Raw genomic sequence first — 57,671 nt, forward strand, 5'->3', positions numbered from 1 at the left:
TTGCTCTTGTTTATTACGTTAAACAAGAGCAAGTTTTGTATTTTTATAACTCATACTTTTTTAAAATGAAACTAAAATATGTGTGCCCATTTTGGGGCCAAGAGGGTATAACAGCTAAGGATTTTATACATAAAGTTACAAATGCTGGTTACAATGCTGTAGAAGTTAATATTCCTGTAGAAAATAATTTTGAAACCGAATTAAAATCTGTTTTAAACAACTCTAAACTAGACCTTATTGGTCAGCAATGGTTACAACCTTTAAAAGAATCTGTAACTGAATACAGTAAACGATTAGAAGAGCGTTTGTATAAGTTAGCAGAGTTTAACCCAATTTTTATTAACTCGCATACAGGTAGGGATTTTTTTAAGTTTGAAGAAAATTGTAGTGTATTAGAAACTGTTTTTAAGTTTGAAGAAAAAACAGGTATTAATGTTTACCATGAAACGCACAGAGGTAGGTTTAATTACAGCGCACAAACAACTGAAAATTTTATAGATAAATTTCCTAATTTAAAGCTTACTGCAGATTTTTCTCATTGGACTGTAGTATCTGAAAGCTTGCTAGAAGACCAAATGCAATCTTTAAAAAAAGCAATAAATAACACCCAGTATTTGCACGCTAGAGTTGCAGATACACAAAGGTCTCAAGTAAATTATCCGTTTTCTAAAGAAAACCATATATTTTTAAAAACCTTTACCAACTGGTGGCAACAAGTTATTACCAATGCACAAACGCTTAGCAAAGATACTTTTTACATTTGTCCGGAGTTTGGCCCTTATCCATATATGCCTTATCAGTCTAACACTACAAAACATTTGGTAAGTCAGTGGGATTTAAATGTAAAAATGATGCAATACTTAAAACAGCAAAACCTTGTGGTTAAATAACCTTTTTAACTTAGTTAACTACAGCAATATCTTTTGATAAAGGAATACTAGTATCTGCTAATTTTTCTTTGGCTATTTTTTTGCTTTCTTTTATAAATTTTGTTCCAAAAACATATGCCTTTGTATGGTTTATAGCATTTACAGCTAGCAACTCATCATTATTAAAATACCATACAGAAATTACATTTTCTTTATCTTGCTCTTCTCTAACAATATAATCTGTGTAGTTTTCTGCTAAGCCAACTATTTGGAGTTTTACATTGTATTGGTCAGACCAAAACCAAGGAATAGTATTGTATATTAAAGGATTACCACAAATATTAGCTGCTATAATTTTAGACTGGTCTACAGCATTTTGTACAGACTCTAATCTTACATATGTTTTATAATGCAAATTATAATGATAAGTACAATCGCCAACAGCATATATATTTAGATTGCTAGTTTCTCCTGTATTGGCTACAGATATACCATTTTTTAATTTTAAACCAGCTTGCTTGGCAAGTTCTGTATTTGGTATTACACCTACTCCTAAAATAAGAACTTCTGCTGTAAAGCATGATGCATCTGTACAGTGAACTTTAGTTACCTTAACACCATTTTCTAGAGTATTTTCAACTTTACTTACTTCTTTATTTTCTAATATCTGAACTCCATTTTGAGTGTGTAAATCTCTAAAAAAATCTGATATTACTGCTGTAGCTACACGCCTTAAAATTCTAGACTCACGTTCTAAAACCACTACCTCTGCTCCTATCTTTTTTAAAGATGCAGCAGTTTCTAACCCAATATAACCGCCACCAATAATTACTACTTTTTTTGTTTTGCTTGCGTTGTAGCTCTCTTTTATAGCAACAATATCTGCTGCTGTTCGCAAGCAAAAATAAGAGGCAGTTTCTTTTAAGCCCTCTATAGTAGGTATAATAGGTTTTGCTCCTGTAGCAAGTACTAATTTTGTATAATCTATTTTGGTTTCATTATCTAAAAACAAACATCTGTTTACAGCATCTAAACGGGTAACTTTTTTACCCAACAACAAGGTTATATTATCTTTTTTATAACTTTCTATAGGTTTTAATAAGTTTGTGGTAGACGTGTTAGCTGTTAAGTATGTTTTAGACAAAGGTGGCCTGTGATATGGCAATTCTGGGTCTGCATCAATTAAAATAATTTTTCCTAACCATTTTTCTTTTCGCAAATTAAATGCTGTGTTTACCCCAGCGTGACTTGCACCTATAATTACACAAATATCTTTAGAAGTACACATCCTATTTATTTAGCTACAGTAAAAACAACATTATCTATAGCATCTGTTACAGGAATTTGACAACAAAGTCTACTGTATTCATTTGCATCATCTGCTAACTCTAACATATCTGTTTCAATTTCACTAGCTATACCCACCTTATCTACATCTTCTGGTGCAACAAATACGTGACATGTAGCACAAGAACAAACACCACCACAATCGCCATCTATACCTTGTACATTGTTATTTACAGCTAACTCCATTACAGAGCCCTCTGTTGCCGCTACAGTTATTTTTTCATTACTACTTGTTATAAATGTAATTTTTGCCATCTTATCTTTTCTTAAATGTTGCTTTTAAAGAGTTGTAACCAACTTTACGGGTAAACTCTCCTAAATTTTCTATATTTTCTTCTGCTTCTAAAACAGTAATATCACTTACTTTTTCTGCTAGTAATTTTAATGTAATTCTCATAATTTGTCTGGCGTGCGTTGCTCCTAAACAATTGTGATGACTAAAGCCAAAGCCCACATGCGGATTTACTTTACGCTCCAAAATAACCTCATCTGGATTTTCAAAAACCTTTTCATCTCTATTGGCAGATGCCCAACATAAAGATATTCTACTATCTGCTTTAACAGCATGTTCACAAACAGTAGTGTCTTCTGTTACTACACGACCCATATGTGTTAGTGGAGAAAAATATCTTATAAACTCCTCTACAGCAGTTTTAATAATCTCTGGCTTAGAACGTATGTAATCTAAAGCCTTTTTATTTGCAGAAAAGTAGCTCATCATATTAGTTAAAGCGTTAATTACAGTATCTCTACCGCCTGCAAAAGTTAATATTAGTACTCCTTTAACTTCCTCTTTTGTTAGCTTTTTACCATTAACTTCAGCAGCTAGCAATGTACTGTACAAATTGTCTGTTGGGTTAGCAATGGCATTATCTATTTCTTCATCTATATAATTGTAAAGAATAGCTGCTTTATCACCGTCTAAGGCTTCACCTTCACTCCTAAATACGTGAGTTCCCCATGAAATCCATTTTACAGATTTATCAAACGGAACATTTAATAAAAGAGTTAACGCTCTAGACTGTATTACTAGTGCTAAATCTGACACCACATCTACTTTATCTTTAGACAAAACATCATCTAAAACAGTACTAATTATAGTAGTTAATTTCTCTTTATAAGTATTTTGCAAAGGCCTTTTAAACCAAGCTTCTAATAAAGATCTGTATTCTTTATGCATTGGCGGGTCTACCTCAAAAGGTATTTGGCGCGTGGTACGTATATTTACCTCAGACGGCACAACAATACGCCCAGGAACTGCTTCAGATGAAAATACTTTGTAATTATGAGCAGCCTTACGTACATCTTTATGATTTAATAACATAACTACCGGATCTCCTTGGTCATCCATTTTACCAATTCCAGACTTTTCTCTTTCTTCTTTAAAAGCATCTGCAAATTTACATTTAGCCATACATAATGTTTTAGTTATTAAGCTAAACAAATATCTGTTTTTAGTTAGATGAATTTATTCTCTATTTCATCAAAAAAATAAACTATTTTATCATCATAAATTTTAAATAAACAAAAAATCAATTAAATAAGCTATATTTATATATGTATTGATATGTATTCTATAACCAACATTTAGCCTAAAATGAAACCTATTTTAGAAACAATTCCGTTAGGAATAGAAAAAAGCATAGTAGCTTTTAATTATGTTAGCAGAGATTTTGAAACTCCGTGGCATTTTCATCCACAATTAGAGCTTACGTATATTGAAGAAAGTTACGGCACCAAATTTATTGGCGACTATGTTGGTGCTTATGAGCCCGGAGAGCTAGTTTTAATACAGTCTAATGTACCACATTGCTGGACAAATAATAAGAGTAACACGGTAAAATCTAACTCATTTGTAGTGCAATGGAACAAAGGTATTTATACTAACATACCTGAGTTAAAATCATTACACAATTTATTTATAGCTGCTTCTAAAGGAATAATTTTTAATAAAGAACAAAGTAAAATCCTTATTCCTGAACTTAAAAAAATGACGCATAAAGAGGGCAGCAAGCTATACATAAGTCTACTAAGTTTGTTACTAAAACTTACTAATACAGATTACAAAACACTATCTAACAGTAGTTTTACAAAAAATATATCTGATGATTATACAAGTAAAATATCTAAAATACACTTGTATATAGCCAAAAATTACAATCGTAAAATTTACTTAAAAGAAGTAAGCAAAGAGGTTAATATGTCAGAACAATCATTTTCCAGATTTTTTTTAAAAATTATGGGAAGAACATTTTTTATATTTTTAAATGAATACCGTATAAATATTGCCACCAGAATGCTATTACATACCAACAAATCTGTATCAGAAATTGGTTATGCCTGTGGTTATGAGTCGCTCCCTTTCTTCTTTAAAAAGTTTAAACAACTACACAAATTATCTCCTGCTAGTTACAGAAAAAAACATAAAAAATAAGGCTCTTAAAAAAGTATTTGCATTAATAATAAATGCATTTGGATTAATTGCTTTAATAAAATAAAACCAATTTTGAGTACAAAAGTGGTTTTATAGCAAGCTAAGCTATATATGCTTGACTTTTAAAGCAAATTACCAATGAAACAGAATAAAAACTCAGATACATTTACAAGCAAAGACTTACCGTCTTTGTTAAAAGAAACGTACACCTCTTGGATGGCAGACGATCCATTTAGGTTAAGTGCTATTGTAGCATATTACACCGTTTTAGCCTTACCAGCCTTGTTAGTTATAATTATTAACGTTGTAGGCTCTATTTGGGGAATAGACATTGTACAAGGAAATTTAACAAACGAAATTTCATCTGCCTTGGGTAGTGATGCTGCCAAAGCTATTGAAAATATTATTGGAGAAACACAAAACTCTAATAAAAACCTAACCTCTACAATTATTGGTATTGGCACATTACTTTTTGGTGCTACAGGTGTGTTTTACCAGTTAAAAATATCTTTAAATGAAATTTGGAAAATTAAACCTAATCCTAAAGCTAAAATTTGGAAAATAGTTACAGACCGTGCCATAAGCTTTGCTTTTATTTTGGTTATAGGCTTTTTATTGTTGGTTAGTTTTATTGTTACTACCGCTATTAGTGCTCTAAATAATTACATCCGTGAGGTGCTACCAGAAGTTTTACTATATCTAGCTTATATTTTAGACTTTTCATTATCTGTTGGTATTATTTCTATACTTTTTGCTTTAATGTTTAAGTACTTACCAGATGCTAAAATTAAGTGGAAAACAGTATGGATTGGTGCAATTTTAACAGCGTTACTTTTTGTTATAGGTAAACTTTTATTAGGCATTTATTTTGGTCAGGCAGATCCTGGCTCTACCTATGGCGCTGCTGGCAGCATTGTTCTAATTCTTCTTTGGGTTAGTTACTCATCTCTAATTTTATTTTTTGGAGCAGAGTTTACATATGTTTACGCAAAAAGATACGGTAAAGGCATAGAGCCAACATCAATAAGTATAAAGAAGGAATAAACCACACCAATTATAAGAGTTAATTATTTATCTAATATCATTAATACAACAAAGCGTAATTGTGCAATTTTGACATACAAATTACGTACTTAACTTAACACATTATATTATGAAATATATTAGTCCGCATATTATAAGGCAAATTTTTGTTTTACTACTAATAGTGCTAATGGGCGGGCTTATTTTTAAAGAAATATTACCTTATTTAAGTGGTGTTTTAGGTGCAATAACTATGTATGTAATCTTAAAAAAGCCAATGCAAAAGCTGGCAAATAAAGGTTGGTATGCTAATATTGCTGCTATTTTTTTAATGATACTTTCTTTTTTATGCATTATGATACCTTTAACTGGCTTAGGTTTTATGATGGGATCAAAAATTAAATATGCTGTAGATAACTCCCAAAAAGTAATTAATGCAGGTAAAAACCAACTGCAAAAAGTAGAATCTTTTTTACATATAGACCTTGGTACAGAAATAGACACTAGCTCTATAACAAATTGGTTGTCTGATAAGTTACAAAATTTTGCAGGTGGTACTTTTAATATGGTAATATCTATAACCATAATGTACTTTATGCTGTACTTTATGCTTACCAACAGAAAAAAACTAAGAGAGTCTTTATTTGAGTACATACCTATAAAAGACACTAATTTAAAAACCATTGGTAAAGAAATAACAGCTAACGTAAAGGCCAATGCTTTAGGTATACCATTGGTAGCTTTAGGTCAAGGTTTAGTAGCGTTATTAGGATTTTATATTTTTGGTATAGAAGACCCTTTTTTTTGGGCTGCAGTAGTAACTATAGGTTCTATGATACCATTTGTAGGTAGCGCATTAGGTACAGTTCCTGTATTTATATTGGCATTATCTAACGGAAACACTTTTCAGGCTTGGGGAATACTAATTTACGGTTTAGTTGCCATAGGTGCTACAGATAATATATTTAGATTATACATTTTAAAACGTTTAGATGATGTACACCCATTAATTACACTTGTTGGTGTTTTAGTTGGTGTGCCTTTATTTGGTTTTATAGGCCTAATTTTTGGTCCTTTATTAGTAAGTCTTTTTCTTGTTGTTGTCCGCATTTATAAAAATCAATATGGAGAATCTGGCAACAGTATTTAATAAAAAAAGCACTTAACACTACACTCTTTATTTTTACTGATTTTTGCAATTTTCAAGCAAAAACACGTAAAAAACAATCCTTTTTAAACAAAAAACACTCAAAATCGCTTCATTTTATTGATAGCATCAAAAAAGAACGGATACCAGTTAACCCAGGCTTTAAATGGGTTGTAATTTTGATGTAGAAATTAAAGTATAACATTCTGATGCGTCAGAACATAAATCAATATAAAATGAAAATAGGAATTATAGGAAGCGGAAATATTGGAGGAAATTTAGGAAAACATTGGGCAAATGCAGGGCATAATGTGCTTTTTAGCTCTAGACACCCAGAGGAATTAGGTAGCCTAGTTAAAGAGGCTGGACCTAATGCAAAAGCAATGAGTGTTACAGATACTTTTGAAGAAAATGCAGATGTATATGTGTTGGCTATGCCTTTTAAAGCTGTAGATAAAATATCTGAGTTATATGCTGGTGAATATGCCAACAGCGTTATACTAGATGCTACAAACCCATATCCAGAAAGAGATGGTGAAATGGCTAAAAATGTTAGAGATGCAAATTACAACGCGTCTGAGTATACTGCAATGAAATTTAGCTCTGCAAAAACCGCTAAAGCTTTTAATACCATTAAGGCACAAGATTTAAAAAATGAAGCTTTTAAAGACACAAACAAGCTGTCTGTCCCTTATGCCGCACAAGACCAAGAAAGCAAAGCTGTAGTAAAACAGTTAATTGAAGATATTGGGTTTGATGCTGTGTATGTTGGTAATTTAAGTGATACCAAAATTATGGATCCAGATCAAAAAATTTATGGTTTAAGCACCTCTAAATCAGATTTACTAGAAACTATAAATTCACAAAAATCATTTTAAGTAATAACTAGTACTACTTAAAATAATTTACAAATTTAAAACACTTTATATGCAAATTATATTTGAATACCATGACGTTACAGCAAGTGACAGATTAGAAAACATAGCAAAAGAAAAATTAGACCATTTACATAAAAAGTTCAACTTTATACATAGAGCAGATGTGTTCTTTAAAGTACAAAATAGATCTGATGATATGGAGCAAATTTGTGATATACGTATAAGTATGCCAGGACCTAGATTATTTGCTTCTACACATGCCGAAAATTTTGAGTCTGCCATAGCAGAAACAGTAAGAGATTTAGACAATCAATTGCAAAAAACCAAAGAAAAAATGAGTGTTAGGTAACTATGCTTATTTACAAGCATTTATGGTTACATAAATTATACACATCACTTAAAAAAAATACAATGAGCACAGATAAAAAAAAGATACAAAAAAACGATACCAAAACAACTTACAACCCTAATATTACAGATGAAGACCTGCAGGCCATAGGTAAAAAAGGACTAAGCGTAGACACTGGTGATGATGAGTTGTTACAAAACAGAAAAGAGCGTATAGATTTTCAGGGGAAAGATTTAGATATTCCGGGCAGAAATGAAACTAAAAAAAGCTCTAAAAATAGTTTAACAGATGAAGAAAATAGTTTATACGGCCAAGGAGGTGAACTAAAAGAAAATTTAGAAGCTCCAGAAAGGGCTAACACCAATAAAGATAATTTATAAGCCTAAGTGTAAACTAAAAAAACTAAAGATGAGTACAGACAAAAATACTTTTAAAACTATAAACCCTGCTACAGAAGAAACTATAGTAACATACAATTATGCAAGCAGTGATGATGCCAAAAAAAAGGTTGAGGATTGCCACAATGCTTTTTTAGATTGGAAATTAAAACCTTTAGAAGAACGTGCAGAAATATTAAAATCTATTGGAAAAACGCTAGAGAAACATAAAGAAAGTTATGCCCAGTTAATGACACAAGAAATGGGTAAACTACTTAGTCATAGTTACCAAGAAATAGACCTTTGCATAAGTATATGTGAGTACACAGCTACAGAGGGTTTAAAACAGTTACAAGACCAAGAACGTTCTCTTTTTGATGGTGGCAAAGGTACAATTCATTACTCACCAATTGGTGTAGTATACGGTATACAACCGTGGAATTTTCCGTTATACCAACCTATACGTTATTCTATTGCTAGCTTAATGGCTGGTAATGGTGTATTATTAAAACACGCAAAAAATGTAACTGGTTGTGCCTTAAAATTAAAAGAAATTTATGAAGAGGCAGGTTTACCAAAAAATCTTTTTCAAGTATTGGTTATAAACCATAGCGTGTCTGATGATATAATTGCAAACCAATATGTAAAAGGCGTTACACTTACAGGTAGTACACCTGCTGGTAAGCATGTTGCTGTTAAAGCTGCAGAAGTAATAAAAAAAACAGTTTTAGAACTTGGTAGTAATGATGCGTATATTGTTTTAGATGATGCAGATATTAGTAAAGCAGCAAAAATTTGTGCTAATGCTAGAATTTATAATAACGGACAAACTTGTATTGCTGCAAAACGTTTTATAGTTGTAGATAGTGTTTATGATGAGTTTAAAAAAGAGTTTGTAAACATTATGCAAAATATGAGCTACGGAGACCCAACCAATAATGATAACGATTTGGGACCTATTGCCAGAAAAGACTTAAGAGAGCAATTGCACAACAAAGTTGAAGAAAGTGTAGAAAATGGAGCCGAGATTTTATGTGGAGGAAAAATTCCAGATACAAACGGCTACTACTACCCATCTACTGTATTGGGTAATGTTACACCTGGGCAACCTGCTTATAGCCAAGAATTGTTTGGGCCAGTTGCATCTTTAATAAAAGCTAAAGACAATACAGACGCCATGCGTATTGCAAACGATAGTAAGTTTGGTTTAGGTGGAGGTATTTTTAGTGAAAATGAAGATAAAGCTATGGACTTAGCTAAAAATTATTTTGACACAGGTATGATACATATAAACTCTTACGGTTTAGCATACCCAAATATGCCTTTTGGCGGTGTTAAAAACTCTGGTTACGGAAGAGAACACGGTGGTTTTGGTATAAAAGAATTTGTAAATGCTAAAGCAATTACACAAGCATAACCCCAATAAACAATAAATAAAATAAACGCTAAGACTTGTAAAAGACTTAGCGTTTTATTTTTACAACACTTATGCTAAAACAACACTTTATTAATTGAGCAAAAAAGTTAATTAATAACGTTAAACTTAGCTATACTTTACTTGTAAATTTGAGTATGATAATAAAAGGACTATATCATTAAAAATAAGTCCTGTAACATAAATTACATAAATATGACAACATACACTGAACAAGTAGGAACAAAACTAAACAATTTACTAGAAAAAACATACGATGCTGAAAAAGGATATAAAAAAGCAGCAGAAAACACAGATCATAATGCACTAAAAACATACTTTAACAAACGTAGTAAAGAGCGTTATGACTTTGGCCATGAATTAAAAACAGAGATTGCCAAATTTGGAGAAGAGCCAGAAAAAGGCGGTAGTTTAACTGGTAGTATGCACAGAGCTTGGATGGATACTAAAGCTTTTTTCTCTGCAGATGATGCAGAATCTATGTTAGAAGAATCTATTAGAGGTGAAAAGGCTGCTGTAGAAGAGTATGAAAATGTTTTACAAGACACTACCCTACCATCTAGCACAGCTACAGTTTTATTAAAGCAAATGAACAATATTAAGTCTGACTTAAATACTATTAAGTTTTTAGAAGACATTAGTTAATATATGCACTAACCACATAAAAAAGGATGCTTTTTAGCATCCTTTTTTGCGTTTAAACGCAAACAAAAATTACATAAAATTAATAAACTAACTTATTAATACTTAACAGGCTAACTAACATTGCTCTAATAAAAAGTGAGGTGCACTAAAAAAAAACCTCCATATTGATAAAAAGCCTATATTTAACAAATTAATAAATGACGTAATAACGCGCTCATTTCTCTATATAAACGGAGCATCATAATTGTATCATTTTATGAAAATGAACCTTAAATTTGATTATAACTTTATTTGTAAAACCATTTTACAAGAACAGTTAGGCGCGCTAAATTTAGAGTACAAAATACATAGTTTAAGTGAGGTTGAGTTTAAAAAAAAACCTACAGAAACAGAGTTGCAATATGTAACACAAGCCTTAGAAAAATATGGCATAACAATTATTGTAGACCAGCAAAGTGCTTTAGTACAACGCATTAAAGAATTAATAACAGAGCTTATTAACGATACAGAAAAGTCTAGAAAATACAATGCATCAGACTATTTATCAGAAAAGCTAAATTACTCTTATGCGCACTTGTCTTCTGTGTTTTCAGAAACCACCTACTCATCTATTGAAAATTTTATAATTCTTAAGAAAATAGACTTAGCTAAAGAACTTATTATTCATAAAAATTATACGCTTACAGAAATTGCTCACGAACTTAATTATAGTAGTGTAGCACATTTGTCTGCCCAGTTTAAAAAAACTACGGGCTTAACTCCATCTGCTTTTCAGAGGATTATTAATAAAAGAAAGAAAAATGAATAGTAAAACCTTAAACTAATGGCGGTAGATATTATGAATATAGTTTTAGCCGATGATGACTCTGACGATCGCTTATTGTTTGAGGAGGCTATTGAAGAAATTGATGTAAAAACAAACCTATCTTTATTTAAAGATGGTAAGGAACTTATAGATTATTTAGTGCTACCTGAGGCTGTTTTGCCCGAAATTGTTTTTTTAGATTTAAATATGCCCGTTAAAAACGGAATGCAATGTTTAAAAGAAATACGTAACAATGACACGCTTAAAGATTTGTGCGTTGCTATTTACTCTACATCATCATCAGAACAAGATATTGAAGAAACTTTTGTAAATGGAGCAAACATTTACATTAATAAACCTAACAGTTTTTCTGCCTTAAAAAAGGTTATAGAAAAAATAGTGAAAATAAATTGGCAATACCATACCTCTGCCCTTAACAGAGATAACTTTTTATTGCGTTTATAACTGTTTAAAATAGAGCACAAAATTTTTTACTCTTTTTTGTGCTCTATCCATTTTATTTTTAACTCAATACGTTTACCAACTCCAAGAACTGGTATTATAAAAAATTGTTTTACTACTTTAGCTTGTCTATTAAACCAAACAAAAAAACAAAATAGCAAGTGGTTAAATCTTCTAAAATATTTATTGTATTACTAATTTTATCTATTGCCTTATTAACCTTTTTAGGAAGCAATAGTTACAAACAAATTAGAGAACAAGAAAAAACCGCAGAGTTAGTTGTTTTTACGCTACGGGTAGAGACAGAGATAAATACTCTTTTTTCTAGATATGCTATGATGCAGTCTCAGGTTTTAAAAAATAAACTGCAAGACAAGGTTAACCACACTATTATTTTAAACAGGCAAAAGGACAGTGCTTTAACCACTTTTAATAACCTTAAGTTTTTAACACAAGACAAGCCTAACCAACAAAAAAAACTACAAGAATTACGTACCATACAAGAATCTTTTTATGCGGCATTAGACGAACTTAACGCTTACAAAACTGATACTACTTTAGAAGAGCAGAATGACGCTGCCTTGCTGCACAATGTTTCTGTTTTAATGGATGAAATTGAAGCTATTAAAACTACTATGCTCGGTAATGCAGAAGATTATTTAGCAGAGCAACAAAAACAGTTTTCTACCTCTAGACTTATAAACCCAATTACCACGTTATTTTTAGGTATGACTGCTTTGGTTATTTTTCTAGTCTCGTTTTGGCAAATAAACAAACAACGTAAAAAAAATAACCGCACCACTGCTTTTTTAGAAAGCGTTTTAAAAAATACTGAAAACATTGTTAGTTATTACACTCCTGTAACCAATGACAATAACAAAATAATAGATTTTAAAATTAATTTTATAAACCATAATATAGAAAATGTTTTAGGTACTAAGGTTAAAGAAATGAAAGGTAAATTACTATCTACCATACTACCAATACAATTTAAAAATGGTGTTTTTGAGCATTTAGTAGATTGCTATGAAACCGGCAAAACTCAAAAATTTAAAAGAAATCATACTTTTAACGGTACAGATTACAGATTTAAAACTAGTGTTGTTAAACTAAATAATGGTGTTTTGGCTACTGCTAGTGATATTACAGAAGAGCATATTATAAAGAAAAATTTAACAGCAACTAAAGACCAATTAGAGGCACAAAATTTATTACTGTTAGACAATAGAGCTTTTTTAAGCAATGTTTTTAAAAGCACATCTAACATAGTAACACATTTTAAGTCTATTAGAGATGCATCAGAAAAAATAACAGATTTTGAAATTTTGTTTATAAATGATGCCTTAAATGAAGGTATTAAAAACAATATTCCGTCTGAATTAAAATACAAAAGAGCTTCAGAAATTTATCCTAATATTTTTAAAAATGGTGTTTTTGAAAAAATGGTAAGTTGTATTGAAGAGTCTCGGCAAATAGAGTATGAAACACAAATTAATAAAAACGGAAAAACAATTTGGCTGCATGATACCGCTATAAAACTAAACGACGGTGTAACGGTTACTTCTAGAGACATAACCTTAGAAAAAACAAGAGCCGAAAAACTAAATGCATTATATGCAGAGATTGAAATACAAAACTCTATTTTTAAAGACGCGGAAGAAGTTGCAGATATTGGTAGTTATGTTTGGTACTTAGATACAGGAGCCGCGGTAATATCTGATAACTTTTACCGTATTTTAGGATATGAGCCAAATGCTTTTGAAGTTACTTTTGATAATTACCGTAAGTTTGTTCACCCAGATGATTTAAAAAGGTATGACAAGTTTGGCAAAGAGATGGTAGAAAAAGGAAGCTCTAACATACACACATACCGTATAATTACCAAATCTGGTACAATTAAACATATTTACGTAAACGGCCAAAACATTATTAAAGATGGCAGAAACACTTCTGTAGGTGTTGTACAAGATATTACAGATAGCGTAAAAACCGAAGAAAAACTTAAAGCAAAAAATCAAGAACTAAAACGCTCTAATGCAGAGTTAGAATCTTTTAACCGCGTAGCTAGCCATGACTTGCAAGAACCTATGCGTAAAATACAAATGTTTATCTCTAGATTGTCTGAGGGAGAATTAGAAAAACTATCTGACAGAGGAAAAATGTATTTTAATAAAATTGATAGTTCTGCCAATAGAATGCAAACATTAATTAAATATCTATTAGCTTACTCTAGAATTAATAGAACTAAAAAAGATTTTGTAAAAATTGAATTAGACACTACGCTACATAAAGTTTTAGACGATTTAGAAGAACTGATTGCAGAAACTGGTGTTGCCATTACTGTAAATAATTTACCTACAATTAAAGCTATTCCTTTTCAAATGGAACAGCTGTTTAACAACTTAGTAAATAATGCTATAAAATACAGGTCTACCACGCATAGCCCAGCAATTACAATTGATTGCGAAAAGCTACCACGCACAAAAATTAAAGAAGTCTTTGATAAAAAAAGAAAAAACTATTACCGAATAACTATAAAAGACAACGGTATTGGTTTTGAGCAAGAAAATGCTAAAAAAATATTTGGTCTTTTTGAACGTCTACATCAAAAAGAACAATATTCTGGTACAGGAATAGGCCTAGCTATATGTAAAAAAATAGTAGTAAACCACAGAGGTCATATTACAGCTACAAGTAAACTTGGTATTGGGTCTACATTTAGTATTTACTTACCTGCTTAATACTACTTATTTTTAGTAGAGTTTTTCTTTAACTTCATATTTAAAAACTCTACTAGTAATGAAAAAGCAATAGCAAAATACAAATACCCTTTTGGTATAGCTCCAATACTTTTACCAAACAATACGGTACCAGATAAATGTGCAGCTTCGGTTATTAGCATAAAACCTATTAATATTAAAAAGGACAATGCCAGCAATTGCATAGATGGGTGCTTGCTAATAAACTCTCTTATGCTATTGGCAAACAGCATCATTACACATATAGATATTACAACAGCTATTATCATTAATATTAAAGAGTGGTTTTCATGAGTACCAATACCATTAGTCATACCTACAGCCGTTAATATAGAATCTATAGAAAAAATAAAGTCTATAAGTACTATTTGCATTATAGCTTTTGGTAGAGATGTAATTTTTTTAGCTTTTAATTCTTCTTCCTCTTCCCCTGGTTCATCTATTTTTTCGTGTATTTCTGAGGTACTTTTATACAATAGAAAAAGTCCTCCAAAAAACAATATTATTCCTTGCCAGCTAATACCAACTTCTAACCATGATGTATTAATGGTATAAAAAGGTTCTTTTAATCCTACTAAAAAGGAAACACCTAATAGTAAAATAATACGTTGTACCATTGCCATTAACAAACCTAAATTGGTTGCTTTTTTTTGTTGGTCTTTAGGTAATTTACCTGCTGCAATAGATATAAATACAATATTATCTATACCCAATATAATTTCTAAAAAAGTTAAAGTTAATAATGCTATCCAAGCATCTGCACTAGAAAAAATCTCTAACATAGGTAATGGTTTTGTAGTGTAAAGTTACGGTTTTGGATTCTACAATAAAATTATAAAAAATACCATCAAAAAGCATAAATGTTATTCAAAAGCATCAAAAAATAATGGTTTAACGTCCAAAAACAGGGCTTTTCTAATAATTATATAACATAAAGCAAAAATTATATAACAAAAAAAGACGCAATCTTCATCAACTTTGTATCAAACAAAAAACAACAACAATATGATACATATAAAACAAGCTTGCATTACAAACTCTAGAGTTGGTCGCAGTTGGGTTAAAGAATCATTGCGTCCAAAGAACGACAAACAGAACGCTACAAACAAAAATGGCAATACAGATAGTTTTAAAAATTTAAATAAAGAATAGGGTTCTGTCCTTATATCAATTTAAAAACACAAACAATCACAAAAAATAATATGAAAAAGCTATTACTACCACTAGCAATAATTTTAATACTAATTTGGGCATTAGCCTTCTTTATTTATGCATTAGGTTATATAGCACATATTTTTTTAGTAGCAGCAACTATACTTTTTATTTTAAAAGTATTGCAAGAAAAATAAATAAGAATCTCCTAAACAAAGAAACGTTATGAAAGTTATAAATCTTAAGACAAACAATATAGAACAAGACTTTAATCAATTTAAAGAAGATCTAGGCGGAAGTTTAGAGTACACGCACAAAGAGTACTCTTTAGAATTAGATAATAATTTTGCAACGGGAGATATTAAAGGAGTATCTGTAAACAAAAATATATCTTTTATAGAGTATAATTTAAAATTTGCACAAGACACAATTATAGTAAGAAACACGCCAGTTACAAACCCTATTTATTTTTTATACTGTGCAGAAGGGCAAATGAGTCATAGTTTTGGTTTAAACGGTAAGCAAAGGTCTTTAAATCAATTTCAGACAGGTATATTTGCCAGTGACCCAAGCAAAGACGCTTGTTTTTACTTTAGAAAAGGACAATCTGTAACTTTTTCTAACATTAGTATTAATACCTACACAGAAAAAAATGATGACCAAGCTGATGATTTGCTACAAACTCAGCTTTTAAAAACATTTATGCCTTCTAAGGAAAAAGAAATATTTGCATACGTAGGCTCATACAACCTAAAAATTGCAGAAAAAATGCAACAATTAGAAGCTATTAAGCAAAAAGGTATTGTTAGACAATTATTAATAAAAGGAATTGTACATACCGTTTTAGCCTTAGAAATAGAACAACACAACCAAGACAAAAAACACGGTTCTACTAATTTTGGTTCTTTAACAAGAAGTGAAATGGACACTGTTAAAGAATTGTCTAACTTTATTAAAAATTATCCAGAAATTAAATATACATTAGTTTATTTAAGTAAAAAAGCGGGTATGTCTCCTGCAAAATTACAAGAAGGGTTTAAGTTATTACATAACCGTACAGTGTCTGACTTTATTAGAAACACAAGAGTAGAAAAAGCAGAGAATTTATTAAAAACTACAGATCTTAATATTTCAGAAATTGTGTATACTGTTGGTTTAACTAGTAGAAGTTATTTTTCTAAAATATTTAAAGAAAAATATAACTGTAGTCCAAAATATTATCAAGAAAATCAATTTTCGACTCCGCTTACTGCTTAATAATATAAAATATAACACTATAAAAAAATTCGCTTTACTAGCGAATTTTTTTTGTTTATAAACACCTACAATCATTAAAACGCATCTTTATTGTATCAATAAAACTGGTTCATATATAACAGCTACTAACTAATAATTAACAAACAACAACGCATAAAAAAAGGCGGTAAGATTAAAACCTTACCGCCTTTTTATTTAAATAATTATTTTATTTAAATGTTTTTAAAGATGAACGTAACATCCAAGCCATTTGCTCATGCATTTGCAATATTGCCGTAATAAAATCTGCTGTACCCTCATCATTATGTGCCTCAGCATTTTCTCCAATGCTCTCTCTAATAAATTTAATTATTGTTTGGTGATCTTCTAATAAAACCTCCATAAAACTAGCACTATCATTTTGGTCTGGTCCGTTTTCTTTTAACCCAGACAACTCTATAAATTGTTGCATACTTCCTGGTGAGTAAAAACCTAACATACGTATACGTTCTGCTACTTCATCAATAGTATTTTCTAACTTACCGTACTCTTCTTCAAAAAATACGTGTTTGCTATGAAAATCTAAACCCTCTACATTCCAGTGAGCATTTCTGTATTTGGTGTACATTACATACTCATCTGCAAGTAATTGCTTTAACATTTTTACTACAGCTTTCCTATTATCTTTTTTTATTCCAATAGCTGTCTCTGTTGCTTCCATTTTTATATTTTTTTATGATTATAGTATAAATATACAAGCAAAGTTTTGCTACTATTAACCCTATTAATTTTTTAATTACCTCTAAAAAAACGACATCACAAAAACACCTTAAATAACTTAAAACCAATCATTTTAAAGCGTAAAAACATAATAATTAACGTTATTAAACTCTTTTGTAGCTCTAAACAAAAAACTTAACAGTAAACAAAAATGTGTTAGCTATATTGTAAATAAAAAAATAACTATGAATACTTTTTTATGGATTTTGTACGCATTAGTAACACTAAGGAGTATTAGTAGTATTATTTTTCATGGCAGCAGACCTACAAAATCACTCAGTTGGTTTTTAGCAGTAATTTTACTACCGTTTGCAGGTGCCTTACTTTATTATATGTTTGGTGTAAACCGAAGAAAATTTAATTTTTTTAGAGACAAACAAGAAGAAAAAAAGAAACAATTTGATAAAAAATATAAACAAGTACATAAGTTAGATAATACAGTTACTTTTAACACACCTAAGCAGCAAAAACTATCTAAACTTATAGAAAGTAGTACTCTTTTAAAAGCGTATAACAACAATAATATAACTGTACTTAATAACGGTAAACAAACTTTTGATAGCATTTTTGATGCATTACAAAAAGCAGAAAAATATATTCATTTACAATACTATATTTTTTCTAAAGGAGAATTAACAGAACGTTTTTACACTATTTTAAAAGATAAAATAAACTCTGGTGTAGAAGTACGTTTAATTTATGATGCCTTTGGAAGTTATTCATTTAACAACAAAACAATTAAACGATTTAAACATATTGGAGTTAAAGCTTACCCAATGATGCCTATTAAATTTGGCAACCTACTGTATACTTTAAATTATAGAAACCATAGAAAAATAATTGTGATTGATGGTACAGTTGGTTTTACAGGAGGTGTTAATGTAACAGATAAATACATAAAACCAATTTCTAATGTTGGTGTTTGGAAAGATATACACTTAAAACTAGAAGGGCCAATTGTAAATAGCTTACACAGAGTATTTATTAAAGACTTTTATTTTGCTAGTAATGATGAAGTTTTACTGCATAAAAACTACACATCTAATACACAAAGCAAGGGTAAACATACTGCACAAATTGTTGCTGCCGGACCAGACTCTAAGCAGCCAGCTATAATGCAGCAATACATACAAATGATAAATATTGCAGAAAAAAACATTTGTATAGCCAACCCCTATTTTATACCAAGCACATCTGTATTACAAGCTTTAAAAATTGCTGCACTTAGCGGTGTTGCAATTACCATTTTAATTCCTAAAGTATCCGATTCTTTAATGGCCAAATACAGTATGTTCTCTAGACTAGAAGAGCTATTAGAAGTTGGAATTAAGATTTACCTACGTCCAGATTTTTCGCATAGTAAAATGATATTAATTGATGGTGAAATATTATCTGTAGGTTCTGGCAATTTTGATTACAGAAGTTTTGAGCACAATTTTGAAACCAATGCGGTAATTTATGATGAAGAAATAACAAAAAGCATACAAGAAAAATTTAATGCCATATGCAATAAAGACACTATTTTAAAGTATGAAACCTTTAAAAACAGGCCTTTATGGAAGAAATTATTAGAAGGTATAGCCAAATTTTTTAGTCCATTACTGTAACAATACAAGCAATTAAAAACTAATGAAAAATATAATTTATATACTATTATTTATGAGTGTAAAATACTTAAATGCACAACACATTATACCTAAAATTATTGAAAAAGAAGCTTTAGTAGCCCTATCATACTATCCGCAATTAAAAAATACAGAAATTGAATTTAGATTTAAAGATAATATTAAAAAATCTACAATGCTTGCGCAGCCTGTTTTTGGAAGCCTTTTAAAATCTAAGAAAAAAAGACGCTACCTTATTTTAATGAGTAAAAAATTTAAAATCTCTGGGAAAGAATTTAAAACCACAGATGTAGATAGTGATATATTAGTAGGTTGGTTAGGCCATGAACTTGGTCATATTTTAGATTACCAAAACAGAAGTAGCTTAAACTTACTTTGGTTTGGCATAAAATATTCGTTGTCTGACAATTATATAAAAGAAGCAGAACGTGCCGCAGACTCTTATGCTGTAGCATCTGGTATGGGAGACTATATTTTAAAAACCAAAAATTTTATATTAAACAACGCAGAAATAGATGCAACTTATAAAGCTAGAATTATAAAATACTACTTATCTCCTGCAGAGATTATGCTACTAGTTAAAGAGCAAGAAAAAAAGGAGCAATAATTATTGCTCCTTTTTTTCTTGCTAAGAGTTTGCTAAAACAAAATCTTCCCAGTCTTTAAATCTTTCTTGTCCCATAACCCTTTCCATTTTTACCTGTCCGCCTTTCTTTTTATTGCTTCCGCTCCATTCATGAAATACAGAAGGCAAAACAGTAGAAACTTTAATGCCCTCTAAAGCTTTAGATCTTGCTACCTTATAATTTTTATTTGCATTCATTAAAAAATCATCTAACTCATTGGCCAACTTTGTAGTACTAAGCTTAGCATTTGTTCCTAGGTACCAGCAGTGGTAAAAATCATCATTAATACGATTTGCACATAATGTATATTCTTGTATTTCTATATCAAAATGTTTTTCTAAATGTTGTACAGCATCATTAAGTTTATTTACAGATAATTGTGAACCTACAGTGTTTAAAAAGAATTTTGTACGACCTGTAATTTTTATTTCTGCCCGTTCAATATCAGTAAACTCTATAGTGTCTCCAATAATATAACGCCAAGCGCCTGCTACACTACTTAATATTAAAACATAATCTTGATTTAGCTCTACTTCAGAAATTGTAAGTGCTGGCGCATTTTGTACTAGTGAACCGTCTGGCTTAATATAATCTGGACTAAATGGTACAAACTCAAAATAAATACCATTATCTGTAACCAGTTTCATAGCATCGGTTTCTGGTCTTTGCTGAAAAGCAATAAAACCTTCAGAAGCCAAATAAGTATCTATAACAGTTATAGGCTTACCTAAAAGAGCGTTAAAACTTTTTTTATACGGTCCAAAAGCTACGCCACCAGAGGTATAAACTTGTAAATTGGGCCATATTTCATGTATGTTATTTAAGTTATTGTATTCAATCACTTTTTGTAACATAAGCTCCATCCATGAAGGTATGCCACTTAAGGCTCCTATATCCCATTCTGATGCTTTTTCTGCTATACGCTGTACACGTTTATCCCAATCTGCAATTTGTGCAATTTCTTTACCTGGTTTGTAATAATTTTGAAACCAAAACGGAATATTACTAGCACTTATTCCACTAATTTCACCTTCTAATGCGTTGTTATGTTCCTCTAAATCTGTAGAACTACCTAACATCATTATTTCTTTTTCAAAAAAGTCTGCAGGCAAATCAAAATTCTTAAGTGCCAAAACTTGTTGTATACCAGCGTTACGTATAGCTTTAACCATGTCATCTGTAACAGGTATGCGTTTACTTGTTTTACCCGTAGTACCAGAACTAAGTGCAAAATAATCTGGACTATTTGGCCAAGTTATATTTTCTTCACCTTTTTGCACATATTGCCACCAATTACTGGTTATTTGGTTGTAATCTGAAAAAGGAACTTTAGCACTAAAAGTTTTTTCTGGGTTATTAGAATTTAATATTTCTGTAAAACTATAATGTTTACCAAACTTGGTATGCTCTGCGGTACGTAATAAATTTTTAAGCACTGCACGTTGTTCTGCAGCTGCATTATACTCTACAGAAATAATATCAGATGCATGTATTATTCCTTTTATTATGTTTCCTATTATAGCCATATGTTAGTGTTTTAGGTTGTTATATGCTTTTGCTTAGAAATTAAATTCTATAAACAACAACCCAAAAGTCTATTAATTTTACAAAAGAGTTTAACCCTTTTAAAATTATTATTAACACTATAAAAGTATGTGCCCACTAAAAATTAGGCATAAAAAAAACCAGTAATAAAAATTACTGGTTTTAATTGTTTTGAGTCTTTCTACTCAATTGTCGGGGTGGCAGGATTCGAACCTGCGACCTCCGCGTCCCAAACGCGGCGCGATAACCGGGCTACGCTACACCCCGATAGGTTATCTAATACTTTCAGTACTTAGAGAAATTTTTCTGCCCTCGCAATGTGCTTTGGCAGCTATTGCGGAGAGACAGGGATTCGAACCCTGGGTAAATGTTTCCACCTACGACGATTTAGCAAACCGCTCCTTTCGGCCACTCAGGCACCTCTCCAAAATCTTTAATGAACTTGCGCAGTTTTCAATTGCGAGTGCAAATATATAACGATTAAGGGTAGCTACCAAGCTATTTTAAACTTTTTTTACGTTTTTTTTCAATCTTTTTTGTAACCTATTCATTTTAAGAACCTTTACTTAAAACTTTTTTTTAACCTAAATACTTTATTGTATTAATTACTAAATATTAATACTAATTATGAGTCATAATAGGGTTACTAAATTATAAAACACCTCTCCTATTTTCATTATTTAGAATTCAACTTTTCTCCATTTTATTAAAAATAAAAAAAGTAAAAAATAAATCTAAAATTAACTTGCATATTAAAAATAGATTATTGTATATTTGCAGCCCGAAAGACAAAAACATTTGTCATTTCAATGGTCGCGTAGCTCAGCTGGATAGAGCATCTGCCTTCTAAGCAGACGGTCAAAGGTTCGAATCCTTTCGCGATCACAAAAAGCCTTCAGTTTTACTGAAGGCTTTTTTGTTTTATACCACTTACAACAGCACTCTCATAAATACACTTCACTTACCAAAAAAACATAATAGCTTAATTATTATGTTTTTAGCAATAATTATTTATTAATTGTTTAATTTTAAGACGAAAAATTTTTAATGCATAAACACATAAAGATTTAATTGTACTCTTAATTTTCTTACTTAATTATACTACCAATAGTTAACCAAAGAATTTTATAGCCTTTGGGCAACTAATAAAAATTACTATAATGCAGTATTTTAAATTAACTAGACTACTACTTTTACTTTCTATTTTTACTTTAATTGGCCAATACAGCTGTACTTCTGCAAAAGAAAATAAAAAAGTTGTAATTGGGTTTTCTCAAACGGGCATTAATGACCAATGGAGAAAATCTATGAATAAATCTATGCAACTACAAGCTGATTTTCATCCAGAAATAGAATTAAAAATTTTAGACGGGAATGATAATGTAAAGAAGCAAATAGAAGATATAACGCAATTAATAAATGATAAAGTAGATGTATTAATTATTTCTCCAGTACAGTCTAAACCTATAACCCCTTTAGTTAACAAAGCATTACTGCAAGATATTCCTGTTTTAATTGTAGACCGTAAAATAGATGGCCAAAACTATACATCATATATTGGAGGAGATAATTATCAAGTAGGCGTAAATGCTGCAAATTACATAGCTAGTTTAAGCTCCAATGAAGATAAAAAGATACTAGAAATAAAAGGCCTACAAGGTTCATCGCCTGCTGCAGAACGCCATTTAGGGTTTATTTCTACCCTTAAAACTATACCTAATATACAAATAACACATACCATACAAGGCAATTGGGAAGCTAACTCTATAAAAGAAACTTTAAATAACCTTTTAAATAAAAATAATAATGTTGACTATATATTTTGCCATAACGACCGTATGGCGCTTGGAGCTTGGGAGGTTTTAAAGCAACACAACCTAGAACATAAAGTAGATATAATAGGTGTAGATGGATTAAACGGACCAAATGGAGGCATACAATACGTAAAAGACGGTATATTAAAAGCTACAGTTTATTACCCTACCGGAGGAAATGAAGCCATAAAATATGCTATTGATATTGTCCAAGGTAAAAAAATTAACAAAAATAATATTTTAGAAACTACAATTATAGATAGTAGAAATGCTGATATAATGAAAAATCAGTTTGATAAAATAAATCAGCATCAAGAAAACCTATTAGCTCAACAAAATAAAATTAAGGAACAAGAAGAGACGTATGCCTCGCAAAGCAGTATGCTAAAAGTGCTTTTGGCTTTGTTTATATTAAGTGTTTTATTAGGTATATTTAGTATTTACTCTGGTTTTAATATCAGTAAAAAAAAGCATGCTCTAGAGCTTTATAACACCAAAATTATAAAGCAATCTTTAGAGATAAAAGAAATTGCTAAAGAAGCAGAACTAAGTAATGAGGCTAAAGCAAACTTTTTTACAGGTTTATCTCATGAATTTAAAACTCCAATTACCCTTATTTTATCTGCTATAGAATCTATCACAGAAAAAACAAATACAAATAGTAATAACTTAAAAACTGAAATTACATTAATTTCAAATAACTCTAAACGTTTATTACGTCTTATAAATCAACTTTTAGATTACAGAAAAACAGAAGAAAAAAAACTTACTTTAAAAGCTTCAAAAACCAATATTTTTCAGTTTTCTACTAAAATATTTAATGATTTTAAAATTGAAGCAAAAAAAAGAGGTATTGCTTTTGACCTTAAAACAAATAATACAGATTTAGACTTATATATAGATAGAAATTTAATGGATAAAGTATACTTTAACCTTCTATCTAATGCTCTTAAATTTACGCCAGATAACGGGAAAATTATAGTTTCTATTGAAGATTATAAAAATAAAAATTTTGTTACCGTATCTTTTAAAGATAGTGGAATTGGTATTCCTAGTGATGATATAGAAAATATTTTTAAGCCTTTTGAAATTGGCAGTAACAACACCAAAGCTAGCTCTGGAATAGGCTTGCACTTAACCAAGCAATTTATAGAACTACACAAAGGAGAAATAAGTGTAAGGAGTGACCAAAGTACTATTTTTACAATTAAACTCTACAAAAACAATAAGCATTTATTGCCTAATGAAATAATAAACGAACCAGACATATATATTGATGAGAAACTTACGCTAACTGATGAAATTGAAGAAAATATATACCAAGTAACAAACGTAAATAATAATGATAACAAGTATGATATATTAATTATTGAAGATAATGATGAACTTATAAAACTACTTAAAAACAAGCTTTTAGAGTCTTATAAAGTACATTTATCTAATGGCGTAGATGGAGTAGAAAAAGCATTAGACATAATACCAGATATCATAATTTGTGATGTAAACTTACCAGACAAAGATGGTTTTGTAATATGTGAAGTTCTAAAAAATGATTTAAGAACATCTCATATTCCAATTATAATGCTAACTGCTTTAGATAACAATGAGTCTTACATTAAAGGTTTAAAGTCTGGAGCAGACTCTTACCTTACTAAACCTTTTAGCTTTTCTGTATTATCACAATCTATAAAATCATTGCTGTACAACAGGGAAAAACTTAGGTATTACTACCTAAACAATGTACATAAGATAAATCCTTATGAAAAATTTGATGCTAAAGACCAAGAATTTATTCTAAAAATAAATTCTATAATAGAGCAAAATATAGATAATTCTTCTTTTTCTGTAGAAGCTATGGCAGAAACTTTAAATATATCTAGAGTACAACTCTACAGAAAAATTAAAGCCATAATTGGAGTAAATATAAGCGACTATATATTAGATTTTAGGTTAAGTAAAGCTAAAAATCTACTTATAAATTCTCAACTCTCTGTTTCGGAAATAGCATACGCTACAGGGTTTTCGTCTCCAAATTACTTTTCTACAAACTTTAAAACAAAATTTAATATTACCCCTAAAGAATATAGAAAAGACCTAACTAACAACAACATTAACAATTAATACCAACACTATAGTTAGTGTAGTAACTGTTATTTTGTAACATTGTTTATTTAAAAATGTTGCTAAGTACTACTTAAACATCTTTCTAACCAAGTAACAATTAACACGCAATAAACTCAAAATCAGATATTTAATCGCGTAACAAGACAACGATACATTATTACACTTTAATTGTATAATTTATAAACTTCATTTATAAAGCTATATTTATTTTTGCAAGCTATTAAACTTCTAAAAAAAGCTATAGCTGCATAGTTTATATGCCTTTATATAAAGGTGGTATAGTATTTGTTTAATAAAAAGATATTGATAGTGTTCTGTTCCCCAACAGATAAACCTTGTTACTTTTATAGTAGCAAGGTTTTTTTGCTTTTTTAGTATAATAATTATTTACTTAAATATTCTTTTAATTTTATAAATGGTGCTGTTTTACGGTTTTTAAAAGCGTGTAAAAAACTGCTTAGTAGTAAAACAGCTGCTGCAAAATAAGCAACGTAAACAAGTGTACCCTCTACTCCTTTATTAGCTATACCAATTGCTATTAAAGCCCAAGCTCCTACAAGAGAAAACTCTCGCATATTACGTGTCCAGGTTACAATTAAGTTAACTATTACCGCAATTGTTATCATTATAATAGTCCATACAAGAGGTGATATACCAAAACCGTCCCAATTAATTTTCACTAAATATGCAGCTATATTTGCAATACTAGCAACGGTTACCCAACCACTGTAAATTACAAATGGCCACCATAAAAATACAATTACAGAAATTGGCGCATCCCACAGTTCCATTTTATTATTAAAAACAATTTTTAATAATGATAATAATAGTATAATTATACATATGCAAGATAAACCTGTGTATCCATAAATCCAACAAATTATCCAGCAGCAATTGGCTAAACAAGATACTACAAACCACCAACCTATTTTTAATATAAAGTCATTGTCTCTAACCTTTACAACTAAGCTTCTGCCTTGATAAATAACAAAACCAAATACCAAAAAATAAATTAATCCCCATATAGAAAACGCATAACCAGCAGGTGTAAATAAAGTTTTTAAACCTCCAGAAACTTCCCCTATAGTTGTACCATTCATTTTACCTGCATTAGATAAATAATTTATAAATACAGTTGATATAAAAGCTATTGCGTTTGTAATTTGTAATACTTTTTTCATTCTTTACTTTTTATATAATATACAAAAGAAAATTTTCTAAATATTCTTCTTAACCTTAATTTAATTTAAAAGGAATTTTAAATATGTAATCTAGCAGTAATTTTTTTAATATTGAGGAAACATATGTCATTAACCAAAATAATAATACCTTTTTTAATTGCTTTAATATGTTTTAAAATAACTGCGCAAACAAAAAAAGTAGAAATAGCTTTTTTAGCAGATATTCATTTTCAGGATTTGTATGGCTCTTTTAACGATATTAATTACAAAGGCATTAACAATCCGCATAACAATACGCATACGGTATTAAGAACAATGCAATCTCAATTAAACTCTACAAGAATATTTAACGAGAACTATTTTGCTTTTAAAACAGCTCTAGATGACATTGTTAGTAGAGGCATTACTTATGTTGCTTTACCTGGTGATTATACTGATGACGGACAACCTATACACTTAAGAGGATTGCAAAAAATACTAAACGAGTACAAAAATAAATACGGACTACAATTTTTTATAACCACTGGCAATCATGATCCTGCAGGACCATACAAACAAGAATCTGGAAAAAGTGATTTTTTAGGTGCAGAAGGTAAAAATCAACCTATATATAGTAAAAAAGGAATGTATGTATCTAAAAAAAATGAGCACCCTGTATTAATTAGTAATGATATTGCTAAAATGGGATATACAGGAGTACTTAATATTTTAGGTGAGTACGGTTTTTATGCTATGCCTAATTATAAATTTTGGACCACTCCGTTTGCTACCTATAACTACAACAATTACTCTTTTAAAAAAGCACAAATTGCATCTAACTTAAAACAAAGAACATACACTACTATAGACAATTTACAAATGGTAGATACTAGTTATTTAGTAGAGCCTGTAGACGGTATTTGGTTACTAGCTTTAGATGGTGATACCTTTTTACAAAAAAAGGATGGTAGTTTTTCTAGTGCTAGCGTAGGTTATAACAACACTATTATACATAAAAACTACTTAATTAATTGGGTAAAAGATATAGCTACAGAAGCTAAAAAAAAGAATAAAACATTAATTGCTTTTAGTCATTTTCCTATGGTAGATTTTAATGATGATGCTACTAGCGACATTAAAAAATTAATGGGGGAAAACAAATGGCAATTAGAACGTGTACCAGCAACTAATGTTGCAGAAGCTTTTGCTAATACTGGCTTAAAGATACACGTAGCAGGACATATGCATATTAATGACACTGGAGTACACAGGTCTAAAAATGGAAACTTACTAGTAAACATACAAACACCTTCCTTAGCTGCTTACATACCAGGTTATAAAATTTTAAAAATTAATAACAGTAGTAACATAGAGGTAAAAACAGTTACTATAGCCAATACAGAAAATTTTAAATTGTTATTTGATTTGTATAAAGTAGAATACAACAAACTAAAACTAGAGCACAACAACAATGTTTGGGACAAAAAAATACTAGAGGTTAACACCTATAAAGATTTTACAGCTTGGCACTTAAAAGAACTTATACGTTTACGCTTTTTACCAAATGATTTTCCTATAGATCTAAATATATTTTTAAGTAATGTTACTGGTGAAGAGTTGCTACTACTTGCCACAAAAAATAATGAACTAGATTTTTCTATAGCATTAAAAGAAATACGTAACAATACCAAAGCAAGAAAAAAACAATTAAAAATTATTGCCACTCCTTTAGCTAAAAACAATTTAAAAGCTAAAGATTTTAGAAAATGGAAAGGCTTAGATTTAGTTTTTGATTTTTATAGACTTAGAAATGCAGATGAATTGGCTTTAGAAGATATTACCACAGAAAAAATAAAGCAGTATCAATTTATTTACAACGCAATTACTTCACAAGCCAAGTATATTAATAAAGAAGATACCGCAGCCAAACAATTACTTTTATTCTTTAAAATTTTTAATTCTTTTTTAAACAGTGAACCGTCCAACCACTTTAGTATTAATTTAGAAAACAATACTATAACAGACTTAAGTAAAAACATTAATTAACCTTAAGGTTTACAGTCTGTTTTAAAAAGTTAATTTAAAGATAACGTTTGCATAATCAATTTTAAACTTTAGGGTCTTTAATTTACCATAACTAATTCCAGAATTTTTTAGTCCCTATGAAAACCTCCCAAGAATTTGAAGATATCTATTCTAAACATTGGGAAAAACTATATGCTTTTTCATTTAAAATTACAAAAGACAGCAACTTATCTAAAAACATTATACAAGACGTATTTACCAATTTATGGGAGCGTAAAAATAGCTTAAACATAAACTCTGTTGAGCATTTTTTATTTAGAGCAGTAAAAAATCAAATTTTAAAACACTACAATCAAAATAGTTTTAACACTACTTTTATAGATGATGAGTTTGATAATTTTATTATGGAATCTCCTTTTGTTTCTGAATCAGATTTATCTGAAACCGTTTTTCATATTGTAGATAAATTACCTGCTAAAAGAAAAGAAATTTTTTTAATGAACAAGCTACAAGAAATGAATGTAGAGCAAATAGCAGAAGAACTAAAACTATCAAAACAAACGGTTAAAAATCAATTATCATCTGCAATTAAACAGCTTAGACTAAAGCTTAAACAACTTAGTTGGTTACTATTTCCGTTCTTTTTTTAAAAAAACATTTCACTTAATGTTTGCTTAAACTTTTGGTAACATTTGCCAATAGTACTAATTACTTGTTTTGGGTACTTACCTATATAAAACAAGTTTATGCAACAGAAAAAAAGCACTGTATTAAAAAAGCTTATTGCAAAAAGCACCAAACAAAAAACTAGTGCTAAAGAAGAAAAGCTATTACATACATTTTTTAAAAAAATGTATAATCAGTCTGTATGGGATACAAATAAAATGGGTAATGCAACTTTTATAAAAGATGATATCCGTTCTAAAATTGTACTTAAAGAAACTAAAAGCACAAAAACTAATATATATAAATATGCTGCCATAGCAGTTACAATACTTACGCTTGGTGGCATATTATTATCTACTTACAAAACTAACCAGCCAAGTTTTGTTACGGTAAATACTGGTGCTGCAATAGATTCTGTTTTTTTAGCAGATGGTTCTACTATTTACCTAGCTCCAGGATCTAGTTTTAGTTACCCTAATACATTTACCAACACTACAAGAGAGGTTAACCTAATAAAGGGTAATGCATTTTTTAACATTACTAAAAACCCAAACAAACCATTTATTATAAACTCTGGGGAATTGGTAACAAAGGTATTAGGTACTTCTTTTCATATAGGGTTACAAAAAAAGGAAAGCAAAGTATCTGTAGTTACTGGAAAAGTACAGGTAAATTACAAAAACAACCAACAACAATTAGTATCTGGGCAAGAAGCAGTTGCTACAAACAACTCTTTACGCAAACAAAAATCATCAGTTTTAATGACTTCTAACTGGTATACTAAAGATTTAAACTTAACAGAGGTATCATTAAAAGAAACTTTAGACTTATTAGAGATTAAATACAATGTAAAAAGCGCTATAAAAAATGAAGATGTATTGGCTCTTAAAATAACACTATTTATAAAGCAAAACGCTACACTAAATGAGATTGTTGAACAATTAAATTATATAACCAATTTAAAATTACTGTATGAGAATGAAATAATTACACTTAAAACCAATTAAAGAAAAAACCGCAGTTGCTACCAACAACTACGGCTAAATTTTCAAGTATTATTAACTAACACTTAAATTAATGTATTTTAAAAATATTCCTTTTAAATTAAAAACCATACTTTTTTTTGTATTATCTGCAATTTTTTGTCAGACAGTGCAACCTAATAATGGTGTTTACAAAAAACAAAATATAACTGTAAACTATAAAAACACAAATTTAGTAACTCTTTTAAAAGAGGTAAGTAACCAAACATCATATAACTTTAGCTATGGTGAAGATATTATAAAAGACAAAAATAAATACACAGTATCTTACCAAAACATCAGCTTAGAGTCTGCCTTAAAAGACCTAAGCAAAAAGGCAAACTTTAGTTATAAAATAACAAATAAAATTGTTTTAATTAAAAAGAAAGCTACAACTATAACTACCAGTAATGTCCAAAAAGAAATAACGGGTACTGTTGTAGATGAAAACGGAGATCCTTTACCAGGTGCTACCATTCATGAAGTAGGAACATCTAATGGTGTTACTACAAATTTTGATGGAGAATACACTATAACTGCTACAACCGGAAGCGTTTTAAAATTCTCTTATATGGGGTATAAGAGTAAAGAATTAAAAGTTACACAAAGTGTTGTAAATGTTCAGCTAGAATTAGATGCTGCTGAGTTAAATGAAGTTGTTGTTGTAGGTTACGGTAGCCAAACAAAAGCAGATGTTACTGGTGCTGTAACACAACTTAAAGAAAGTAGTTTTAGACAAGGTATTAACACATCTCCAGATGCTCTTTTACAGGGTAAAGTTGCTGGTGTTAGAGTTGTTAATGCTAGCGGAGAACCAGGTGCTGGTATTAACGTTACAATACGTGGTGTAGGTTCTATTAGAAGTGGTAGTAGTCCATTATTTGTTGTAGATGGTGTACCATTAACTAACGATAATGTTAGTCCGTCTGGTAGCAATGTAGGTTTTGGTGCTTCTAGCGCAAAAAATCCTCTAAACTTTTTAAATACTAGTGATATAGAGTCTATTAATGTACTTAAAGATGCTTCTGCTTCTGCAATATATGGTGCAAGAGGCTCTAATGGTGTTGTAATAATTACCACAAAAAAAGGTAAAGCAGGTAAAGGCTCTTTATCTTTAGACTCTTACATTGGTATATCTACGGTTGCAAACAAAATAGACTTGTTAGATGCTAATGAATACAGAAATGCACTTACAGACCCTACCTTTGACCACGGTAGCTCTACAGATTGGCAAGATGTTATTTACAGAACAGCAATTACAAAAAATAATGTATTGTCTTATTCTAAAGCATCAGAAAGTGGTAACTACTATGTTTCTTTAGGTAATATAGACCAAGAAGGTATTGTTAATAATAGTGAATTTTCTCGTACTTCTGGTAGAATAAACGTAGAGGAAAGCTTTTTAGACAACAAAAGATTAAAGCTAAAAGTGAATCTTACCGCTAGTGAAACTAAAGATAATGGTGTACCAACTAGTGATGACGGAGGCTCTAACGGACAGTTAATTATACACACGTTAATGGCAAACCCAACAAGGCCTGTTTTTGGTGAAGACGGATCATATACTAACTTTAATATGAATGCACATTACAACCCTGCATACCTATTAAGTATTTATGAAGATGAAACAAGAACGCTTCGTGTTTTAGGTAATATAGAAGCTTCATTACGTATTTTTAATGGCTTAGAGTACAAATTAAACTATGGTGTAGATAAGTCTGTAGCAGAGCGTAACACTACAGTTTACCCTAACTTAACAGATTTAAACCCAATAGGTATGTATGTTCAAAATAACTTAGAGTCTCAGAGCTCTTTGTTAGAGCATTACTTAACATTTAATACTACAATTGCAGACAAACACAAGCTAGAAGTTTTAGGTGGTTTCTCTTATCAAAAGTTTGAACGTTCTGGTACGAGTTTTAATTATGATAATTTACCAGAAAAAGGAACTGGCGTTAAACCAGTATATAACCCAACTTCTAATAATTCACAAATAGACATTAATGGTTTTGCTCAAGAGAACGAATTACAGTCTTACTTTGGTAGATTAAACTATTCTTATGACAGTAAATACCTTTTAACGGCATCTATGCGTGCAGATGGTTCTACTCGTTTTGGTAAAAACAATAAGTACGGTTATTTCCCTTCTTTTGCATTGGGTTGGAATATCTCTAAAGAAGATTTTTTAATTAATAGCAATGTAGATAATTTAAAACTTAGAGCAAGCTGGGGACAAACAGGTAACCAAGAGGTGCAAAATAAAATAACACAGGCTAGTTACGCTATATCTGGTTCAGATGGTTATTATTTGTATGATGACCAAACACTAACTAACGGTGTTTCTGTTTTAAGAACTCCAAATCCAGATTTAAAGTGGGAAGTAGTAACACAGTACAATATTGGTGCAGATTTTAGTTTATGGAACAGAAAGCTGTATGGTTCTTTAGATTATTTTAAAAAAACAACTACAGATGCTATTTTAAATATACCATCGCAAGTGCTTAGCCCTACTAACAATATTTGGGTAAATATAGATGGTGAAATTGTTAATACCGGATTAGAGTTTATGTTAGGTTCTAACATCGTATCTACAGAAGATTTTAACTGGGATGTAGATATTAATGGTGCTACCTTAAAAAATGAAATTAAAAATTTACCTGTATCAGAAATCTTATCAGGAACCATATCTGGTCCAGGACAATCTGGTGTACTTGCTAACATATACAAAAGCGGCTATGCTGCTGGTTCGTTTTACCTGTTAGACCATATAGGTTTTAATGAAAATGGCGAAGATATTTACAGAGACGTAAATAATGATGGTAATATAACTGGTGATGATAGAATAATCATTGAAGGTGCTTTACCTAAGTTCTCTTACGGTTTTAACAGTCAAATGAACTATAAAAATTTCGATTTTTCTTTTTCAATTATTGGTCAAGCTGGTGGCTATTTAGTAAACAATACAGGTTTAAATGCTTTAAATATAAACAATTTAGCATCAGACCGTAACGTATCTAAAAAGTACTACGAGTCTGGAGCTAATCAAGAAAACTCACCTCAATTATCAACTTTATACCTAGAAAAATCAGACTTTATAAGACTTAACACTGCACGTTTAGGATACAATTTAAAATTAAACAATGTAAGCTGGTTAAACGGTGTTAATTTTTATGTTACTGGGCAGAACCTATTAACCATTACTAACTACTCTGGTTATGATCCATTAATAAACAGTCCTAAAGCAGATGGTGGTAATCAATCATTAGGTATAGATTACTCTAGTTACCCAGGTTCTAAGACATTTATATTAGGAGCAATTTTAAAATTTTAAAATATAATAATGATGCATAAAAAAATAAAAATAGCAGGTATAGCTTTTCTATTACTAAACTTTTTAATTACAAGCTGTACAGATCTTGAAGAAGTTGTTTTAGATGAAGAATTAGGAGAAGAAGTAGCAGATCCTGAAGGTGTATTAGCAGCTGCTTATGATCGTTTAGGTGATAAAACGTTTGTAGATCATGGCGGTGTATTTGCCTTACAAGAGTACTCTACAGACATTGCAATGCTTGCAACAAGAGGTAGTGACTGGGGAGATGGTGGTAAATGGCGCTCTATGCATGAGTTTACTTGGACACCAGATAACAGCATAGTAACTGGTAACTGGAACAACTTAACAAACGGTATAACTAGAGCGTTAACAGCTGTAGAAAGTATTAACCAAGCAGAATTTAGTGATAAAGAATTGTTTTTAGCAGAAGCAAGAGGTTTGGTTGCATTTTACACTTATACAACCTTAGATTTATTTGGACAAGCACCGTACAGAGACCCTTATGGAGGAGACCAAACTATACAAATTTTAAAAGCAGAAGATGCAATAGATGACTTAATTATAGAGGTAGAGACTATACTTCCAAACTTAGCATCTATAGGAGAACAAAATACATTTAACGGAAGATTTACTAAGGAAGCTGCTTATGGCTTACTAGCTACAATGTATTTAAACAGAGCTGTTTTTAAAGATAGATACAATAGTGCATCTACATTTAATTTTACTGAAGCATCTTTAGAAGCTGGTAAAACAGATATGGACCAAGTAATAAAGTATACTTCTTTAATAATTAATTCTGGTAAGTTTAGCCTAGCCTCTAATTATTTCTCTAATTTTTCTATTAATAACAATCAAAGTTCAGAAATGATATTTGCAGTAGTACAGCAAATAGAAGCCGTAAGGTCTGGAGATAATGATTTTGGGTATGTTTGTGTTGCTCGTAACCAAAGACCTTCTCCTGCAAACAGAGGTACAAATGCCGCTTGTACTACTCCAGAGTTTTTTGCTACATGGAACAATAATCAAGACGACCCAAGGTTTTCTAGAAAATATCAATACTCAGATGGTACTTGGTTTATGAATGATGGTTCTGATGTTAGCGTACCTGCAGAAGATATTGTACCAAATTCAGATAATTTACCTTGGTTTCATTTTAATAGTGGCTTTTTATATGGTCAACAATATGGACCAATTTTAGATGGTAATGGTGGGTATATTATGACAAGTGATGGCCGTATAGAAGTATCTTCTTTAGTAATGGAAAAAAGTGCTACTACACCAATGGATTTTACTCCAGAATTAGATTTTGATAATCCTGTACAAGCAATTTTTGCTCAAGACCAAATAAACCGTGGAGTACGTATTTTTAAATTTGAATACGATCCGGAATCTGGTAACGGAAGAAGTAAAGTAGATATTCCTTTATACCGTTTAGGCGGAATTTACGCTATGAGAGCAGAAGCTTACTTTAGAAATGGGCAAACTGCATTGGCTTTAGAGGATATAAATATGTTAAGAACCAGCAGAACTAGAGAATCTTTATATGGTAATGCTCCTGGCCAAGCGCTTACTAGCTTAAATGAAGAGCAACTGTATAATGAAATTGGATTTGAACTGTATTGGGAAATGAAAAGAAGACCACAAATGATACGTTTTGGTAAGTTTGATGAGGCTTATACTGCAAAACCACAAACAGAACCTTTTAGACGTATTTTTCCTATACCACAAGAAACTACAGACGTAACCGAAGATTTTACACAAAACACTGGTTATTAAGTAACCATAACTTGCTAATTTTAGTTTTTTAGTTTTTTCATTACCTCGTTAAGTAATTAGCAATAAAGCCAGGCAAATTTTGCCTGGTTTTTTAAGTTTTATACAACTATTTTTTAGCTGTATAATAAACAATTTAGCAACCTTTAAATCGTTAGCATACTAAATAAGCTTATAATGTCTTCTAAAAAAGTAACGAACAAGAAAAAACCTATATCAAAAATAATTTTTATGCTTACTTCCCTACTCTCTATTTGGGGTCCTGTATTGGTTTTTCAAAAATTATTTTTGAGTAAAATGGAGTATTACAATCCGTATAATAATGAGCTTGTATTGCCGCTTTTATTATGCATAACTTACATCTTATTATGTATGTGGCTTGTTCCTAAATTTAAAAAAGTAATTTTAAGAATTATAGTGTTTATTGCCTTACCGCTAGTATTAATTTCTTATATTTTTTTTGATATTGCCTACGCTAATAGAATAGAGTTTGGAAACTCTTGGACAAATACAGAAGTATTTTTAGAACTGGTTTGTACACAAAGCTTTTTTATACCTTTATTACTAATTGGTATGTCTTTAAACTTTATAGTAAATTTATGGTATTTTAAAAGTAAAGAAAGCATATAACAATTTAATATACTTTTACGCTACAACTACTTGCTATGACTACTCCTTACAATTTAGAACAAATTGCAACTTACAAAATTGGTAATTATAAAAACAAACCTACAATTATATTTTTACATGATTCCTTAGGTTGTATAGAGCTTTGGAGAGATTTTCCTGAAAAACTAAGCAACCTTACTAAATGCAACGCTATAGTGTATGACCGTCAAGGTTATGGTAAATCATTACCCTTTACAAAAGACCGAGATGTAAACTATTTAGAGTTAGAAGCTGATATACTTATGCAGCTTATAAGCCTATGGGGTGTAGAAAAACCTATTCTTTTTGGCCATAGTGATGGTGGGTCTATTGCTTTAATAGCTGCTGCTAAATACCCCAATAAAATTAAAGCTATTATTACAGAAGGGGCTCATATTTTTGTAGAAGATATTACTTTAAACGGCATAAATAATGCTATAGAATTGTATAAAACTACCAATTTAAAGAGTAAGTTAAAAAAGTATCATGGAACCAAAACAGACACTATGTTTTGGGCCTGGGCTAAAACTTGGACTACTAAAAAATTTAAAAATTGGAATATTGAACATTTTTTACCGCATATAGAATGTAAGTCTTTAGTTATACAAGGTGAAGATGATGAATACGGCACATTAAAGCAAGTCTATAATACTATAAAAGCTACAAAAACACCTGGAAAAAAATTAATACTTCCAAACATTAAACATACTCCACACAAAGAAAATCCGAACTTAATTTTAAAAGAAACTGCAGCTTTTATAGCTAAAATTTAAAGTTGTACAGCAATCAAGTACAAACACAAGATATTGTTCCTTAAGTAACATACTAATTTAACTTCAAAAAAACATACTAAAATTAAAATTTTAAAAGGTAATCTCATTACAAATAACCCTGTTACCAAAAACATTGTTAATATAGTAATGAAGACAAAAAAAAGCCACCTTAATGGTGGCTTTTTATTTTAGATAACTATAAATTTAAAACCATCACCTTCAGAAAAGTAAAGGCTTTTATGGTTTTTCTTAAACCATTTATTCCATTCTTTAGCCGATTCAAATGATTCATTAGTGTACCTTTGTAAGATACGTTTAGCCATTTCTGTGCGGTCTTTATTAACAAGCATAGTAATAGCGGTTTCTAAAATTTTAATATTGTTATTCGCTATTCCTAAAGCTTTAGCATCTTCATCTACATCACTCCAATATGTGTATCTTTCATTAGGAATTGGGTAAAAATAATCCATATTTTCTATATAATAATTCTCATACATAGCCCAATTTTCACCAAACTTGTCCTTTAACTTTTGTGGCTCATGCCTAATAGTCCAAATTCTTGTATGTTTTTCTATAGGCATTCTTAACATCATATTTTCTAGTTGCGAGAGTTCTTCTCCAGCATCTTTCTTTTCTTGTAGTTTTGCTTTGTTTTCCCTTCTTTTATCTAGGTCTTTGTTAACATAATGCAACCATGCAGCAGAACCTTCATCAGAAACCGTCCATTGGCTTTCTCTAAGATATTCTCTTAAAGGCATTCTTTTTATTTTTTTAGTAATCTGCTTTGTTCCTTTAAAAGGTGCTATATAGTGAATAGCATTTATAAAAGCTAGTTTAGCACTCTCTGTTAAATATTCTGGTGCTGCAGCAAAACCCCAATGTAAAAAATTTGCATGACGCCCAATAGCAGTAGCTTCTACACCTTTAGAATTATTACCTCCAGAAATCCATTCGGCATCTATACCATTATCAAAAGCGTAACCTGTAGAAACTAAACCTACAGGCATTCCTTTTCCTTCGGTATATCCTTCGGTTTGTACTCGCCACATTTGCATTGTTTTAGCTAAATTTCTTCCTCCATATCTTGCCTTGTAGTTAGCAGGTGTTTCTATGGTCTCATAGGCTACACTTACTTTGTTAGGTGTGTTAAAAATAGGGTGATCTAATTTCATACCATGAGCATGAGCATCTAAACATAAACATAAATGGTCAATTTTTAAATCTCTTCCTTCTCCAATATATGCAGATGGTTCCCCAATCATTATTGTTGCAGCGTTATAGTTTTCTGTTAAAAACTTTCTGGTTGTATAGCCTGTTACTTTGCCATTTTTATCTTTTGTATAGCCTCCTTCAAAATGTTTTAAGTACGCATCAATAATGGTAACATCATAATCAGATGCCATTTCTTCTTTAAATTCATCACCATATACTACTGTAACAGAATTAAAATATTGGCCAATAAAATTTTTAAAATCGTTAGTTCTAGATTTTCGTAATGCAACTTTGCGCTCTAGATTATTTGTTATTCTTTTTTCTCTATCTGTTAATGGTTTGTCTGGGTTTGTACCTACATACAATATTTTTAAATTAGACTTTTGTGTTTGACTATAGCCTGTAGGTACTAGAGCTATCATAATAATGATAAGCAAAATTTTATGTAGTGAATTTTTCATTCCTTAATTTTTTATAGTTAATAAAACGTCTTTTTGTGTAGGTGGTAAACAAATATTGGCATTACAGGTTTGGTAAAACAAACCACACTTTATAACATTATTGTTGTAGTAATTAGCCTCTATTTTTATTGATTGCTTAAACTGTATTTTACCAGTATACACATATAACTCTCCTTTTCCTGGATAAGCCTTAATAGTTGGGGTTTGAAGTTCACCTATACTAGTAACACCCTCAGGAAGTTTTAATTCTATTTTAGATTGTATGTATGGATCTTTTGGAGATACATAGGCATAAATATGGTAGCCCTCTAAAATTGTTGCATTAAAAATTAAAGTTTTAACCGTAGGATCTTCTGTAGAAACAATACTTGCATTAACTTTCACAGGATCTACAGGTGTAGGCGCATCAAACTCATTACCTGTGGTTTGTGCAACAATTGTGCAGTTAATAGCAACAAAAGCTATAAATACCATAAAATGTTTTATACGCATAATTTTTGTTATTAATTAGCTTTTAAGTAACTCTTCAAGCATTTTAAAGGCTTCTTCTCCGCTACCAACAAATCTTTTAATTATTTTTCCTCTTCTGTCTATTATAAACTTCGTAGGAAACCCTTGTACGTTAAACCTGTTTACAAAATTGTCTGGTGTATTTTTCTTATCACTCATTAATTGCATCCAACCGTAATTATTTTTATTTACAAAGGCTTCTATTTTTTCTTTTGTATCTCCAGAGTTAATACCAACAACTACTAAATTATCTTTATGTTTTTCTTGAAACTCTTTTACTTCAGGCATTTCTGCAACGCAAGGACCACACCAAATACCCCAAAAATCTATAAGAACATACTTACCTTTTAGGCTGTTAATGTCAAAAATTTCACCATTTAAAGTTGCATTGGTTTTTATGCTTGGTACAGGAGAACCATCTGCAGTTTCTTTAATACCCTGTACTCTTGTTGCAACATCTTTATAATCTTTATAAGCAGCTAAATCTGTAGATAATACGCTAAATAGTTCTTCTGCTTGCTCATTAGTAACTTGGGTACGCAACATTAAATCGTTTAAATACCAAGCAGAAGCTAAAGCATTAGGGTTATTTTTTAAATGATTAACTAGAGCATCTATAGATTTTTTAGAAATAGCTTCTGACTTTTTATTAATCTCTTCTTTTTTAGCTTTATCATCAGTGTAGGTGCTTTCTACTGCTAAATTACCCATCTCATTATACATTGGGTACATAAGTTTGTTAACTTTAGCTAAACCATCATTAAAAGCATCACCACTTGGGTAGGCATCAAAATAATCTTTTGCTTCACCTTTAATTGTGATATTTGCACCTGGCGATGCATATACCATAATAGTGCCACTTTTTACAGGAATATAACCTCTACCTCCTTTTGGTATTTTTGATAGTTTTTTATCTGGACCACTAAACTTAGGAAACACCCTTATTAAAGCAACTTTAGAAACGTTTGTTGTTAATTTAAATTTACCATTAGTAACTATAATAGAATCTGAAGGTGTTGTTCTGGTATACTCTTTATCTGGATGCCTAAAATATAAATTTCCTTTTAAGCCCTTAATCTCACCTGTAATTGTAAAAGTATTATCCTTATTTTGAGCGTTGTTTTTATTAAAGCTTATAAGCGCTATAAAGCAAACAAATAGTATTTTGTGTATTTTTTTCATAGTATATATTGTTAATTTTTTAAGACTTAAATAATTCTTTAAGTTTTGTATCTAATTCTTCCTTTGTAGGGTTTCTAAGTATAATTTTTAGGTTACTATCTAGTAAATAAGTAGTTGGTAAAAAAGGAACGCCATAGGCATCAGCTACATCTCCATTTCTTCCTATAGATTTTTTATTTACATCAAAAACATGCAACCAAGGCGTTTGGTCTTTTTGTATGGCATCTCTCCAATTTTTGTCTTTATCACCAGTAGCTACACCTACAACCTCAAAACCTTCACCTTTATAGGTGTTATAAACTTTTTTTAACTTAGGAAAAGAAGCTCTGCAAGGTACGCACCAGCTAGCCCAAAAATCTACTAATATATATTTAGCCTTAACATTAGATAGGGTTAAGTCATCTCCAGATACTGTTTTTAAGGTAAAATCTGGAGCCGTAGCACCTGCAACAAACTTTTCTACATAATCTTCATAGGTTTTTTTAATGAAATTAAAAGCACTAGACTTTACAGCATCACCTTTAAAAAGGTTATATACTGTTTTCATTTCTTCTCTAGACATCATAATTTCACTAAATGAAACCCCCATTATTTTAGGTCCAATTGGTGATGTAGCGTTGTTTTTTACAAAGTTTGTTTTAAACGTCTTAAGCTCTTCCTGTTGCTGTTTTTCTAAGGGCTCTAAAGCTTCCATTTTTTGCTTTACTTTATCCATTAAAGCAGCGTCTTTAGACTGTTTTGCGGCCATAACCATTTCTCTAAACCCTTTAAAAGCACCGTATTTATCTTGATTTTTAATGCTATCCATTTTTTGTAATTGTAGCTTGTAAAAATCTTGAGTTATAGATCCTGTTACTTTGGCAGCGTTGTATCCACTTGTAGCTTCAGAACTTAATACATCTATATCAATGGTAATTTTACTGTTTTCTAGATAAAAATATGCACTAGTTTTTGTGCCAATATGTACACCTACCATATCTACATTAGCCACTTTACCAGTAAACTTAAATGTGCCATTAGCAATTGTAGTACTATCAATAGTAATTAAAGGGTCTGTAAATAAAGATGGTGTGCTTTTAAGTTTTACCCAAGTACCATCTTCTGCTCCTTTAACATTACCTGTAATTGTATATCCGTTTGGTGCATTATTGGTTTTACAACTAATACAAAACAGACAACTAATAAGCAGTAATCCCGATAATTTTAATATAGTGCGTTTCATAATTCTACTACTTTATTAATGACCAAATAGCTCTTTAAGTTTAGCATCTAACTCTTCTTTGGTTGGGTTTCTTAATACAATAGTGTTATTAGCATCTACTAAAAATGTAGTTGGTAAATGAGGAACGCCATAAGCTTTTGCTATTGCTCCATAGGATGCTCTTCCATTTTTTACAGGTGAAGTATCAAATACATGCAACCACGGCGTTTGGTCTTCTTTAATAGCTTTACGCCATTTTTCTTCAACATCTGCAGTACCTATACCAATAATTTCAAAACCATCATTTTTATATTCTTTTCTTAATTCTTTTAAATGAGGGAAAGAATTTCTACATGGCACACACCAGCTTGCCCAAAAATCTACCAATTTATATTTGGCATTTATTTTAGATAAAGTAAGCTTATTGTTTTCTAAATTTTTAAGTGTAAAATCTGGTGCTGTATTACCAACACCTAAGTTTTCAAAATTATCTTTATAAACCTTTGTAATATAGTTTTTAAAAAATGATGTTTTACGGGCATCACCTGTAAATAAATTGTAATATTCTTTTAGTTGATCTTTACTCATTCTGCCTTCAGAATACTGAAACCCTAAAATATGTACAGCAACAGGAGAACTAGGATTGGCTTTTACATAATTAAACTTAGTGCTGGTATATCTTTCACTTTGTTCTAACATTAATGGTCTTAGTTCTTTTTGAAGAGCCGATACTTTATCCATATCTTTTTGATTTTTGCTTTTTTTAGCTGCAATAACCAAATTTCTAAGAGAGTCTAAAACCTTATACTTAGGGTCTTTAAAAACAGCTTTTGCTTCCTGATCTATTTTTGTGTACTCATCATGTGTTTTAGAACCAGAAACTGTAGAATTGAATCGCCAATCGTTTTCTTTTCCATCAGACCAATTTATAGTTATTTCTATTGGACTATTTTCTAAAAAGAAACTACTACTTTTATCATTTATAACTAAGCTAACCATATCTGGGTGTTCTACTTTTCCTGTAAGTTTAAATTCACCATTAGCTATTTCTGTACTATTTATTGTTTTTAACTTAGAGCGGTCTCTATTTCCTTCTTCTACAATTTTTACTGTACCAGAACTTAAGCCTTTAATGGTACCTGTAATAGTGTAACCAGTACTAGTTTCTTGTGCATTTGGCTTGTTTTTACATGCAAAAAATATAGCAGCCACTAAGCATATTAAAATACTTTTTTTCATAATTATATATTTAGAGAATTAAATAATTCTACTAGTTTTTCATCTGAAGGTCTTGGAGCATTGGCTTGTACAATATTACCATTAGGGTCTAATAGTATAAATTGAGGAATACCCATAATTTTATAATCAGATACAAAAGAAGTGTTAAAATCGTTATCTGTAATTAACTGTATACCCCCCATTTCTTTATCGGCAATCATAGCTTTCCATTTATCTTTGTCTTTTTGTTTATCTGTAGAAATGCTTACAAAATGAATGTTTTTACCTTGGTATTGCTCTTCTATTTTTTTTAAGAATGGAATTTCGTATTTACAAGGCCCGCACCAAGTTGCCCACACATCAATGTAAACGTATTTGCCTTTTAAATCATCTAAAGAAGTTGTGCCACCTGCATAATTTTCATAATTATGAAACTTAGGAGATGGTTGCCCTTTATCTAAAACTTTTAGAGACTCGTATAATTCTTTTATTTTTTTAATGTGTTTTTGGCTTGTTGATGCATTTAAAAAGTCTTGAAGATCTTTGTCTTTATCTTTTGACATTGGTAAACGCATTAAAATAGCTTTATATAACTCGGCATTTTTAATAATTGGGTTACTTATTTCAGATACTGCTTTGGCACTAGCATCACTGTATGGTATAGAATCTTTTTGGTAGTAATCAAAGGCTTTTTTTCTAATATTTGCACTAACCATTGCTTGGTAATCTGATGAGTACAGATAATCTTCTGCGTTATCAAAAGATATTTCGTTTAACTCTTTTTTGAATGTTTCTGAAGCTTTAAAATCTTTATTTTTAGAAAGGTATCCATACATTTTTTCGTACTCAGATTTTTTAGCTAATCTTCCATAGTTAATTGCTCTTAACTCATTTTCTTTAATGTTTTCTGGAATATCTTTTAGCGAAGTAAGACGGTTTTCTAAATCCTTTTGAAAGTTCAATACTTTGGTTTCAAAAGTAGATTCGTCTACATTATAACTCCCTTCTCTATCCATTATAAAATCTAAGTTCTTAGATTCTTTATAAATAAAGTAATTATTTAAGTCTGCATAATCTCCAGAAAATTTTAAACTTTTAATATTTTCTTTTTCATTAGCTTCAATATTAATGTTAGCACCTTGTGTTACATATGCGGCAAATCTTAAATTGCCAAAGCGTACATTGTATACACCATTTTCTTCAATAAAAAGAGTATCAGAAAATATGCCTGTATCTTTCACATTAATTGTTTTTGAAAAACCATTTAACGAGCTTACTTTAAGTTCACCTCCTTTGGTATTGCTAATATTTCCGGAAAATAAAGCATAGTTAACAGGAGTTTCTTTTTTACAAGCCCAAAGCATAGCAATTGAAAAAGCTATGGTAATAAATTTTAATTTTCCCATACTGTAATTTTTAAATAGTGTTTTGTGTTTTTATATATGAAGATTTTTAAACTATGCAACCCTTATTTTTTAGTTAATGATATGTTTATTAACTAATGGTTTAAGAATAGTTTATAGGAAAAACAAGGCTTAAATATTATAAGCCTTGTTTAAAAAAATAACTAATACTGATTTTGTTCTAGCTCTCCGTTAGAAATTAAAATTTCTTCATTTGGAATTGGAAAAGCATATTTTCTAGATTTTACATCAAGTGTTGTTGTTATTGGCGCTTCGCCACCATTAATAGCACTTGAGTTAAATGGATAGAATGTTCTAGACAAGATTACATCATCAGATGCGTCATCATTATTATTGTAGCGTCTAATATCATACCACCTATGCACAAAAGGCATTTCTCTTCTACGCTCTTCTAAAACTTTTGTTAAGGCTTCGTTTTGATTTAACGCGCTAAGTTCTATTGCATCTACAGGTGCTGTGGCATCCATTCTGGCAGCTCTTAGTAGGTTTGCTGTTTGTAACCCGTCTGCCCAAGCACCTTGCCTAATTTGGCATTCTGCTTTAATTAATAGCATTTCTGGTACAGAAGGCCCACTTGGAATATCATCTTTAAAAAAGAATATATAACCAGGATAACTAAATGGCGGTGCAATGGCACCACGTGAATATGAATAATCTTCAACTATGTGATATCTATACCTTAAATCATACTCATCATCATAAAGATTAAGTAATTCTTGTGATGGCCAGTTTGCCCAAGATGGGTTTGATAACATTCTGTAATAATAGGCTTCTCCAAATTCAAGCCTATCTTCTGCTACATTTTGTTGATCGTGTGTATAAGGATACAACAACTCAACACGCTCTGGGGCAGGATTAAATATAGTTGCAAAAGCTGGTATATCAGAAAAACGCATATCTGTATTGTAATTTCTTAAATTACTATACTCATCTAGTGCATTTTGTGCATAATCTTGTGCCAAAGCATATTCATTTAATGCCAAATAATACCTTGCTGCAAAACCATTAACTGCAGCAGTACTTGCACGCCAAGAGTTATTTAAACCATTAACTTGGCTAAATTCTCTTGTGATTTTTAAAGCATTCATTAGGTCTGACTCTATAAAATCATAAGTTTCGCCTAGACTAACTCTGGCTGTACTTTCACTAAAACTTGTTGTTTGTTTTATTGGTAAGCCTAATTCATCTAAATTAGTAGTAGAATAAGGCAAGCAATAAACATTTGCCAAAACAAAATAACTGTAAGCTCTAATAAAATAACATTCGGCTTTTATATTGGCTTTTTCTTCTTCAGAGGCTGCCACAGCGTCAATTTGTTCTAAAATATAATTGGCTGTAAATATTTTTTCCCACTCTGCTGGCCAACCAGAAAATCTGCCAGATTCATTGGCTGCTAACTCTGTGTTCCAAGTACCAAATATAGCACTAGCAGGAGAATACGCTCTATTAAAATTATCATGCATATTTGTGCTTAACTCAAAATCATCTGAACCATAGATTAAAGGAAAAATAGCTTCATCTGAAAATTCATTGTAGTTATTTAATAAAGCTTCAAAATCTTCTAAAGATTCTGGTGTTACCGAATCGTTTTTAGAAGGATTTTCTTCTAAAAAATCATCACAGCTACTAAAAGCTGTTATTAGTAGTAATATTGCTATATATTTATATGTTTTTTTCATAATGTTTTAGTTTAAAAGTTTAAATTCATACCAAATGTAAAAGTAGCCTGTGGCCTTAAAGTGCCTTTTGGAAACTCTGGGTCTTCATCAAAATCATTAAATAAAACCACACCAACATTATTTGCTTGCGCATAAAAACTTAAACTATTTAAGCCTAATTTAGATATTACTTTATTAGGTAAATTATACGTTAAGTTAACTTCTTGAAACCTTAAATGGTCTGCATTTTCAGTTAAATAGTTCATATAAGGGTAAAACCTGTCATAGAAAAAATATCTAGATGAGATTTCTGGTATAGGTATAATGCTGTTTGGGTCTCCGTTTGCAACTTCATTGTACTTTTCGTTTACACTAGTATTACCGCCAGTAACAGCATTGTAATTAAAGCTTTGTCTTCTAAAAACATGACCAAATTTACCTGTAACAATAAACGATAAATTAAAGTCGTAAATTTTAAAAGAGTTTCTAAAACCAACTATGGTTGGTGCATTGGTTGTGCCTTGCGCCTCCATAAAAGTTCTAGCATCGCCATTAACAAATGTGGTTAATGGTGCTAGTTCACCATCTACACCTATTACTGTTGGTTCTGGCGTACCAGTACCAAAATCAAACATGCCGCCGTATTGGTAAGACCATAAGGTGTTAGCATCAAAACCTTCTCTGTATGAGGTTGTTGGGCCAGCTGTTAAATCTGATGCTGTATAAACACCTCTTTCAAAAGTTGTAATTTCATTTTTATTATGAGAAAACGTTAAATTACCAGACCAAACAATGTCATTGCCATTTATTGGTAGTGTGGTACCTAAACTTACTTCAACCCCCTTATTCACCATTTCGCCTCTGTTTAACAATTGGCTAGTTGTACCATACACAGATGTTAAACCTTGATTAACTATTAAGTCTTTACCTTGCTTGTTATAAACATCTATAGCACCATTTAATTTGCTGTTAAACAAAGAGAAATCTGCCCCTAAATTCCAGCTATAGGTTTTTTCCCATCTTAGTTGTGGGTTACCAAGATCTGTAACACTGGCTGTTATTTGGTTTGTAACATCATTTAAGGAATTACTTAAATTAATTAGTGGCATAAATGATGCACTTGGTATTATATTACCTCCAGCACCATATGTTGCTCTAAGTGATAACCTGTCTACCCAATTAACATTATTCATAAATTCTTCTTTATCTACATGCCAACCTAAGCCAACAGACCAAAAAGGATCATAACGTAATTTGGGATCTGGAGCTACTATATTTGCGGCATCTGTTCTGTAACTACCCGAAACAGTATATTTGTTATTGTATGTATAAGCTAAATTACCATACATAGAAAAGAACCTATTTGTTCTTTCTGTAAATGAGTGTTCTGGAGCTAAATCAAAGTTGTAAAAAAAGCTACTTAACCGTGCTGGGAAAAAATTCCATAAAGAGTGTGATTCTATATCAACTAATAAACGAGATGTTGTTAATTTATCTGGGTCATAACCAAAGGCAGCTGGGTTTGATGTTGTAGAAAACACCCTGTTAGACATTTCTGTACCAGCGATAAAATCTATATTATGCTTATCACCAAAAGTACGATTGTAGCTTAACTGATTTCTAAAATTATACGATCTAATTTCGCTGCTACCTTGTTCTAAAATACCGCCTTTAGGAACTAATTGTGTTGGTACACCACCAAAATTCCATTCAGGTCCAGATGTTTCGTTAATAAATTGGCGAACATCAAATGTTTTGTCACTATAATAGTTTTCTGCTTCAGAATTAAAAATTTCATATTGAATTCTAGAAGATAATTTCATCCCCTTAATTAAATCTAAAGTTAAGCCTGCATTTATTCTTGCGTTTAATTGCTTAGTATTTAAATTTCTGTTATTAATTTCTGTAATAGGGTTATATGACCAGTCTGAGTATGGAAAATTATTAAAAGGTACATAAGCATCTACATTAGGTCTGTAATAATGTAAATAAGACATATCTGTTAAACTGCCATCTTCATTTTTAAGCATATCCCATGGCGCTAAAGATTTTATAGTGTTTAACATACCTCCAGTACCAAATAACGGATCTGCCTGACCAGAATTAGTATCAATATCATTATGCTGTAACATAGCGCTAAACTCAAAATTAAGTCTCTTACTTAATTTTGTATTGTTTTTAAAATTTATAAGATATTTTGTTTGTTTGTCTCCTTGAAAATAGGTTTTGCTATCTTCATACATTAATGATAAGCTGTTAGACATTTTTTCTGTACCGCCATTAATTGCAATATTGTGTTGTGTAATTAAAGGCGCACTTAAAAGGTTATCTCTAATTTGCTTTTTATTATCTAAAGAAGAGAGGTAGTTAAGTGTAGCGTCTCTATCTGCGTCAGAAATTCTGCCTAATCTTGCCTCATTCATAGCTACAATAGCTTGTGAATATGGACCAAAATCACTTGTGCTTGGGCTATTTCCTGGAGGGTTACCTAAAATACTGCCAAAAAAGTTAGTATCAAACGCTGCTTGCTCATAAGCTAAAGTCTCTTGGCTATTAGCTCTAGCTAAAGCATAATCTAAATCTATTTTACTAGAAGCTCTCACAAAAGAAGATACAGAAACGTTTGTTCTTCCTTTTTTTCCTTTTTTTGTTGTAATAACAATAACTCCATTTGCTGCTTTTGCCCCCCAAATAGAAGCTGCTGCGGCATCTTTTAATACAGTTACACTTTCTACGTCATTTGGGTTAATTGTACCAAAACCTCCGGTAATATTAGGAGTATTACCACTTACAATTCCTAAATCTCCAAATGTATCTAAGCCAGAGTCTATTGGGAAACCGTCAACAACAATTAAAGGTTGCGCATTAGCGCTTAATGATGATTGCCCTCTAATTTGTATGTCTATAGAACCATCAGCATTGGTAGTTGTTTGCAAACCAGCAACAACACCTGTTAGTCTTTCTGCAATACTACTTGATGGTTTTTCTATTTGTTTTTTAGACACTCCTACGTAAGATCCAGTAGCACGTTCTTTAGAAATTTTTTGGTAACCTGTAGAAACAAGTACAACCTCATCTAATTTACTAATTGCCTCTTTTAAAACTATATTATAACTAGTTTTTCCTTCAACTATCTCTGTTGTATATGTTTCAAAGCCAATACCTCCAACGTAAAGAAAATTTCCTACATCTCCCATAATTTTAAAATTACCGTCAAAATCTGTACTGGTTCCTCTTGTTAAAAAGTCTTTTTTATTGTCTGAACCATTTTGTTTCCTATCGGTAACATAGACATTCATCCCTAATAAAGGAACACCTAGTTCATCTACAACCTTACCTTTTATTTGCAATTGGTAAGCTCTTTTTTTATTAGACTTTTTTACAATTACAATTGTTTTGTTTGGTAAAAACTCATAAGACACATCACTATTTTCTAGTGTTTTATCTAATAATGCATTAGCCTTTATGATACCTTTATGTAGCACCACTTTTGGATAAGCATCAAAAAAACCTTCACTATAAATAAACTTATAGTCGGTTTGTTCCATTATAATATCAAAAACCATATCTACACTAACAACAGCATCTTCTTTAATACTGATTTTAGCGTTTTGTGAGAACGAATTTGTAGTGGTAAAACTAAAAATTGTGGTACACCATAAAAAGATAATAGCTTTCATAATCTTCATCATTAGTTTTCTTCTATAGCAGAAGAGAACATTCATTAATTTAATTTTCATAAATTTGAGTGTTTTTTTGGTTAGTTACTTAATTAATCGAGATTCAATACAAAATGGGGGATAAAGTGTTATTCTTTGGACGGTATAAACTTTGTTCCCTTTATTTTATGTAAATAATTCTATTTTTTATTTCATAGGCATTTATGTTACTTGTGTTTTTAATAATTTGTAAAATTGTTTCTATATCCTGTGTTTTGCCCAGTACTCCTTTAAAGTTAATATTTTCTAGGTCTTTATTTTCTATTACAAAATCTACATCATACCACCTAGACAATACTTTTGTTATTTCTATTAATGATTTATTTTTAAAGTTAAAATTACCTTTTCGCCAAGCAATTTCATTTTCTACATTAACATTGTAAACTTCTACTTTTTCAGCAATACCATTTGCTATTACTGCTTGTTGCCCTGGCTGCATATCTGCTTTATAAGATCCGTTTTCTAGCATAATTCTACCTTCTACCAAGGTAGAGTATATAAAGTTTTCATTTTTATAAGCCTTAATATTAAACTCGGTTCCTAAAACTGCAATGTTTTGTTGGTTGGTAACAACATTAAATCCGTCTCCGTTATGGTTTTCACTAGGTGAAACATCAAAATAAGCCTCGCCATAAACCAACTCTACAGATCTAGACATTCCTTTTTTAAAATATACCGGATACTTTATTTTTGTTTCTGAATTTAACCAAACCTTGGTTCCGTCAGACAATTGCAATGCATATTCACCACCACGCGGTATAGTTAAAGAGTTGTAAATAGTTTTACCTTTTTTTCTGCCGGCTGTATATTTAAGTTCTTTTCCGTTGCTTTTTGCTTTACCAACGTTAACCTCTTTACCATTTTCTAAAACTACTAAAGAGCCATCTTCTAAAGAAAGAGTTGCTTTATTAGAACCCACTTTTATATTATGTGATACTTGTACTGGCTCTGCTCCTGTTTTATTAAATAAAGATGTTTTAAAAAATATACCAGACATTACAAGTACCGCTACAGCTGCAGCTGTGGAATATTTTATTAAAGTAAAAATTTTAGCTTGCTTTGCTTTCTTTTTATCTTCTTTAATAGTATCTAACAATTGTTGCCTTGCCTTTTCTGTATTAAACTTTTGTAATACATAATCTGATACAACATTTATTTTTATATATTCCTTTAGAAACTTTTCATTATTTAAGTCGTTATTAAGTAACTCCTCTAAACCATCGAGCTCTTTTTTAGTAGACTCTCTAGTAAGGTACTTAGCTATTAACTTATCTAATTTTGTTATTTTCTTTTTCATTATATTTTTAACATATATACTTTAATACGTATACATTTTACTTAACCCTAACATTTTATTAAAGTTTTTTATATATTGGCAACATATTTAACCAATTATTGTCTTTTTATATGAGTCCCCCATTAAATAGCGACATTAATTTTATAAATGCACTTAAGTCTGGAGATACTTCTGCATACAACAAGCTTGTTAATGATTACCACCAGAAACTTTGCGTTTATGCGCTTAACCTTACACATGACCGTAGTGAGGCAGAAGATATTGTGCAAAATGTTTTTATGAGAGTTTGGCGCAAGCGAGACAAGCTAAAGGCCAATTTTTCTATACAGAGTTTTTTGTATAAATCTGTATATAATGAGTTTATAGATCATTATAGAAAACAAAAAAATGTTTTTCCTTTAGAAAAAAAGTATTTAGATGCTTTACACCATTTGGTAGAAGAAACAGATGTTGTCTCCTTTGATAATCTTATTAAAAAGGTAAAACAAGAAATACAAAATTTACCACCTAAATGTAAAAATGTTTTTTTATTAAGCAAGCAAGAAGGGTTAACTAATATAGAAATTGCAGAGTATTTAAATATTTCTATAAAAACAGTAGAAGCCCAAATAACTAAGGCTTTTTATATTTTACGTACTAAAATTAATAAGAAAAAGGATAGTAATTTATTTTTATATTTTTCTATCCTAAAACTAAAAAGAGTACTGCTTTTTTAAAAGTTAAAAGGCGCAACAAAAAACTTTTGCCACGCCTAATAAACTAAAAAACGAAATATTAAAAAACTATTTTTTTACTTCTAATGCCTCTAATATTTTATAAAACACCTCTGTGTTTTCAAAAACTCCTGTAAAATTATTTGACTTTGGTCCGTACGCAAAAACAGGAACCATTGTAGCAGTATGATCATGAGTTATAAAATTTCCTTCTACTTTTAGGTGGTTACCGTTACCACTTGCAATACCAAAACCAGATGTTTCATGATCTGCAGTTATAATTACTAAGGTTTCTTCATTACTATCTGCAAACTTTATTGCTTCTGCTATAGCCTTATCAAAATCTATAGTCTCTGTTATAATGCCTTTAGTGTTATTAAAATGCCCAAAAGAATCTATTTGTGCAGCTTCTACCATTAAAAAAAATGGGGTGCTTTTACGGTTTAAAAAAGATAATGCTTCTTTGGTTGTTTGCGCTAATAAGTTACCTCTACCATCCATAACCGATGGCACTCCTTTGTCTGCTAAAAAAACTCCTAACTTTTTTGACGTGTTCTCCCCTACTTTTAAAACATCGTTTACTATAGTAAATTCTTTCTCTAGCGGTAAATTTTTATACAAACTAGCCCCGCCACCAGCAAAAAAATTAAGATTACTTTTTAATAAATCTTTTGCTATTTGTGCTGTATTATCTCTATCTATTGCCTTTGCATAAAATGCAGAAGGTGTTGCACCTGTAATTTTATCTGTAGTTATAATACCTGTTAAAAAATTAGCGTTACCTAATACTTCTACTAAAGTTGGTAATGGTTTACCATTAACATCTGTGCCAATAGCTCTGTTGTTTGTTTTTTGCCCTGTAGAAATAGCTGTACCAGCAGCAGCAGAATCTGTAACTAAATCATCTGCAGATTGGGTTTTTAGTAACCCAACAGATTTTAACTGCGTAAGTGTTAATTGCCCTTTATTTGCAATTGTTGCTGCCGTTATTTGAGACAAGCCCATACCGTCACCAATCATTAAAATAACGTTTTTTATGGGCTTGTTTTTCTTATCAGAAACATAAGTAGGTATATAAGTTTTTGATAAGGATTGTGTTGTTAATGTACGTTTATTTAATGTTTTTACATAAGTTACACATTTGTACGGCATATCTGTATTTATAACATTTACACCCATCTCTACAAATGTTCTCCATGCTGTTTTAGAATCTGGTGTAGCCCAAAACCTAAAAGGTTTATTTAGCTTTTTTACTGAAGCAATTACGTTGCTTACCACATCATAATCTGTATGTGTTAATCTTCCTTTACCGTTCCAAACAGAATATTTTTTAAAACTTGTACTAACCATACCAACTTTATCCCAGTTTTTAGGAGATAGGGTATTGTTTAACTCTTGATGATCAAAATAAATATAACTTGGATAAGTGTAATAAGTGCTTGGTTTAGGTCTGTTACCAGATATTAAAAACTTAATATTTTTATGTGATGTTAATACTGTATATTTTTTTAATACAGTTATAATTTTTTGAATTGTTTTTTCTGCATCAGATTTAACATCTATCATTAAAATTACATTAGATGTTGTTAACTGCTTGTTATTTACAGCTTGTTGCAAAGGGTCTAAATACAAGCTTTGTAGCGTATTGTTTGGTATTATTTCTTTTTTTGTGTGGGCTACAAACAATTTGTTTTTTGTTAACCAAACGTCTGCCTCTATAATATTGGCTCCGCTAGATAGCGCATTCCAGAATGGAACATTTTGTAGATAATCATTATGAGAATGAATAAGAATTTGATTTTCTTTTTGAGCAAAAGAAATCATAGAAAAAAAACTAACGACAAGAATGATACATTTTTTCTTAAATGTGAACATATGAGTATATTATAAAAAAGGTGCTGCGCAATTACAGCACCCTTTTCTTGTTAAAAAAACTAATTGAAACTTACTTTTATTTACCAACCTTTGTTTTGTGGTATTCCAGATGACTCTATAACAGTATTTGGTATAGGCCACACATTCATATAAGATGCATCAAAATTTCTGGCAGGCCATACTATTTCTGATGTGTATGGAGAATCTGGGTTAGACCTGTCTGTGTAAATTCTTCCATAAATAGGTTCTGCATAAGTAGCAGCCGCATCTCCCCAACGTACCAAATCAAAATGTCTGTTTGCAAATTCACCTGCTAATTCTACTCTACGTTCATGTTTAAGGTCTTCCATAGTAGCATTTGTTATTGGAGCTAAACCGGCTCTATCTCTAACCATATTTAGTGGCTCGTCTCCGTTTTTACCATCTGCAATTAAAGCTTCTGCTTTCATTAACAACACCTCTGCGTAACGCATTAATGGTACATTGTAAACTGTAGTTGGGTTATCTCCGTTAGAATTTAGGTATTGCCCAATAGGGTTTTCAAACTGAAACTCATACATGTATTTGTTAAACTGGAAACCTGAGATTGAATTTTCTGATTGGTATCTTTTATCTTCACCAAAGTACTTAAATTCATCACCAAAATTTAAAATAGTAACACCTCTACGTACATCTCCTGTTTCATACTCATTATACAATCCTTCAGACGGAGTGTAATAACCCCAACCGTTGTATTTACCCCAGCCTTTGTTTTCTAACATTACACCAGATAAAATACTACCACGGTCTACACCAGAGTTTACAGACCAAATGTATTCGCTTGTCCAGTTATTTAAATGACTGTGTAACTCTCTGTAATCTACCTCTGGATTGTCTGTATCTATTAAAGCTCTTCCTGAACCAGATGTTGCAACTGCATCTGCATATTTTACAACTTCTGCATACCTAGATGCATCATAAGTTGCCCAGTATAGGTTTGTTTTAGCTAAATAACCTAAAGCTGCATCTTTATGAGGACGACCATAATCTTCTGCACTATAATCTGTAAACAACGGTAACAATTCTGCTGCCTTTTTTAAATCCTCTTCAATTTGCTTGTAGTTTTCTACAACAGAAGCAGGTCTTGCGTAACTACCTCCTTCATCAAACATATTATCTACAGTAATAATTGGCACACCACCATTTACATCATCACCATAAGTATGTGCTACCCAAAAGTAACTAAAGGCACGCATAAAATACGCTTCACCTAGAACACGGTTTTTAGTACTTTCTGATATTTCCATTTCTGGAACGTTTAATAAAATATCATTTGCACGTCTTATTACTTGGTAAGATTTTGTGTAACAAGTAGAGGTATAACTTCCTTCACTACCATCAATATTAAAATCTTTTATAACATCTGCTGTGGCTTTAATACGACCTGTAATCATATCATCAGATGCGTTAATGTACCAGAAAAAACCTCTACCAAACATTTCTTGGTCAGACATTAACAAGTATAAACCATTTGCAGCCTGTACAGCATCTGTTTCTGTTTTCCAGAAACTCTCGTTAGACACCTTACCCAAAGGCTCTAAGTTTGTAAAATCGTCTGAGCAAGAGGTTAGGTTTAACCCTAAAACACCCAAAGCAATTAATCCTAATTTTTTATATGTATTTTTCATTGTATTCTTTTTTTAGTGTGATTATAATGACAGTAATAATCCTAATGTGAATGTTTTTGCTACAGGATATTTAGCAATATCTAATCCTTTACCACCTACTTCTGGATCTAAACCTGTATACTTTGTAAACGTTACTAAGTTTTCTCCTGACACATACATTCTTAATGATGAACCTTTAGATAGTTTATCCATTACCTTATTGTTAAAAGTGTATCCTAAGGTTACGTTTTTAATACGTAAGTATGATGCATCTTCTAAATACCAGCTAGATGCAGTACCAAAGTTTTTATTATCATCTTTTGTAGAAATAATAGGAATATCTGTATCTGTATTTGTTGGTGACCAAGCATCTAAAACTCTGTTATCTAAATTATACCCAGATAATGCGCCATTATAGGTTGTAAATTTATAACCGTTAAAAGCCTTAACACCTGCTACGCCTTGTAAAATAAGATTAAAATCGAACCCTTTGTAGTCTAAGTTTGCACCCAAATTATAGGTTACTTTAGGTTGGTAAGCATCATAATACTTACGGTCTTCAGAGCCTATTTTACCATCGTTATTAGTATCTTGAAATTTAAAATCTCCTGGCCTTGCGTTTGGTTGTATTAAGTTACCATCTTTAGTATAAGCATCTATTTCTGCTTGTGTATTAAATATGCCTAATTGCGGAATTAAATATGGTGTATATAATGCACCACCAACTTGTGTTTGGTAAGGAACTAATACGCTTCTTACATTGTCAGTATGATAAAAAACATCCTGACCAATTGATGCGTAACCATCTAAGTTCTCTAACTCATTTTTAATAGTTGTTGCATTGGCATTAATACTATAGTTTAAGGCTCCGTTTGTATTTGTATAAGTAGCAGAAACCTCTAAACCTGTGTTTTTTACTTGTCCGCCATTTACATCTGCAGGAGATATACCTTGGTTAATATCTGCTAAACCAGGAATAATCATTCCTTTGGTTGTTTTTTCAAAATAATCTACAGTTAAGCTTAAACTGTTGTTAAATAAAGATGCATCTAAACCAAAATCTAAAGACTCTGCTGTTTCCCACTTTAAATTTCTGTTTGCATTTCTTTGTACGTAGCTACCAACATTATCAAAATAAGCACCATTTTCTCCCATAACTACGTTACTACTAGCTACAGGAACATCAAAAGGATAATAACCACTAATAGACTGTATGTTTCCTATTTCTCCCCAAGATGCTCTAAATTTTAAATCGTTTATTGCATCTATATTAAAGAAAGACTCGCTAGAAATTCTCCAACCTGCAGATACAGATGTAAAAGTATCTGACTGGTTTTCTACTGCTAGTCTAGAAGACTCATCTGTACGTATACTACCAGATATATAATACTTATTGTTGTAGTTATACATAACCCTACCTATTGCAGAAGTTAATGCTTCCTCAAAAGGGTTATTACTTGGTTTATTTAACAACTCAGCATTTTGCATGTATTGGTTAAATGGCTCTTCTGATGAAAAACCTGTCCCGCGCAGGTATATATAATCTCCTTTTGTTTTTTGAGCAGAATAAATTGCTGTTGCATTTAAATTGTGGTTACCAAAAGACTTGTTGTAAGAAAGTTGGTTGTCCCAAATCCATTTATTTTGAGTAGTATTTGTTTGTAATAATGAATTTTGACTATTACTACGGCCTAACTCTGGTACACGAGGATAAAACTCTTTTGTTTTATTATCTCTGTAAGAATATGAGTAGCTTGATTTAAATGCTAAACCATCTAACAAATCATACTTAAAATATACGTTTGCATTTATAAATGTTTTAGGAGACTCTTTTGTTGGTCTTAACAATAAAGCTAATGGGTTGTAAACATCTCCGTAAGCACCTGCAAACTGAGATAAGTTTTCTGGTACAACACCTGCAAAACTTCCATCTTCATAACGTGTTGGTGATGCAGATGGCATATAAATTGCGTTTATTATAGTACCAGAATATGGATTATCTGTATTAGTACCGTAAGCTTCATCTCTAGAGAAATAAATATTTTCACCTACTGTAATTTTATCTGTAATGTTAAAGTCAGATTTTAGCCTTAAACTATAGTTTTGAGAACTAGTACCCTCTAACACACCTTCTCTATCTCTAAAAGCAAAAGAAGTATAGTAATTGTATTTTTCTCCTGCTCCACTTAAATCTACATTTAAGTTATTTACAGTTGCATCTCTAAAAATAGCATCAATCCAATTTGTACGGTTTACTTGTCCGTATGGGTTTTGCGCTGCGTCATGAGCAGATTGTCTTGGCACACCTGCATTATCTGCTGCTAAGTTATACACCTCTGACTGTTGCTGTGCAGTTAAAGGTGTTGGCAAATTAGATGCTGTTTTTATACCAGTATAGTAGTTAACATTTAACCTAGGTTTTCCTGTTTTTCCTTTTTTAGTTTCTATCACAATTACACCAGATGCAGCTTGTGCACCATAAATTGCAGCAGAAGCAGCATCTTTTAATACAGATATAGACGCAATGTCATTAGGGTTAATTTCTGGACCACTATATGGTAAACCATCTACAACCACTAAAGGAGACTCCGAGTTTAATGTACCAATACCTCTAATTTTTATACTAGCTGTACTTGTTGGATCACCACCAGAACTTAATACAGTAACACCTGCTATGTTACCTTGTAAAAACTCCTTATAATTACCAACTGGTCTACTTGTAATT

45 protein-coding genes and 3 tRNA genes (1 of these 48 cut by a window edge) are annotated in these 57,671 nt (G+C 30.8%); 27 read left to right on the forward strand and 21 right to left on the reverse strand.

What is annotated here, in order from left to right:
- Positions 1 to 65 precede the first annotated feature (65 nt).
- Entirely contained in the window at positions 66 to 890 is an 825-nt protein-coding gene (locus tag KLA_RS05065; protein WP_034644437.1) for a sugar phosphate isomerase/epimerase, read from the forward strand.
- Between the two features lie 10 nt (positions 891 to 900).
- On the opposite strand, the gene KLA_RS05070 is transcribed toward KLA_RS05065, so the two are convergent.
- The 3 genes from KLA_RS05070 to KLA_RS05080 are packed head-to-tail and all read right to left on the reverse strand — an operon-like array spanning position 901 to position 3,630.
- Positions 901 to 2,157, reverse strand: coding sequence for an NAD(P)/FAD-dependent oxidoreductase (locus KLA_RS05070; RefSeq protein ID WP_034644438.1), 1,257 nt, complete (start codon positions 2,155 to 2,157; stop codon positions 901 to 903).
- Positions 2,158 to 2,162: 5 nt separating this feature from the next.
- On the reverse strand, positions 2,163 to 2,471 hold the full coding sequence (locus KLA_RS05075) for a 2Fe-2S iron-sulfur cluster-binding protein (protein WP_034644439.1): 309 nt from the start codon (positions 2,469 to 2,471) through the stop codon (positions 2,163 to 2,165).
- A 1-nt stretch (position 2,472) separates the two neighbouring features.
- A complete protein-coding gene (locus tag KLA_RS05080; RefSeq protein WP_034644441.1) occupies positions 2,473 to 3,630 on the reverse strand; it encodes a cytochrome P450 in 1,158 nt (385 codons plus the stop codon).
- Between the two features lie 183 nt (positions 3,631 to 3,813).
- Here KLA_RS05080 and KLA_RS05085 point away from each other — a divergent pair, with 183 nt between their 5' ends.
- The 11 genes from KLA_RS05085 (at position 3,814) to KLA_RS05135 (ending at position 14,512) form a co-directional block, all read left to right on the forward strand.
- Complete coding sequence (locus KLA_RS05085; protein WP_034644443.1) at positions 3,814 to 4,650, forward strand: AraC family transcriptional regulator; 837 nt, start codon at positions 3,814 to 3,816, stop codon at positions 4,648 to 4,650.
- A gap of 138 nt (positions 4,651 to 4,788) precedes the next feature.
- Positions 4,789 to 5,694: a YihY/virulence factor BrkB family protein gene (locus tag KLA_RS05090; RefSeq protein ID WP_013622043.1), complete on the forward strand. Its 906-nt coding sequence runs from the start codon at positions 4,789 to 4,791 to the stop codon at positions 5,692 to 5,694.
- Between the two features lie 109 nt (positions 5,695 to 5,803).
- Positions 5,804 to 6,823, forward strand: coding sequence for an AI-2E family transporter (locus tag KLA_RS05095; protein WP_013622042.1), 1,020 nt, complete (start codon positions 5,804 to 5,806; stop codon positions 6,821 to 6,823).
- Between the two features lie 206 nt (positions 6,824 to 7,029).
- Positions 7,030 to 7,698, forward strand: coding sequence for an NADPH-dependent F420 reductase (locus KLA_RS05100; protein WP_394357422.1), 669 nt, complete (start codon positions 7,030 to 7,032; stop codon positions 7,696 to 7,698).
- 49 nt (positions 7,699 to 7,747) lie between these two features.
- Positions 7,748 to 8,047, forward strand: a complete 300-nt coding sequence (hpf, locus tag KLA_RS05105; protein WP_013622040.1) for a ribosome hibernation-promoting factor, HPF/YfiA family — start codon at positions 7,748 to 7,750, stop codon at positions 8,045 to 8,047.
- A 62-nt stretch (positions 8,048 to 8,109) separates the two neighbouring features.
- Positions 8,110 to 8,427 (forward strand): hypothetical protein, encoded by a 318-nt coding sequence (locus tag KLA_RS05110; protein ID WP_013622039.1) that lies wholly within the window; start codon positions 8,110 to 8,112, stop codon positions 8,425 to 8,427.
- A gap of 28 nt (positions 8,428 to 8,455) precedes the next feature.
- Entirely contained in the window at positions 8,456 to 9,841 is a 1,386-nt protein-coding gene (locus KLA_RS05115) for an NAD-dependent succinate-semialdehyde dehydrogenase (RefSeq protein ID WP_034644444.1), read from the forward strand.
- A 213-nt stretch (positions 9,842 to 10,054) separates the two neighbouring features.
- A complete protein-coding gene (locus KLA_RS05120) occupies positions 10,055 to 10,504 on the forward strand; it encodes a ferritin-like domain-containing protein (protein WP_013622037.1) in 450 nt (149 codons plus the stop codon).
- A 256-nt stretch (positions 10,505 to 10,760) separates the two neighbouring features.
- Positions 10,761 to 11,312, forward strand: a complete 552-nt coding sequence (locus KLA_RS05125) for a helix-turn-helix domain-containing protein (protein WP_013622036.1) — start codon at positions 10,761 to 10,763, stop codon at positions 11,310 to 11,312.
- Positions 11,313 to 11,327: 15 nt separating this feature from the next.
- The gene (locus tag KLA_RS05130) at positions 11,328 to 11,774 is read left to right on the forward strand and encodes a response regulator (protein WP_013622035.1); all 447 of its coding nucleotides are present in this window, start codon (positions 11,328 to 11,330) and stop codon (positions 11,772 to 11,774) included.
- Positions 11,775 to 11,932: 158 nt separating this feature from the next.
- Complete coding sequence (locus KLA_RS05135; protein WP_034644446.1) at positions 11,933 to 14,512, forward strand: ATP-binding protein; 2,580 nt, start codon at positions 11,933 to 11,935, stop codon at positions 14,510 to 14,512.
- Between the two features lie 2 nt (positions 14,513 to 14,514).
- Here KLA_RS05135 and KLA_RS05140 read toward each other — a convergent pair whose 3' ends face one another.
- The gene (locus tag KLA_RS05140) at positions 14,515 to 15,312 is read right to left on the reverse strand and encodes a TerC family protein (protein WP_013622033.1); all 798 of its coding nucleotides are present in this window, start codon (positions 15,310 to 15,312) and stop codon (positions 14,515 to 14,517) included.
- Positions 15,313 to 15,535: 223 nt separating this feature from the next.
- Here KLA_RS05140 and KLA_RS18070 point away from each other — a divergent pair, with 223 nt between their 5' ends.
- Genes KLA_RS18070 through KLA_RS05145 form a run of 3 tightly spaced genes read left to right on the forward strand, consistent with a single transcriptional unit; the run spans position 15,536 to position 16,939 of the window.
- A complete protein-coding gene (locus KLA_RS18070; protein WP_013622032.1) occupies positions 15,536 to 15,682 on the forward strand; it encodes a hypothetical protein in 147 nt (48 codons plus the stop codon).
- A 50-nt stretch (positions 15,683 to 15,732) separates the two neighbouring features.
- Positions 15,733 to 15,879, forward strand: coding sequence for a lmo0937 family membrane protein (locus KLA_RS17950; RefSeq protein ID WP_013622031.1), 147 nt, complete (start codon positions 15,733 to 15,735; stop codon positions 15,877 to 15,879).
- 28 nt (positions 15,880 to 15,907) lie between these two features.
- A complete protein-coding gene (locus KLA_RS05145) occupies positions 15,908 to 16,939 on the forward strand; it encodes a helix-turn-helix domain-containing protein (protein ID WP_013622030.1) in 1,032 nt (343 codons plus the stop codon).
- Positions 16,940 to 17,147: 208 nt separating this feature from the next.
- Here the strand turns inward: KLA_RS05145 and KLA_RS05150 are convergent, their stop codons facing one another.
- Positions 17,148 to 17,639, reverse strand: coding sequence for a Dps family protein (locus KLA_RS05150; protein WP_013622029.1), 492 nt, complete (start codon positions 17,637 to 17,639; stop codon positions 17,148 to 17,150).
- Between the two features lie 244 nt (positions 17,640 to 17,883).
- On the opposite strand from KLA_RS05150, the gene cls reads away from it, so the two are divergent.
- Entirely contained in the window at positions 17,884 to 19,305 is a 1,422-nt protein-coding gene (gene cls / locus KLA_RS05155; protein WP_034644448.1) for a cardiolipin synthase, read from the forward strand.
- A 22-nt stretch (positions 19,306 to 19,327) separates the two neighbouring features.
- On the forward strand, positions 19,328 to 19,930 hold the full coding sequence (locus KLA_RS05160; protein WP_013622027.1) for a hypothetical protein: 603 nt from the start codon (positions 19,328 to 19,330) through the stop codon (positions 19,928 to 19,930).
- Between the two features lie 21 nt (positions 19,931 to 19,951).
- Here KLA_RS05160 and KLA_RS05165 read toward each other — a convergent pair whose 3' ends face one another.
- The 3 genes from KLA_RS05165 to KLA_RS05175 form a co-directional block, all read right to left on the reverse strand.
- The gene (locus tag KLA_RS05165; RefSeq protein WP_034644450.1) at positions 19,952 to 21,475 is read right to left on the reverse strand and encodes a GH3 auxin-responsive promoter family protein; all 1,524 of its coding nucleotides are present in this window, start codon (positions 21,473 to 21,475) and stop codon (positions 19,952 to 19,954) included.
- A gap of 211 nt (positions 21,476 to 21,686) precedes the next feature.
- Positions 21,687 to 21,761, reverse strand: a tRNA-Pro gene (locus KLA_RS05170).
- Between the two features lie 70 nt (positions 21,762 to 21,831).
- Positions 21,832 to 21,920, reverse strand: a tRNA-Ser gene (locus tag KLA_RS05175).
- Between the two features lie 385 nt (positions 21,921 to 22,305).
- Here KLA_RS05175 and KLA_RS05180 point away from each other — a divergent pair.
- Together KLA_RS05180 and KLA_RS05185 are read left to right on the forward strand one after the other, a co-directional pair.
- Positions 22,306 to 22,379, forward strand: a tRNA-Arg gene (locus KLA_RS05180).
- Positions 22,380 to 22,654: 275 nt separating this feature from the next.
- Positions 22,655 to 25,429: a substrate-binding domain-containing protein gene (locus tag KLA_RS05185; protein ID WP_034644451.1), complete on the forward strand. Its 2,775-nt coding sequence runs from the start codon at positions 22,655 to 22,657 to the stop codon at positions 25,427 to 25,429.
- A gap of 386 nt (positions 25,430 to 25,815) precedes the next feature.
- Here the strand turns inward: KLA_RS05185 and KLA_RS05190 are convergent, their stop codons facing one another.
- On the reverse strand, positions 25,816 to 26,613 hold the full coding sequence (locus tag KLA_RS05190; protein ID WP_034644452.1) for a hypothetical protein: 798 nt from the start codon (positions 26,611 to 26,613) through the stop codon (positions 25,816 to 25,818).
- A gap of 123 nt (positions 26,614 to 26,736) precedes the next feature.
- Between KLA_RS05190 and KLA_RS05195 the strand changes: the two genes are divergently transcribed.
- The 7 genes from KLA_RS05195 to KLA_RS05225 all read left to right on the forward strand — a co-directional run bounded on the left by KLA_RS05195 (position 26,737) and on the right by KLA_RS05225 (position 36,830).
- The gene (locus KLA_RS05195) at positions 26,737 to 28,638 is read left to right on the forward strand and encodes a metallophosphoesterase (protein ID WP_034644454.1); all 1,902 of its coding nucleotides are present in this window, start codon (positions 26,737 to 26,739) and stop codon (positions 28,636 to 28,638) included.
- Positions 28,639 to 28,754: 116 nt separating this feature from the next.
- Complete coding sequence (locus KLA_RS05200) at positions 28,755 to 29,267, forward strand: RNA polymerase sigma factor (protein ID WP_034644455.1); 513 nt, start codon at positions 28,755 to 28,757, stop codon at positions 29,265 to 29,267.
- Between the two features lie 96 nt (positions 29,268 to 29,363).
- Complete coding sequence (locus KLA_RS05205; protein ID WP_013622021.1) at positions 29,364 to 30,290, forward strand: FecR family protein; 927 nt, start codon at positions 29,364 to 29,366, stop codon at positions 30,288 to 30,290.
- Between the two features lie 70 nt (positions 30,291 to 30,360).
- Positions 30,361 to 33,636 (forward strand): TonB-dependent receptor, encoded by a 3,276-nt coding sequence (locus KLA_RS05210; protein WP_034644456.1) that lies wholly within the window; start codon positions 30,361 to 30,363, stop codon positions 33,634 to 33,636.
- A gap of 9 nt (positions 33,637 to 33,645) precedes the next feature.
- Positions 33,646 to 35,412: a RagB/SusD family nutrient uptake outer membrane protein gene (locus KLA_RS05215; protein ID WP_051456042.1), complete on the forward strand. Its 1,767-nt coding sequence runs from the start codon at positions 33,646 to 33,648 to the stop codon at positions 35,410 to 35,412.
- Positions 35,413 to 35,640: 228 nt separating this feature from the next.
- Positions 35,641 to 36,039 (forward strand): hypothetical protein, encoded by a 399-nt coding sequence (locus tag KLA_RS17955; RefSeq protein WP_152536827.1) that lies wholly within the window; start codon positions 35,641 to 35,643, stop codon positions 36,037 to 36,039.
- A gap of 35 nt (positions 36,040 to 36,074) precedes the next feature.
- Positions 36,075 to 36,830 (forward strand): alpha/beta fold hydrolase, encoded by a 756-nt coding sequence (locus KLA_RS05225; protein WP_034644458.1) that lies wholly within the window; start codon positions 36,075 to 36,077, stop codon positions 36,828 to 36,830.
- Between the two features lie 188 nt (positions 36,831 to 37,018).
- On the opposite strand, the gene KLA_RS05230 is transcribed toward KLA_RS05225, so the two are convergent.
- The 9 genes from KLA_RS05230 to KLA_RS05270 form a co-directional block, all read right to left on the reverse strand.
- The gene (locus KLA_RS05230; protein ID WP_152536828.1) at positions 37,019 to 38,503 is read right to left on the reverse strand and encodes a hypothetical protein; all 1,485 of its coding nucleotides are present in this window, start codon (positions 38,501 to 38,503) and stop codon (positions 37,019 to 37,021) included.
- Positions 38,504 to 38,506: 3 nt separating this feature from the next.
- On the reverse strand, positions 38,507 to 38,995 hold the full coding sequence (locus KLA_RS05235) for a protein-disulfide reductase DsbD domain-containing protein (protein WP_013622014.1): 489 nt from the start codon (positions 38,993 to 38,995) through the stop codon (positions 38,507 to 38,509).
- A 15-nt stretch (positions 38,996 to 39,010) separates the two neighbouring features.
- Positions 39,011 to 40,195 (reverse strand): TlpA disulfide reductase family protein, encoded by a 1,185-nt coding sequence (locus KLA_RS05240; protein WP_013622013.1) that lies wholly within the window; start codon positions 40,193 to 40,195, stop codon positions 39,011 to 39,013.
- Between the two features lie 19 nt (positions 40,196 to 40,214).
- Positions 40,215 to 41,417, reverse strand: coding sequence for a TlpA disulfide reductase family protein (locus KLA_RS05245; protein ID WP_034644461.1), 1,203 nt, complete (start codon positions 41,415 to 41,417; stop codon positions 40,215 to 40,217).
- Positions 41,418 to 41,432: 15 nt separating this feature from the next.
- Entirely contained in the window at positions 41,433 to 42,635 is a 1,203-nt protein-coding gene (locus KLA_RS05250; protein WP_034644463.1) for a TlpA disulfide reductase family protein, read from the reverse strand.
- A 2-nt stretch (positions 42,636 to 42,637) separates the two neighbouring features.
- Positions 42,638 to 44,020 (reverse strand): TlpA family protein disulfide reductase, encoded by a 1,383-nt coding sequence (locus tag KLA_RS05255; protein WP_051456043.1) that lies wholly within the window; start codon positions 44,018 to 44,020, stop codon positions 42,638 to 42,640.
- 161 nt (positions 44,021 to 44,181) lie between these two features.
- Complete coding sequence (locus KLA_RS05260) at positions 44,182 to 45,717, reverse strand: RagB/SusD family nutrient uptake outer membrane protein (RefSeq protein WP_034644464.1); 1,536 nt, start codon at positions 45,715 to 45,717, stop codon at positions 44,182 to 44,184.
- An 11-nt stretch (positions 45,718 to 45,728) separates the two neighbouring features.
- A complete protein-coding gene (locus tag KLA_RS05265) occupies positions 45,729 to 49,436 on the reverse strand; it encodes a SusC/RagA family TonB-linked outer membrane protein (protein ID WP_235183519.1) in 3,708 nt (1,235 codons plus the stop codon).
- Between the two features lie 100 nt (positions 49,437 to 49,536).
- Positions 49,537 to 50,712, reverse strand: a complete 1,176-nt coding sequence (locus tag KLA_RS05270) for a FecR family protein (RefSeq protein ID WP_013622007.1) — start codon at positions 50,710 to 50,712, stop codon at positions 49,537 to 49,539.
- 110 nt (positions 50,713 to 50,822) lie between these two features.
- Here KLA_RS05270 and KLA_RS05275 point away from each other — a divergent pair, with 110 nt between their 5' ends.
- The gene (locus tag KLA_RS05275; RefSeq protein WP_051456044.1) at positions 50,823 to 51,428 is read left to right on the forward strand and encodes an RNA polymerase sigma factor; all 606 of its coding nucleotides are present in this window, start codon (positions 50,823 to 50,825) and stop codon (positions 51,426 to 51,428) included.
- A 66-nt stretch (positions 51,429 to 51,494) separates the two neighbouring features.
- On the opposite strand, the gene KLA_RS05280 is transcribed toward KLA_RS05275, so the two are convergent.
- The 3 genes from KLA_RS05280 to KLA_RS05290 all read right to left on the reverse strand — a co-directional run.
- Entirely contained in the window at positions 51,495 to 53,249 is a 1,755-nt protein-coding gene (locus KLA_RS05280) for an alkaline phosphatase (protein ID WP_084470680.1), read from the reverse strand.
- Between the two features lie 131 nt (positions 53,250 to 53,380).
- A complete protein-coding gene (locus tag KLA_RS05285; RefSeq protein ID WP_034644467.1) occupies positions 53,381 to 54,967 on the reverse strand; it encodes a RagB/SusD family nutrient uptake outer membrane protein in 1,587 nt (528 codons plus the stop codon).
- A gap of 21 nt (positions 54,968 to 54,988) precedes the next feature.
- A protein-coding gene (locus KLA_RS05290) for a SusC/RagA family TonB-linked outer membrane protein (RefSeq protein WP_034644468.1) crosses the window boundary here: on the reverse strand, positions 54,989 to 57,671 show its 3' portion. 389 nt of this gene lie beyond the right edge of the window; the window shows 2,683 of its 3,072 coding nt (coding positions 390-3,072); the start codon falls outside the window, past its right edge; its stop codon occupies positions 54,989 to 54,991.

Source organism: Cellulophaga geojensis KL-A, assembly GCF_000568425.1.
Classification (GTDB): Bacteria; Bacteroidota; Bacteroidia; order Flavobacteriales; family Flavobacteriaceae; genus Cellulophaga; species Cellulophaga lytica.

Coding starts and splice junctions, on each gene's coding strand:
- KLA_RS05200 (WP_034644455.1), top strand. CDS start 28,755: ATGAAAACCTCCCAAGAATTTGAAGATATCTATTCTAAACATTGGGAA.
- KLA_RS05205 (WP_013622021.1), top strand. CDS start 29,364: ATGCAACAGAAAAAAAGCACTGTATTAAAAAAGCTTATTGCAAAAAGC.
- KLA_RS05260 (WP_034644464.1), bottom strand. CDS start 45,717: ATGAAAAAAACATATAAATATATAGCAATATTACTACTAATAACAGCT.
- KLA_RS05285 (WP_034644467.1), bottom strand. CDS start 54,967: ATGAAAAATACATATAAAAAATTAGGATTAATTGCTTTGGGTGTTTTA.
- KLA_RS05265 (WP_235183519.1), bottom strand. CDS start 49,436: ATGAAAATTAAATTAATGAATGTTCTCTTCTGCTATAGAAGAAAACTA.
- KLA_RS05225 (WP_034644458.1), top strand. CDS start 36,075: ATGACTACTCCTTACAATTTAGAACAAATTGCAACTTACAAAATTGGT.
- KLA_RS05240 (WP_013622013.1), bottom strand. CDS start 40,195: ATGAAAAAAATACACAAAATACTATTTGTTTGCTTTATAGCGCTTATA.
- KLA_RS17950 (WP_013622031.1), top strand. CDS start 15,733: ATGAAAAAGCTATTACTACCACTAGCAATAATTTTAATACTAATTTGG.
- hpf (WP_013622040.1), top strand. CDS start 7,748: ATGCAAATTATATTTGAATACCATGACGTTACAGCAAGTGACAGATTA.
- KLA_RS05140 (WP_013622033.1), bottom strand. CDS start 15,312: ATGTTAGAGATTTTTTCTAGTGCAGATGCTTGGATAGCATTATTAACT.
- KLA_RS05130 (WP_013622035.1), top strand. CDS start 11,328: ATGGCGGTAGATATTATGAATATAGTTTTAGCCGATGATGACTCTGAC.
- cls (WP_034644448.1), top strand. CDS start 17,884: ATGAATACTTTTTTATGGATTTTGTACGCATTAGTAACACTAAGGAGT.
- KLA_RS05095 (WP_013622042.1), top strand. CDS start 5,804: ATGAAATATATTAGTCCGCATATTATAAGGCAAATTTTTGTTTTACTA.
- KLA_RS05275 (WP_051456044.1), top strand. CDS start 50,823: ATGAGTCCCCCATTAAATAGCGACATTAATTTTATAAATGCACTTAAG.
- KLA_RS05255 (WP_051456043.1), bottom strand. CDS start 44,020: ATGGGAAAATTAAAATTTATTACCATAGCTTTTTCAATTGCTATGCTT.
- KLA_RS05230 (WP_152536828.1), bottom strand. CDS start 38,503: ATGAAAAATTCACTACATAAAATTTTGCTTATCATTATTATGATAGCT.
- KLA_RS05080 (WP_034644441.1), bottom strand. CDS start 3,630: ATGGCTAAATGTAAATTTGCAGATGCTTTTAAAGAAGAAAGAGAAAAG.
- KLA_RS05065 (WP_034644437.1), top strand. CDS start 66: ATGAAACTAAAATATGTGTGCCCATTTTGGGGCCAAGAGGGTATAACA.
- KLA_RS05250 (WP_034644463.1), bottom strand. CDS start 42,635: ATGAAAAAAAGTATTTTAATATGCTTAGTGGCTGCTATATTTTTTGCA.
- KLA_RS05280 (WP_084470680.1), bottom strand. CDS start 53,249: ATGATTTCTTTTGCTCAAAAAGAAAATCAAATTCTTATTCATTCTCAT.
- KLA_RS05210 (WP_034644456.1), top strand. CDS start 30,361: ATGTATTTTAAAAATATTCCTTTTAAATTAAAAACCATACTTTTTTTT.
- KLA_RS18070 (WP_013622032.1), top strand. CDS start 15,536: ATGATACATATAAAACAAGCTTGCATTACAAACTCTAGAGTTGGTCGC.
- KLA_RS05270 (WP_013622007.1), bottom strand. CDS start 50,712: ATGAAAAAGAAAATAACAAAATTAGATAAGTTAATAGCTAAGTACCTT.
- KLA_RS05090 (WP_013622043.1), top strand. CDS start 4,789: ATGAAACAGAATAAAAACTCAGATACATTTACAAGCAAAGACTTACCG.
- KLA_RS05100 (WP_394357422.1), top strand. CDS start 7,030: ATGCGTCAGAACATAAATCAATATAAAATGAAAATAGGAATTATAGGA.
- KLA_RS05070 (WP_034644438.1), bottom strand. CDS start 2,157: ATGTGTACTTCTAAAGATATTTGTGTAATTATAGGTGCAAGTCACGCT.
- KLA_RS05145 (WP_013622030.1), top strand. CDS start 15,908: ATGAAAGTTATAAATCTTAAGACAAACAATATAGAACAAGACTTTAAT.
- KLA_RS05165 (WP_034644450.1), bottom strand. CDS start 21,475: ATGGCTATAATAGGAAACATAATAAAAGGAATAATACATGCATCTGAT.
- KLA_RS05185 (WP_034644451.1), top strand. CDS start 22,655: ATGCAGTATTTTAAATTAACTAGACTACTACTTTTACTTTCTATTTTT.
- KLA_RS05125 (WP_013622036.1), top strand. CDS start 10,761: ATGAAAATGAACCTTAAATTTGATTATAACTTTATTTGTAAAACCATT.
- KLA_RS05215 (WP_051456042.1), top strand. CDS start 33,646: ATGATGCATAAAAAAATAAAAATAGCAGGTATAGCTTTTCTATTACTA.
- KLA_RS05150 (WP_013622029.1), bottom strand. CDS start 17,639: ATGGAAGCAACAGAGACAGCTATTGGAATAAAAAAAGATAATAGGAAA.
- KLA_RS05190 (WP_034644452.1), bottom strand. CDS start 26,613: ATGAAAAAAGTATTACAAATTACAAACGCAATAGCTTTTATATCAACT.
- KLA_RS05075 (WP_034644439.1), bottom strand. CDS start 2,471: ATGGCAAAAATTACATTTATAACAAGTAGTAATGAAAAAATAACTGTA.
- KLA_RS05235 (WP_013622014.1), bottom strand. CDS start 38,995: ATGCGTATAAAACATTTTATGGTATTTATAGCTTTTGTTGCTATTAAC.
- KLA_RS05195 (WP_034644454.1), top strand. CDS start 26,737: ATGTCATTAACCAAAATAATAATACCTTTTTTAATTGCTTTAATATGT.
- KLA_RS17955 (WP_152536827.1), top strand. CDS start 35,641: ATGCTTACTTCCCTACTCTCTATTTGGGGTCCTGTATTGGTTTTTCAA.
- KLA_RS05120 (WP_013622037.1), top strand. CDS start 10,055: ATGACAACATACACTGAACAAGTAGGAACAAAACTAAACAATTTACTA.
- KLA_RS05245 (WP_034644461.1), bottom strand. CDS start 41,417: ATGAAACGCACTATATTAAAATTATCGGGATTACTGCTTATTAGTTGT.
- KLA_RS05160 (WP_013622027.1), top strand. CDS start 19,328: ATGAAAAATATAATTTATATACTATTATTTATGAGTGTAAAATACTTA.
- KLA_RS05115 (WP_034644444.1), top strand. CDS start 8,456: ATGAGTACAGACAAAAATACTTTTAAAACTATAAACCCTGCTACAGAA.
- KLA_RS05085 (WP_034644443.1), top strand. CDS start 3,814: ATGAAACCTATTTTAGAAACAATTCCGTTAGGAATAGAAAAAAGCATA.
- KLA_RS05110 (WP_013622039.1), top strand. CDS start 8,110: ATGAGCACAGATAAAAAAAAGATACAAAAAAACGATACCAAAACAACT.